The sequence below is a fragment of the Amycolatopsis sp. NPDC051061 genome (assembly GCF_040682935.1).
Classification (GTDB): domain Bacteria; phylum Actinomycetota; class Actinomycetes; order Mycobacteriales; family Pseudonocardiaceae; genus Amycolatopsis.
Map to the genome: position 1 here is coordinate 242,756 of NZ_JBFBBZ010000003.1, position 57,671 is coordinate 300,426.

The 57,671-nt window shown below is 71.7% G+C and carries 46 protein-coding genes and 1 pseudogene (1 of these 47 cut by a window edge); 27 read left to right on the forward strand and 20 right to left on the reverse strand.

The window, feature by feature from the left end; genetic code table 11:
- Positions 1-87 precede the first annotated feature (87 nt).
- Positions 88-873, reverse strand: a complete 786-nt coding sequence (locus tag AB0N03_RS05855) for a TetR/AcrR family transcriptional regulator (protein ID WP_364366016.1) — start codon at positions 871-873, stop codon at positions 88-90.
- A 79-nt stretch (positions 874-952) separates the two neighbouring features.
- Between AB0N03_RS05855 and AB0N03_RS05860 the strand changes: the two genes are divergently transcribed.
- The 5 genes from AB0N03_RS05860 to AB0N03_RS05880 all read left to right on the forward strand — a co-directional run bounded on the left by AB0N03_RS05860 (position 953) and on the right by AB0N03_RS05880 (position 7,105).
- Positions 953-1,882: an ATP-binding cassette domain-containing protein gene (locus AB0N03_RS05860; protein WP_364366019.1), complete on the forward strand. Its 930-nt coding sequence runs from the start codon at positions 953-955 to the stop codon at positions 1,880-1,882.
- Entirely contained in the window at positions 1,879-2,661 is a 783-nt protein-coding gene (locus tag AB0N03_RS05865; RefSeq protein WP_364366021.1) for an ABC transporter permease, read from the forward strand. The genes AB0N03_RS05860 and AB0N03_RS05865 overlap by 4 nt, the downstream gene beginning before the upstream one ends.
- 71 nt (positions 2,662-2,732) lie before the next feature.
- Positions 2,733-5,216, forward strand: a complete 2,484-nt coding sequence (locus AB0N03_RS05870) for a DEAD/DEAH box helicase (RefSeq protein ID WP_364366024.1) — start codon at positions 2,733-2,735, stop codon at positions 5,214-5,216.
- Positions 5,213-6,319, forward strand: coding sequence for an SWF/SNF family helicase (locus tag AB0N03_RS05875; protein WP_364366026.1), 1,107 nt, complete (start codon positions 5,213-5,215; stop codon positions 6,317-6,319). Before AB0N03_RS05870 ends, AB0N03_RS05875 begins: the two co-directional genes overlap by 4 nt.
- A 210-nt stretch (positions 6,320-6,529) precedes the next feature.
- Positions 6,530-7,105 (forward strand): DUF664 domain-containing protein, encoded by a 576-nt coding sequence (locus tag AB0N03_RS05880; protein WP_364366029.1) that lies wholly within the window; start codon positions 6,530-6,532, stop codon positions 7,103-7,105.
- Here AB0N03_RS05880 and AB0N03_RS05885 read toward each other — a convergent pair.
- Positions 7,102-8,112, reverse strand: coding sequence for an aldo/keto reductase (locus AB0N03_RS05885; RefSeq protein WP_364366032.1), 1,011 nt, complete (start codon positions 8,110-8,112; stop codon positions 7,102-7,104). The genes AB0N03_RS05880 and AB0N03_RS05885 overlap by 4 nt on opposite strands.
- Positions 8,113-8,195: 83 nt before the next feature.
- Here AB0N03_RS05885 and AB0N03_RS05890 point away from each other — a divergent pair, with 83 nt between their 5' ends.
- Positions 8,196-8,762 carry a helix-turn-helix domain-containing protein gene (locus tag AB0N03_RS05890; RefSeq protein WP_364366035.1) on the forward strand — a complete coding sequence of 189 codons (567 nt, stop codon included), beginning with the start codon at positions 8,196-8,198 and terminating at the stop codon, positions 8,760-8,762.
- Here AB0N03_RS05890 and AB0N03_RS05895 read toward each other — a convergent pair.
- The gene (locus AB0N03_RS05895; protein ID WP_364366037.1) at positions 8,746-9,960 is read right to left on the reverse strand and encodes an FAD-dependent monooxygenase; all 1,215 of its coding nucleotides are present in this window, start codon (positions 9,958-9,960) and stop codon (positions 8,746-8,748) included. The two genes, AB0N03_RS05890 and AB0N03_RS05895, sit on opposite strands and share 17 nt — an antisense overlap.
- A gap of 77 nt (positions 9,961-10,037) precedes the next feature.
- Here AB0N03_RS05895 and AB0N03_RS05900 point away from each other — a divergent pair, with 77 nt between their 5' ends.
- Positions 10,038-10,571, forward strand: a complete 534-nt coding sequence (locus AB0N03_RS05900) for a TetR/AcrR family transcriptional regulator (RefSeq protein ID WP_364366040.1) — start codon at positions 10,038-10,040, stop codon at positions 10,569-10,571.
- Here the strand turns inward: AB0N03_RS05900 and AB0N03_RS05905 are convergent.
- The 3 genes from AB0N03_RS05905 to AB0N03_RS05915 are packed head-to-tail and all read right to left on the reverse strand — an operon-like array spanning position 10,568 to position 13,268.
- A complete protein-coding gene (locus AB0N03_RS05905) occupies positions 10,568-12,190 on the reverse strand; it encodes an acyl-CoA dehydrogenase family protein (RefSeq protein ID WP_364366043.1) in 1,623 nt (540 codons plus the stop codon). The genes AB0N03_RS05900 and AB0N03_RS05905 overlap by 4 nt on opposite strands.
- A complete protein-coding gene (locus tag AB0N03_RS05910) occupies positions 12,174-12,779 on the reverse strand; it encodes a TetR/AcrR family transcriptional regulator (protein WP_364366046.1) in 606 nt (201 codons plus the stop codon). The genes AB0N03_RS05905 and AB0N03_RS05910 overlap by 17 nt, the downstream gene beginning before the upstream one ends.
- A gap of 33 nt (positions 12,780-12,812) precedes the next feature.
- Entirely contained in the window at positions 12,813-13,268 is a 456-nt protein-coding gene (locus AB0N03_RS05915) for an SRPBCC family protein (RefSeq protein WP_364366049.1), read from the reverse strand.
- 178 nt (positions 13,269-13,446) lie between these two features.
- Between AB0N03_RS05915 and AB0N03_RS05920 the strand changes: the two genes are divergently transcribed.
- Positions 13,447-14,418 (forward strand): SDR family NAD(P)-dependent oxidoreductase, encoded by a 972-nt coding sequence (locus AB0N03_RS05920; RefSeq protein ID WP_364366052.1) that lies wholly within the window; start codon positions 13,447-13,449, stop codon positions 14,416-14,418.
- An 18-nt stretch (positions 14,419-14,436) separates the two neighbouring features.
- On the opposite strand, the gene AB0N03_RS05925 is transcribed toward AB0N03_RS05920, so the two are convergent.
- The gene (locus AB0N03_RS05925; protein ID WP_364366055.1) at positions 14,437-14,994 is read right to left on the reverse strand and encodes a helix-turn-helix domain-containing protein; all 558 of its coding nucleotides are present in this window, start codon (positions 14,992-14,994) and stop codon (positions 14,437-14,439) included.
- Positions 14,995-15,038: 44 nt separating this feature from the next.
- Between AB0N03_RS05925 and AB0N03_RS05930 the strand changes: the two genes are divergently transcribed.
- From AB0N03_RS05930 to AB0N03_RS05950, 5 genes are all read left to right on the forward strand, one after another.
- A complete protein-coding gene (locus tag AB0N03_RS05930) occupies positions 15,039-15,554 on the forward strand; it encodes an N-acetyltransferase family protein (protein WP_364366293.1) in 516 nt (171 codons plus the stop codon).
- Positions 15,555-15,585: 31 nt separating this feature from the next.
- A complete protein-coding gene (locus AB0N03_RS05935; RefSeq protein ID WP_364366058.1) occupies positions 15,586-16,035 on the forward strand; it encodes an SRPBCC domain-containing protein in 450 nt (149 codons plus the stop codon).
- The gene (locus AB0N03_RS05940) at positions 16,032-16,364 is read left to right on the forward strand and encodes a helix-turn-helix domain-containing protein (RefSeq protein ID WP_364366061.1); all 333 of its coding nucleotides are present in this window, start codon (positions 16,032-16,034) and stop codon (positions 16,362-16,364) included. The genes AB0N03_RS05935 and AB0N03_RS05940 overlap by 4 nt, the downstream gene beginning before the upstream one ends.
- Positions 16,365-16,375: 11 nt before the next feature.
- Positions 16,376-16,816 (forward strand): SRPBCC domain-containing protein, encoded by a 441-nt coding sequence (locus AB0N03_RS05945; protein WP_364366064.1) that lies wholly within the window; start codon positions 16,376-16,378, stop codon positions 16,814-16,816.
- A gap of 714 nt (positions 16,817-17,530) precedes the next feature.
- Positions 17,531-18,493 carry a tyrosine-type recombinase/integrase gene (locus tag AB0N03_RS05950; protein WP_364366067.1) on the forward strand — a complete coding sequence of 321 codons (963 nt, stop codon included), beginning with the start codon at positions 17,531-17,533 and terminating at the stop codon, positions 18,491-18,493.
- Between the two features lie 39 nt (positions 18,494-18,532).
- Here AB0N03_RS05950 and AB0N03_RS05955 read toward each other — a convergent pair whose 3' ends face one another.
- Complete coding sequence (locus AB0N03_RS05955; RefSeq protein ID WP_364366070.1) at positions 18,533-18,913, reverse strand: hypothetical protein; 381 nt, start codon at positions 18,911-18,913, stop codon at positions 18,533-18,535.
- Between the two features lie 66 nt (positions 18,914-18,979).
- Between AB0N03_RS05955 and AB0N03_RS05960 the strand changes: the two genes are divergently transcribed.
- The gene (locus AB0N03_RS05960; RefSeq protein WP_364366073.1) at positions 18,980-19,771 is read left to right on the forward strand and encodes a glycerophosphodiester phosphodiesterase; all 792 of its coding nucleotides are present in this window, start codon (positions 18,980-18,982) and stop codon (positions 19,769-19,771) included.
- Positions 19,772-19,774: 3 nt separating this feature from the next.
- Here the strand turns inward: AB0N03_RS05960 and AB0N03_RS05965 are convergent, their stop codons facing one another.
- The gene (locus tag AB0N03_RS05965; RefSeq protein ID WP_364366076.1) at positions 19,775-20,443 is read right to left on the reverse strand and encodes a transglycosylase family protein; all 669 of its coding nucleotides are present in this window, start codon (positions 20,441-20,443) and stop codon (positions 19,775-19,777) included.
- Positions 20,444-20,687: 244 nt separating this feature from the next.
- Here AB0N03_RS05965 and AB0N03_RS05970 point away from each other — a divergent pair, with 244 nt between their 5' ends.
- The 3 genes from AB0N03_RS05970 to AB0N03_RS05980 all read left to right on the forward strand — a co-directional run bounded on the left by AB0N03_RS05970 (position 20,688) and on the right by AB0N03_RS05980 (position 23,527).
- Positions 20,688-22,088: an MFS transporter gene (locus AB0N03_RS05970; RefSeq protein ID WP_364366079.1), complete on the forward strand. Its 1,401-nt coding sequence runs from the start codon at positions 20,688-20,690 to the stop codon at positions 22,086-22,088.
- A 102-nt stretch (positions 22,089-22,190) separates the two neighbouring features.
- Positions 22,191-22,955, forward strand: a complete 765-nt coding sequence (locus AB0N03_RS05975; protein WP_364366082.1) for a thymidine kinase — start codon at positions 22,191-22,193, stop codon at positions 22,953-22,955.
- Between the two features lie 224 nt (positions 22,956-23,179).
- The gene (locus AB0N03_RS05980) at positions 23,180-23,527 is read left to right on the forward strand and encodes an RNA polymerase-binding protein RbpA (RefSeq protein ID WP_003081521.1); all 348 of its coding nucleotides are present in this window, start codon (positions 23,180-23,182) and stop codon (positions 23,525-23,527) included.
- 114 nt (positions 23,528-23,641) lie between these two features.
- On the opposite strand, the gene AB0N03_RS05985 is transcribed toward AB0N03_RS05980, so the two are convergent.
- The 3 genes and pseudogenes from AB0N03_RS05985 to AB0N03_RS05995 form a co-directional block, all read right to left on the reverse strand.
- The gene (locus AB0N03_RS05985) at positions 23,642-23,878 is read right to left on the reverse strand and encodes a hypothetical protein (RefSeq protein ID WP_364366301.1); all 237 of its coding nucleotides are present in this window, start codon (positions 23,876-23,878) and stop codon (positions 23,642-23,644) included.
- Between the two features lie 71 nt (positions 23,879-23,949).
- Positions 23,950-24,051 (reverse strand): annotated as a pseudogene (locus tag AB0N03_RS05990) (GDP-mannose pyrophosphatase); the annotation flags it as partial.
- Positions 24,042-24,254: a hypothetical protein gene (locus tag AB0N03_RS05995; RefSeq protein ID WP_364366304.1), complete on the reverse strand. Its 213-nt coding sequence runs from the start codon at positions 24,252-24,254 to the stop codon at positions 24,042-24,044. The pseudogene AB0N03_RS05990 and the gene AB0N03_RS05995, both read right to left, overlap by 10 nt.
- Before the next feature lie 48 nt (positions 24,255-24,302).
- Here AB0N03_RS05995 and AB0N03_RS06000 point away from each other — a divergent pair, with 48 nt between their 5' ends.
- Positions 24,303-25,058 carry a DeoR/GlpR family DNA-binding transcription regulator gene (locus tag AB0N03_RS06000; RefSeq protein WP_364366085.1) on the forward strand — a complete coding sequence of 252 codons (756 nt, stop codon included), beginning with the start codon at positions 24,303-24,305 and terminating at the stop codon, positions 25,056-25,058.
- Here AB0N03_RS06000 and AB0N03_RS06005 read toward each other — a convergent pair.
- Positions 24,985-25,785: a PIG-L deacetylase family protein gene (locus AB0N03_RS06005; protein ID WP_364366087.1), complete on the reverse strand. Its 801-nt coding sequence runs from the start codon at positions 25,783-25,785 to the stop codon at positions 24,985-24,987. The genes AB0N03_RS06000 and AB0N03_RS06005 overlap by 74 nt on opposite strands.
- A gap of 35 nt (positions 25,786-25,820) precedes the next feature.
- Here AB0N03_RS06005 and AB0N03_RS06010 point away from each other — a divergent pair, with 35 nt between their 5' ends.
- Positions 25,821-26,567: a class I SAM-dependent methyltransferase gene (locus AB0N03_RS06010; RefSeq protein ID WP_364366090.1), complete on the forward strand. Its 747-nt coding sequence runs from the start codon at positions 25,821-25,823 to the stop codon at positions 26,565-26,567.
- Here the strand turns inward: AB0N03_RS06010 and AB0N03_RS06015 are convergent.
- From AB0N03_RS06015 to AB0N03_RS06025, 3 genes are read right to left on the reverse strand one after another with little or no spacing between them, the layout of a single operon-like run.
- Positions 26,554-27,321, reverse strand: coding sequence for a polyprenol monophosphomannose synthase (locus AB0N03_RS06015; RefSeq protein ID WP_364366093.1), 768 nt, complete (start codon positions 27,319-27,321; stop codon positions 26,554-26,556). The two genes, AB0N03_RS06010 and AB0N03_RS06015, sit on opposite strands and share 14 nt — an antisense overlap.
- Positions 27,322-27,347: 26 nt before the next feature.
- Entirely contained in the window at positions 27,348-28,979 is a 1,632-nt protein-coding gene (lnt, locus tag AB0N03_RS06020) for an apolipoprotein N-acyltransferase (protein ID WP_364366096.1), read from the reverse strand.
- An 11-nt stretch (positions 28,980-28,990) separates the two neighbouring features.
- Positions 28,991-30,586 carry an amidohydrolase gene (locus AB0N03_RS06025; protein WP_364366099.1) on the reverse strand — a complete coding sequence of 532 codons (1,596 nt, stop codon included), beginning with the start codon at positions 30,584-30,586 and terminating at the stop codon, positions 28,991-28,993.
- Positions 30,587-30,718: 132 nt separating this feature from the next.
- On the opposite strand from AB0N03_RS06025, the gene AB0N03_RS06030 reads away from it, so the two are divergent.
- Positions 30,719-32,119 (forward strand): lysine 2,3-aminomutase, encoded by a 1,401-nt coding sequence (locus AB0N03_RS06030; RefSeq protein WP_364366102.1) that lies wholly within the window; start codon positions 30,719-30,721, stop codon positions 32,117-32,119.
- A gap of 387 nt (positions 32,120-32,506) precedes the next feature.
- On the opposite strand, the gene AB0N03_RS06035 is transcribed toward AB0N03_RS06030, so the two are convergent.
- From AB0N03_RS06035 to AB0N03_RS06050, 4 genes are all read right to left on the reverse strand, one after another.
- Entirely contained in the window at positions 32,507-35,308 is a 2,802-nt protein-coding gene (locus tag AB0N03_RS06035; RefSeq protein ID WP_364366105.1) for an AAA family ATPase, read from the reverse strand.
- Positions 35,309-35,422: 114 nt separating this feature from the next.
- On the reverse strand, positions 35,423-37,768 hold the full coding sequence (locus AB0N03_RS06040; protein ID WP_364366108.1) for a hypothetical protein: 2,346 nt from the start codon (positions 37,766-37,768) through the stop codon (positions 35,423-35,425).
- A gap of 51 nt (positions 37,769-37,819) precedes the next feature.
- A complete protein-coding gene (locus tag AB0N03_RS06045; protein WP_364366111.1) occupies positions 37,820-41,773 on the reverse strand; it encodes a hypothetical protein in 3,954 nt (1,317 codons plus the stop codon).
- A gap of 296 nt (positions 41,774-42,069) precedes the next feature.
- Positions 42,070-42,528 carry a BTAD domain-containing putative transcriptional regulator gene (locus tag AB0N03_RS06050; RefSeq protein ID WP_364366114.1) on the reverse strand — a complete coding sequence of 153 codons (459 nt, stop codon included), beginning with the start codon at positions 42,526-42,528 and terminating at the stop codon, positions 42,070-42,072.
- Between the two features lie 129 nt (positions 42,529-42,657).
- On the opposite strand from AB0N03_RS06050, the gene AB0N03_RS06055 reads away from it, so the two are divergent.
- The 7 genes in view from AB0N03_RS06055 to AB0N03_RS06085 are tightly spaced (at most 39 nt apart) and all read left to right on the forward strand, a layout consistent with a single transcriptional unit that may run on beyond the window.
- The gene (locus AB0N03_RS06055) at positions 42,658-42,987 is read left to right on the forward strand and encodes a hypothetical protein (RefSeq protein ID WP_364366117.1); all 330 of its coding nucleotides are present in this window, start codon (positions 42,658-42,660) and stop codon (positions 42,985-42,987) included.
- Positions 42,984-44,942, forward strand: a complete 1,959-nt coding sequence (locus tag AB0N03_RS06060; protein ID WP_364366120.1) for a S8 family serine peptidase — start codon at positions 42,984-42,986, stop codon at positions 44,940-44,942. Before AB0N03_RS06055 ends, AB0N03_RS06060 begins: the two co-directional genes overlap by 4 nt.
- Positions 44,939-46,882: a S8 family serine peptidase gene (locus tag AB0N03_RS06065; protein ID WP_364366123.1), complete on the forward strand. Its 1,944-nt coding sequence runs from the start codon at positions 44,939-44,941 to the stop codon at positions 46,880-46,882. The genes AB0N03_RS06060 and AB0N03_RS06065 overlap by 4 nt, the downstream gene beginning before the upstream one ends.
- Before the next feature lie 39 nt (positions 46,883-46,921).
- On the forward strand, positions 46,922-51,463 hold the full coding sequence (locus AB0N03_RS06070; protein WP_364366126.1) for a DUF6603 domain-containing protein: 4,542 nt from the start codon (positions 46,922-46,924) through the stop codon (positions 51,461-51,463).
- A 20-nt stretch (positions 51,464-51,483) separates the two neighbouring features.
- The gene (locus AB0N03_RS06075; protein ID WP_364366129.1) at positions 51,484-52,653 is read left to right on the forward strand and encodes a kelch repeat-containing protein; all 1,170 of its coding nucleotides are present in this window, start codon (positions 51,484-51,486) and stop codon (positions 52,651-52,653) included.
- Positions 52,650-55,862, forward strand: a complete 3,213-nt coding sequence (locus AB0N03_RS06080; RefSeq protein WP_364366132.1) for a hypothetical protein — start codon at positions 52,650-52,652, stop codon at positions 55,860-55,862. The genes AB0N03_RS06075 and AB0N03_RS06080 overlap by 4 nt, the downstream gene beginning before the upstream one ends.
- On the forward strand, positions 55,859-57,671 hold the beginning of the coding sequence (locus AB0N03_RS06085) for a hypothetical protein (protein WP_364366135.1). 3,416 nt of this gene lie beyond the right edge of the window; the window shows 1,813 of its 5,229 coding nt (coding positions 1-1,813); its start codon is at positions 55,859-55,861; the stop codon falls past the right edge of the window. The genes AB0N03_RS06080 and AB0N03_RS06085 overlap by 4 nt, the downstream gene beginning before the upstream one ends.

A 57,671-nucleotide genomic window follows, 5' to 3' on the forward strand; every position in this document is an offset into this window, starting at 1 on the left:
CCCGCGCACGCCCTGACGGGCGGGGCCCCCGCCGCCGCGGCGACCTACGCTAATGACTCCGCCCCGCCTGCCGAGGTCCCGAATGAGTCATCCCCGACGCTCTGACCGGGCGGTGATCAGGGTTTCGATGCCGTCGAGGACGCGGGCGAGGCCGAACCGGAAGATGTAGGCCGGGTCTTCCGCGGCGTTGTGGGCCTCGCCGGCGGCCTGGCCGACCCGTGAGGCCAGGGGGTAGTGCGCCGCGGCGGCGGCCGGGATGCCGGCCAGCACCGGCGCGGCGCGCTCCCACCACTGGGCGTCGGTCAGGCCGCTGGTGCGGACCAGGCGGGCGGCGTCGAGCGAGCTGCGCGCAGTGCCCCGGACCAGGCCGGTGACGAGGGTGACGGCGGCGTCCATCTCGACGTCGTCGAGCCCGATGCCCTCGACCGCGCGCAGCTCGTGCTCGTACTTGGCGAAGCTGTGCGGACCCAGCGCCGAGCGGGTGGTGGTGACCTGCAGCAGCCAGGGGTGGCGGTGGAAGAGCGCCCACAGGTCGTCGGCGATCGCCGTCAGCGCGTCGCGCCAGCCGAGACCGGGGTCGGGGACGGGCAGTTCGCCGTGGGCGTGGTCGATCATCAGGTCCAGCAGTTCGGCCCGGCCCGGCACGTAGGTGTAGAGCGACATGGGGGAGACGCCCAGCTGCTCGGCGACGCGGCGGATGGTGACGGCGTCGATGGTGTCGGCGTCGGCCAGGGTCACCGCGGCCTCGACGACGTCGGCCGTGGTCAGCTTGGGTTTCGGACCGCGTCGCGGGGGCCCCGGGACGCCCCAGAGCAGCTCGATCGCCCGTCGCGGATCGCCGCCGCCGTTCTCCTCCGTGCTCACGCCGCTCATTCTGCCCACCTGATTTTCGTACGCCGTACAGAGTTGTGCTAACCTCTACTTCGTACACAGTACAGAGTTAAGGGGGAGGATGACTCCGCAGATCCACGCCGAGGGACTTCGCAAGCGCTACGGCGCCGCGTACGCCCTCGATGGGTTCGCTCTCTCGGTCCCGGCCGGCTCACTGCACGGCCTGCTCGGACCCAACGGCGCAGGCAAGACCACAGCGGTCCGCGTCCTGTCCACCCTGCTGCGCCACGACGGCGGTACCGCGCGAGTGGCCGGCTTCGACGTCGCCACTGAATCAGCGAAAGTGCGCTCGGCGATCGGGCTGGTCGGCCAGCAGGCCGCGGTCGACGAGCTGTTGTCCGGACGGCAGAACCTGGTGCTGTTCGGCCGGCTGCACCACCTGGGCCGACGCGAGGCCACCCGCCGCGCCGACGACCTGCTGGAGCGCTTCGGGCTCGCGGACACGGGGGCGAAACCGGTCTCGGCGTACTCCGGCGGGATGCGACGGCGCCTGGACCTGGCCGCGTCGCTGCTGGCCGCCCCGCGTGTGCTGTTCCTCGACGAACCGACGACCGGGTTGGACCCGCGCAGCCGCACCGAGGTCTGGCGGGCCGTGCGGTCCCTGGTCGCCGACGGCACCACCGTGCTGCTCACGACCCAGTACCTGGAGGAGGCCGACCGGCTGGCCGACCGCCTTTCGCTGGTGGAGCACGGCCGCGTGATCGCCGAAGGCACGCCGGCCGAGCTGAAGGGGTCGCTCGGCGCGACCCGGATCGAATTGGTGCTGACCGATCCGGACGTCGTCGGCGCGGCGGCGGCGTTGCTGGCCCGGGTCACCGGGGCCGAACCGGTCGCCGAAGAGCTGAAGGTGAGTGCGCCGGCCGAGCCGTCGATGCTGACCGACGTGGTCCGCGAACTGGCGGTGACCGGGCTGGTGGTCGCCGACGTCGCGCTGCGGCATCCGACGCTCGACGAAGTGTTCCTGGAGCTGACGGGGAAGGTGTCGCGATGAGGTGGGCCCTCGAAGACGGCTGGACGCTCACCGGGCGGTACCTCGCGCACCTGGCGAGGCGGCCGGCCCGGCTGGTCACCGTGGTGGCGTTCCCGATCCTGATGGTGCTGATCTTCGCCTACCTGCTCGGTGGCGGGATGACCGTGCCCGGCGGCGGGTCCTACCGCGAGTTCCTCATGCCGGGGATGTTCGCGATGACCATGGCGTTCGGCCTGTCGGGCACGATGATCGCGGTGCTCGACGACGCCACCAAGGGCGTCACCGACCGGTTCCGGTCGCTGCCGATGGCACCCTCGGCGGTGCTCACCGGCCGGGTGGCCGCCGACTTGGTCAACGCCGTCCTCGCGCTGGCCGTCCTGCTCGGGTGCGGGTTCGCCGTCGGCTGGCGCCCGCACGGCAGCCTGGCCGAGACGCTCGCCGCGCTGGGGCTGCTGCTCCTGCTGCGGACGGCGCTGGTGTGGGCCGGGATCTACCTGGGCCTGCTGACCACCGATCCGTCGATGGTGACGCTCGCGCAGACGCTGGAGTTCCCCTTCGGGTTCCTCTCCAGCGCGTTCGTGGCGACCGCGACGATGCCCGCGTGGCTGGGAACCGTGGCGGAGTGGAACCCGTTGTCCTCCACGGTGACGGCGGCGCGGGTGCTGTTCGGCAACCCGGGTGCGACCGGGACGTCCTGGGTGAGTGCGCACTCCGTGCCGATGGCGGTGGTGTGGCCGCTGGTGCTGCTCGCGGTGTTCGTGCCGTTGTCCGTGCGCCGATACGGGAGGCTGGGGAACTGAACGTCCACTTCGAACCGGGCGAACCGCCACGCGCGGGACGCCTCGTCGTCGACGGGCGCCGGCTGTCCCTTGTGGACGGCCTGCCGGAGGTCCTGAACGGCACCGACGTGTTCTGGGCGACCGCGGCCAAAGCCGCGCTGCGGCTGGTCGCGGCCGGACGGCTGCTGCCGGGCGTCACCGAGGCCGGCCACGACGCCTGGCGCGTCGGGCCTCTCGAACCGGCGGAAGCCGCGTGGCTGCGGGATCTCGCGGCCGCGATGCCGGTGGACGTGCAGGCGCCGGGGCCGCTGCTGCGGGCGTTCCTCGACGCCGTCGCCGACACCCTGCCCCGCACGCCCGCCGCGGCGAAGGCGGCCGGCCTGCGGCTGTTCGCCGCGGTCGCGCCGCAGCGGGCGGAATCCGTGCGGGACTGGGCCGGCGAACTGGCCGCGGGCCTCGACTCCGGCATCCGGGTATCGCTGCGGGTGGAAGCCACCGACGGCTTCGACACCGGCCGCTTCCACGCCGTCGTCCAGGTGCACAGCCTCGCCGAACCGGGCCAGGTCGCCGACGCGGCGCAGCTGTGGGAAACCGGGCGGTTCGGGCCGCGGGCGCGCATCGACGTCGTGCTGGCGTTGCGGCGCGGCGCGCAGGTCTGGCCGGCGCTGAGCCCGCTGCTCATCTCGGCGGTGCCGGACGAGCTGGCGTTGGGCGGGGACGACGTGACCGACCTGGTCGCGGCCGCGGCCCCGCGGCTGGCGGCCGTGGGCATCGACGTGCACTGGCCGGCCGAGCTGGTGGGATCGCTGACCGCGCGGGCGGTGGTCGACGCCGGTGACGCGCCGGGTGACCTGCCGTCGTTCTTCGGTGGTGGCCGGGCGCTGGAGTTCGACTGGCAGCTCGCCCTGGGCGGTGAGGTGCTGACCGAGGCGGAGCTGGACGCGCTGGCCGAGGCCCGCCGTCCGGTGGTGCGGCTGCGCGACCGCTGGGTGCTGGTCGATCCGGCACTGGCGGCGAAGGCGCGCGAGCGGACGTTGAAGCCGCTCACGCCGGTCGACACGCTGGGTGCGGTGCTGACCGGGACCATCGAGGTCGACGGCGAGCCGGTCGAAGTTGTCACCGAGGGCTGGCTCGCGCGGTTGCGGGAACGGCTGACCGCGGCACCGGAACCCCAGGCACCGCCGGCCGGGCTGGCCGCGACGCTGCGGGACTACCAGCTGCGCGGGCTGCAGTGGCTGGCCACGGTGACCGGCCTGGGTCTGGGCGGCTGTCTCGCCGACGACATGGGCCTGGGCAAGACGGTCACGTTGATCGCGCTGCACCTGCACCGCGCCTCCGGGCCGACGCTGGTGGTCTGCCCGGCGTCGCTGCTGGGCAACTGGGAACGGGAGATCCGCCGGTTCGCCCCGGGCGTGCCGGTGCGGCGCTTCCACGGGGGCGCCCGTTCGCTCGAGGACGTAGACGACACTGCGGGGTTCGTGCTCACCACCTATGGCACGCTGCGCACCGATCCCGCGCCGCTGGCCGCGATCCGGTGGGGGTTGCTGGTGGCCGACGAGGCCCAGCACGTGAAGAACCACCGGTCGGGCACGGCGAAGGCGCTGCGGCTGGTGCCCGCGGCGGCGCGGGTGGCGCTGACCGGCACGCCGGTGGAGAACACGCTCTCGGAGCTGTGGGCGATCCTCGACTGGTCGGCGCCGGGCCTGCTGGGTTCGCTCGGCGAGTTCCGCACGCGGTGGGCGAAACCGATCGAGGCCGGGGATCCCGCGGCGGCCGAGCGGCTGTCGCGGTTGCTGCGGCCGTTCCTGTTGCGGCGCCGCAAGTCCGACCCGGGGATCGCGCCGGAGCTGCCGGCGAAGACCGAGACCGACCGGCCGGTGGCGCTGAGCCCGGAGCAGGCGGCGCTCTACGAAGCGGTCGTGCGGGAGATGATGGCCGACATCGCCGCGAGCGACGGGATCGCCCGGCGCGGCCGGATCGTCAAGCTGCTGACCGCGCTCAAGCAGATCTGCAACCACCCCGCGCAGTACCTCAAAGAACCCGGCGGCCGCTCCGGGAAGCTCGAGCTGCTCGACGAGCTGCTGGACACGATCCTCGCCGAGGGTGGCGCGGTGCTGGTGTTCACCCAGTACGTCGCCATGGCCCGGCTGCTGGAGCAGCACCTGGCCGCGCGGGGGATCGGCACGTTGCTGCTGCACGGCGGCACCCCGGTCAAGCGGCGCGAAGAGCTCGTCGAGCGGTTCCAGACCGGCGAGGTGCCGGTGTTCCTGTTGTCGCTCAAGGCGGCCGGCACCGGGCTGAACCTCACGCGCGCCGACCACGTCGTGCACTTCGACCGCTGGTGGAACCCGGCGGTGGAGGACCAGGCGACCGACCGGGCGTACCGGATCGGGCAGACCCGGCCGGTGCAGGTGCACCGGCTCGTCGCCGAGGGCACGGTCGAGGACCGGATCGCGGCGATGCTGCGGGAGAAACGGGCGCTGGCCGACGCGGTGCTGGCCGGGGGCGAGGCGGCGTTGACGGAACTGACCGACACCGAGCTCGCGGAGCTCGTCGAGCTGAGGAGCCGCGGATGAGCGACGAGGCGGTGCGCGGGTTCCCCGCGTTCGGAGCGGCCGCGCATTCGGCCCGCTCGTGGTGGGGGCGGGCCTGGGTGAGCGCGATGGAGGACACCGCGCTGGACCTGCGGCAGCTGAAGAAGGGCCGCAAGTACGCCGCGGCGGGGCTGGTCGGGCCGATCACGGTGAGCCCGGGCCGGATCGCGGCGACGGTCGACGACGGCGGTGGCGTCGATGGCGGCCCGTACCGGACCAAGCTGCGGCTGGCGGAACTGTCCGAAGTGGACTGGACGCGGTTCCTCGACCGGGTCGCCTCGCGGGCCGGGCACCTGGCGGCGCTGCTGGACCGGGACATGCCGCACGACCTGGTGGCGGCGGCCGACGACGCCGGCGTCCACCTGCTGCCGGGGATCGGCGATCTGGACCCGGAGTGCGACTGCGCGGGCTGGGAGCTGCCGTGCCGGCACGCGGCGGCGTTGTCGTTCCAGGCGTCGTGGCTGCTGGACGCGGACCCGTTCGTGCTGTTGCTGATGCGCGGCAAGGGTGAGCGCGAGATCCGGGAAGAGCTGGAGAGCCGCACGGCGCCACGCGTGGACCTGATCGTCGAGGACCGGACGCCCGGAGAGCTGCCGGACCTGGCGGAGTTCCGGCCGTCGGGGGCGCCGTCGATCCCGGCCGCGCCCGGCGTGCCCGCGGAGGCCTTCGCCCTGCTGGCCGCGAACGCGTCGGCTCAGGCCCGGGCGATGCTGGCGGACGAGCCGTGGCCGGGACGGCGTCACGACACCGTCCGGCTGGCCGCGGAGTTCCCCGCGGTGGCTTCGCGGCTGGGCGAGGGCGCGGAGTTCGAGCGGGCGGTCGCGGCGTGGACGCACGGCGGGCGCGCGGGCCTCGAGGTGCTGGATGCGCCGTGGACACCGCCGAAGGCGGCGCTGGCGGCCGCGCGGGCCGCGCTCGCCGACGTCACCGACGAGGAGCCGGTGTTCGACCGCAACCGGTGCACGGCCGGGGAGGTGCAGGTGCGGCTGGACCGCCGGGGCCGGTGGCACCCGTACCGGCGCGAGGGCGGCGAGTGGTGGCCCGTGGGCCCGCCGGAGCCCGATCCGGGACTGCTGCTGGGCTGACCCTCTTCTCGGAGGGGCTTCTTCACGGGAACGGCCCGCGTCCGGCCAGTGATTTTCGTGGCATTTCCCGGTATCCAGCCTGATCCTCGTTGTCTCCTCTCCTCAACGGCGGGTTTTCCGCCGGGCCCACTGGGGGTGCGGGCGCGCGAGTGCTGCCTTCCTCGCGCGCCCGCCCTGTTTCTGTCGGTGCCCGCCGCTAGCGTGCGGGCCATGGACGCCATTGCCGCCGATCTGCACCGGTACCTCCAGGAGAAGCGCGAGAGCGTGCTCGCGTCGTTGTCCGGGTTGAGCGAGTACGACATCCGCCGCCCGATGACTCCCACGGCCACGAACCTGCTCGGTTTGGTCAAGCACCTGGCCGGCGGGGAGCTCGGCTATCTCGGCGACTGCGTCGGCCGGCCGGCCCCGGTCCGGCTGCCGTGGGTCGAGGACGGGTCGATCTGGGACAGCGCCGACATGTGGGCCACCGCGCAGGAGTCCCGCGAAGACCTGGTCGAGCTGTACCGGACGGCGTGGCGGCACACGGACGAGTCGATCGAGCGGCTGCCGCTCGACGCGCCGGCGTCGGTGCCGTGGTGGCCGGAGGAACGCCGGAAGACGACGTTCGGCTCGCTGCTGGTGCGGGTGACCGCCGAGGCCGCGCACCACGCGGGCCACGCGGACATCGTCCGTGAGCTGATCGACGGCCGCGGCGGCGCCGACCGCGAGGACATCGGCGACACCGCCTGGTGGGACCGGTACCGCGAGCGGGTCCAAGACGCGGCCGAGCGGCACCGGGCGTCTTAGGCGGCGGCGCGTTCGGCGAGCGGACGGCGCCGCAGTCCCGGCTGCTCCAGCGCCGGCGGCCGGTAGGCCTGGTCGAGCGTGCCGACGTCGGTGCCCGGCGGGACGATCTCGTCGATGCGGTCGAGGAGGTCGTCGGAGAGGGTGACGTCGAGGCCGGCCAGCAGGTCGTCGAGGTGGGCCATCGTGCGGGCGCCCAGCAGCGCGCTCGTCACGTCGGGGTGGGCGATCGTGAACGCCATCGCGAGGTGGGTCATGGGCAGGCCGGCTTCCGCGGCGAGGGCGGTGAACTTCGCGACGACGCCGAGCCGGGTTTCGTCGTTGAGGTGGCGGACCAGGGCGGCGCGGCGCAGTTCGTCGTGCGGGCGGCCGGTGAGCAGTCCTTGGCCGAGCGGACCCCAGACCAGGGTGCCCATGCCGAAGCGCCGGCTGACGGGCAGGATCTCGCGTTCGATGCCGCGGTTGAGCAGGGAGTAGACCGGCTGCTCGGTGTGGAAGCCGGTGAGGCCGTGGCGTTCGGCGACCCAGTGGGCTTCGACGATGTCGGACGCCGGGGTGCCGGACGCGCCGATCGCGCGGACCTTGCCGCTGCGCAGGAGGTCGGTGAGCGCGGCGAGGGTTTCTTCGATGTCGGTTTCGGGGTCGGGGCGGTGCAGCTGGTAGAGGTCGATGTGGTCGGTCCGCAGGCGCCGCAGCGAGTTCTCCACGGCGGTGACGATCCAGCGCCGCGACGCGCCCTGGTGGTTGGGGTCCTGGCCGGTCGGGCGGCCGAACTTGGTGGCGAGCACGACGTCGTCGCGGCGGCCCTGCAGCGCCTTGCCGACGATCTCCTCGGAGTCGCCGTAGGCGTCGGCGGTGTCGAGGAAGTTGATGCCGGCGTCGAGGGCCTTGTGGAGGACGCGGGCCGAGTCTTCGGGGTCGGCGTTGCCGATCGACGTCGCGAACATCAGCGTGCCCAGGGCGTAGGGGCTGACCTTGATGCCGGTCCGGCCCAGGGTGCGGTATTGCATGGGGACTCCTCGGGTAGCCTTAACCGGAAAGCTTTTCCACAACTATACGGAAAGGCTTTCCGCTTAGCTACCCGAGGAGGACCGTGACCGAGGAGCCGCGCCGTCGGCGCGCCGACGCGCAGCGCAACATCGACGCTCTGCTGGAGGCGGCGAAGAGCGTCTTCGCGACCTCGGGGGTGGACGCGCCCGCGAAGGAGATCACCGACCTGGCCGGTGTCGGCGTCGGCACGCTCTACCGGCACTTCCCGCAGCGCGCGGACCTCGTCGCGGCCGTGCTGCAGCGCGAGATCGACGTCGTGGCGCAGGCCGGACCGGCGCTGAGTGCCGGGCACCCGCCCGGGGCGGCGCTGCGGCGATGGCTGCGCCGCTACACGGGGTTCGTCGGCACGAAACGGGGGTTCGCCGCGGCCCTGCACTCCGGCGACCCGGCGTTCGACGCCCTGCCCGGCTACTTCATGCAGCGGATGGAACCGGTCCTGGGCGCGTTGCTGGAGGCGGCGGCCGCGGCGGGGGAGGTCCGCGCCGACGTCAGCGCGAAAGACCTCCTGCACGCCGTGGCCCTGCTCTGCCAGCCCGTGCGCGGCGAGGACCTGGAGTACAACCGGCGGATGGTCGAGCTCCTCGCCGACGGGCTCAGCCCACGGGCGTGACCTCGTAGTCCTTGACCCGCATCGAGTCGTGCATCCGGGCGCCGCCGGAGTTGAGCTTGGCGAGCGCCCGGCTCACCCCGGCCGGCAGGGCCGAGATCAGCTGCCCGCCGCGAGCCAACGCCCACACGCCGGTGCGCGTGGCCGGGATCAAGGTTCGCGCGGCGCCTCCGGCGAACGCGCGGCTCTGGCGCACCAGCTCGCCCATCTCCCGTTCGTAGGCGGCGAAGGCGCGCTCGTGGTCGCCGCCCGCCACGGCCAGTTCGCCGGCCAGGACGTACGCGCCGAGCACCGCGAGGCTGGTGCTGCCGCCGACGGCCGGGCCGGGGCAGTAGCCCGCGTCGCCGACGAGGGTGACGCGCCCGCGTGACCAGGAGTCCAGGCGCAGCTGGGTGATCGAGTCGAAGTAGAACGGGCCCGGGCCGGCCAGCTCGGCCAGCCAGGCGTCGACGTGCGGGTGCATCCCGGCGTAGGCGTGGCGCAGCAGCTCCTTCTGCCGCGGGACGTCCCGGTGGTCGTAGTCGAGCTGCTCGTCGCGGCGGAACAGGAACACCGCGCGGGCGTCGGCGATGTGCCGGGCGCCGTAGAACCCCGCGGTGCGGCCGGCGCCGAGGTGCATGACGGTTTCCCCGTCCTCGAGGCCGAGGGTGTCGGGCAGGGACAGCACGGCCAGGTAGGCGCCGATGAACTTCGTGAGCCCGGCCTCCTCGCCGAACACCAGCCGCCGCACGTTCGAGTGCAGGCCGTCGGCGCCGACGACGACGTCGAACCGGCGCGGTGCGGCGTGCTCGAAGGTGACGTCGCCCTCGGGGGAGATGGCGGTGATCGAGTCGCCGAAGAGGTACTCGACGTCGGCGCGCCCGGCGTCGTAGTAGATCTCGCTGAGGTCATCGCGCATGATCTCGACGTGCCGGTCGGAGGCGGCCTGGAAGATCTTCCCCAGGTCGATCCGCGTCGGCCTGCGTACGCCTTCCCGGTGCACCGTCAGCCTGGTCGAGCCGGTGGCCACCGCCTCGACGTCCGGCAGCACGCCCATCCGTTCAGTGATGTCCATGGCGGGCCGGAACAGGTCGACGGCGTGGCCGCCGGTCTTGCGCAGCTCGGGGGCGCGTTCGACCACGGTGACGTCGAAGCCGTGCCTGCTGAGCCAGTACGCCAGTACCGGACCCGCGATGCTGGCGCCCTGGACGAGAATCCGCATGAGTACCTCCCTGACTTAACGGTAGGTAAGTTGTACCACGAGTCCTTACCTATCGTTAAGTCAGTTACACTGCGGCGGTGCCGAAACCTTCAGACACGAAGCAGCGCATCCAGGCCGCCGCGCGCGAGCTCTTCGCGAGCCAGGGGGTGCAGCGCACGAGCCTGCAGGACATCGCCGACCGGCTGGGCATCACCAAACCGGCGCTCTACTACCACTTCCCGTCACGCGACGACCTGGTCCGCAGCATCGTCGAGCCGCTGCTCGACGACGGCGAGGCGTTCCTCCTCGCCCAGGAGGCGCGCGGGGACACACCGGTGCGGGAGCTGATCGAGGGCTTCTTCGACTTCAACTACCGGCACCGCGCAGCCGTCATCATGCTGCTCAGCGAGACGCCGACGCTGGCCGACCTCGGGCTCATCGACAAGGTGCTGGGCTGGCGCCGGCGGCTCACGCTGCTGATCTGCGGCCCCGAGCCGACCCTCGAGCAGTCCGCCCGCGCGGTGCTCGCACTGGGCGGCCTGCAGGACGTCTGCATGCAGTTCCCCGACGCACCGGCCGAGGAGCTCAAGGCCGCGGCGGTCGCCGGGGCGCTGGACGCACTCGGCCGCTAGCGCACGGCGGCGCGGTCGATGATCGCGCCGGTGTCCACCCCGGCCGGCAGCGTGCCGAACGCGATGCCCCAGTCGCCGCCGAAGCGGGACGCGCAGAACGCGTCCGCGACCGCCGGGTCGCCGTGGCGCACCAGCAGGGATCCCTGCAGCACCAAGGCCATCGCCTCGACGACCCGCCGCGCCCGGTACTCGATCGCGTCGAGGTCGGTCAGCTCCTTGCGGACGCGGTCCACGGCGTCGTCGAGCCGCGCGTCACCGCCGGCGGCCCGCTCGACCTCGGCGAAGAAGGCCGCGACCGACTCCGGCTGCTTGCCCATGGCGCGCAACGCGTCCAGCGCGGCGACGTTGCCGGAGCCCTCCCAGATCGAGGACAGCGGCGCCTCGCGGTAGAGCCGCGGCATGCCCGACTCCTCGACGTACCCGTTGCCCCCGAAGCATTCGAGCGCCTCGGCCGCGTGCATCGGCGCCCGCTTGCACACCCAGTACTTCGACACCGCCAGCCCGAGCCGCCGGAACGCCTGCTCGTGGTCGTCGTCGCGCCGGTCGCCGGCCGCGGCCAGCCGCATCGCCACCGTCGTGGCCGCTTCGGACTCGATCACGAGATCCGCGAGCACGTTCGCCATCAGTGGCTGGTCGACGAGTGCCTTGCCGAACGCGTGCCGATGGGTCGCGTGGTGGATGGCGCGGACCGCGCCCAGGCGCATGCCGGACGCGCTGCCGAGCGTGCAGTCGAGGCGGGTGTTGTTGACCATCTCGATGATGGTCCGGACTCCGCGGCCCTCCTCGCCGACGAGCCAGCCGACGGCGTGGTCGTACTCGATCTCCGACGACGCGTTGGACCGGTTGCCCAGCTTGTCCTTCAGCCGCTGCAACCGGATGGGGTTGCGCGAGCCGTCGGGCAGGACTCGGGGGAGCAGGAAGCAGGAGAGCCCGCCGGGGGCCTGGGCCAGCGTCAGGAACATGTCCGACATCGGTGCGGAGGTGAACCACTTGTGCCCGACGAGGGTGTAGCTGCCGTCGGCGCTCGGGGTGGCCGTCGTGGTGTTGGCGCGGACGTCGGACCCGCCCTGCTTCTCGGTCATCGACATGCCCGCGATCAGGCCGCGCTTGGTGCTCGGCTCCCGCAGGCCGAAGTCGTACTCGGTCGCGGCCAGCAGCGGCTCGTACCGCGCGGCCAGCTCCGGGTTGGCCCGCAGCGCCGGGATCGCCGCGTAGGTCATCGAAATCGGGCAGCTGTGCCCGGCCTCGACCTGGCCCCAGACGTAGAACTTCGCCGCCCGGGCCGCGTGCGCGCCCTCGCGCGGGTCCTGCCACGGCGTGCCGTGCAGGCCGTGCGAGACCGCGACGGTCATCAGGTCGTGCCAGTACGGGTGGAACTCGACCTCGTCGATCCGGTTCCCGTACCGGTCGTGCGTGCGCAGCACCGGCTCGTTCTCGTTGACGACCCGGCCCCACTCCTGGGCCTGCTCGCTGCCGGCCAGCCGGCCCAGTTCGTGCAGCTCGTCCGACACCCACTCCGCGCCGGCCCGCTCGAGCCCGGCCAGCAGCGCGGGGTCGTCGGCGACGTCGTGGCCCTGCAGCGGCGGGACCTGGTTGGTGACCTCATGCGTGGCGGGCATCGGAACCTCCTAGAGCGCGGACGACGAACGTGCGGAGCTCGGCGACGTCACCGGCATTTCCACTGGTCAACGGGCCGATCAGGACTTCGGCGGCGGCGCCCACGAGTGCGGCGGCGGTGAGCCGGCCGTCTTGGGGCGGCAGCGCGCCCGTCTTGACGCCGGCCGCGACGTGCTCGGCGACGACGTCGGTGAACGCGCGCCGGAACTCGAGCCGTTCGGCGTCGATCCGCGCGTCGACCGGCTCGGCGAGCAGGGCGTACGCCTGCCGCGGCGACTTGAGGGCGCGCTGGGCGAAGGTCTCGAACACGGCCACGACCCGCTCGGCGGGCTCGCCGGGCTGGGCGGACGCGGCCCGGACCGCTTCGACCTCCCGCGTGACGACCTGCCGGAACACGTGCACAACGAGGTCCGCCTTGGTGGGGAAGTGCTGGTAGACGCTCCCGACGGCGACGCCGGCCCGCTCGGCGACGGCGGCGACGGAGCAGCCGCCGTAGCCGAACGCGGCGAGCTGTTCGGTCGCCGCGGCGACGATCGTCTCGCGCTGGGCGTCGAGGCGTTCCTGCACTTTCGGGGTGCGGCGGTAGGGCACGTCAAGAAGTGAAGCACTGATTCATTGCTTCAGTCAACGCTCCAGGAGCCGCTTCGCGCCCCGGATTTCGGCCTCGACGTCGGCTCGCAGCTTTCGCCGCAGCAGGGGCTCGAGGAGCGGACGCAGCGGAGCGGCGAACCCGAACGCGATCCGCCGTGTCACCCGGATCCCGCCGGCGGCCGGCACGCACGCGAACGAGGCTTCGAACGTCGAGAGCCGCCGGGCCAGCCGGTTCTCCGGCCGGTCGGGGAGGTGGACGTCCACGCGCTCACCGGGCGTCAAGGTCATCCGGGACACGATCTTCGGGCCTGGCCCCAGCCCGGGCAGCGCCGAGCGGAACCGGAACTCGGTGACGTCCCCGTCGCGGCGCACCCACTCGATCCGGCCCAGCTTGCGGTCGACCTCCGCGTACCGCCGCGGGTCCATGACCAGCGCGAGAAAGGCGTCCGGAGTGCACGACACGGTCTCTTCCACGGTCACTTCCACCATGGAAAGAGAGTAGTCGCGCGTGCGGCCTCAACCCCGGCTCCGGCGCGCTCTCGCTTGGCTCCCGGGCGATCCGCGCGACGCGGTGCGCCTGCTTGCCGAATCGGACTCCGCCAGCGCCCGCCGCACCCTCGGCAGCGCGCTTGCGCTGGAGCGCACTCCAGCTCTTAACGTCGAAGGCATGACCACTCCGCAGCACAAGATCGGCTCCGGATTCGGCGCCACCAGCACCACGGCCGAGGTCCTCGCCGGCATCGACCTGACCGGCAAGCTCGCCCTCGTCACCGGTGGCTACTCCGGCATCGGCCTGGAAACCACCCGCGCCCTGGTGGGCGCCGGCGCCCACGTCGTCGTCCCCGCCCGCCGGCGCGCCGCGGCCGAGGACGCCCTCGCCGGGATCGCGCACACCGAGGTCGGCGAACTCGACCTCGGTGACCTCGACAGCGTGCGCGCCTTCGCCGGCCGTTTCCTCGCCACCGACCGGCGCCTCGACCTCGTCGTCGGCAGCGCCGGTGTCATGGCCTGCCCCGAAACGCGCGTCGGCCCCGGCTGGGAAGCCCAGTTCGCCACCAACCACCTCGGCCACTTCGCCCTGGTCAACCACCTGTGGCCGGCCATCGCCGACGGCGCCCGCGTCGCCTCGGTCTCCTCGCGTGGCCACCACTTCTCGCCGATCCGCTGGGACGACGTCCACTTCGGACACGGCTACGACCGGTGGCTCGCCTACGGGCAAGCCAAGACGGCCAACGTCCTGTTCGCCGTCCACCTCGACCGGCTCGGCCGTGACCGCGGCGTCCGCGCGTTCGCCCTGCACCCCGGCTCGATCATGACCAACCTCCTGCGCCACATCCCGCGGGAGGAGTGGCGCGCGCACGGGTGGCTCGACGAGCAGGGCAACCCCACCGGCTACTTCAAGACGCCCGAAGCCGGGGCCGCCACCCAGGTCTGGGCGGCCACCTCACCGCAGCTCGACGGTATGGGCGGCGTCTACCTCGAAGACTGTGACATCGCCGAGCCCGCGCCCGACGAAGACGGCGTCACCGAGGTCCGCCACCGCGTCGGCGTCCGCGGCTACGCCATCGACCCCGAGCAGGCGGCGCGGCTCTGGGCGCTGTCGGCCGAACTCACCGGCGTCGACGCTATTTCCCGGTGATCACGCCGGATCACCTGGTCAGGTGGCCCGCGGCACCAGCGCGACCAGGTACCGGCACGGCAGCGACCCCGGGTTCGCGAACACCCGTTCCGCCGCGGTCCCCAGCTGCAGGCAGTCCCCGGCGTCCAGCTCGTGCACCTCGGCGCCCTCTCGCATGCTCAGGTGCCCGTCCAGCACCCAGATCTGCTGGTGCAGGAACGCGCTCGCGAGCAACGGCACCTCGGCGCCCGCCGGCAGCTCGATCTCGACCAGTTCCAGCGGACGGCCGGCGGCGGGGGAGACCGCCCGGCGCCGGTACCCGGTGTCCGGATCCACCCACACCGGCTGCTCCGCCGCGCGCACCAGCCGCCGTTCGTCGCCCTCGGCCCGGGCGATCAGCTCCGACAGCGTCATCCCGAGCGCGGCCGACAGCTTCGCCAGCAACGCCGCGGTCGGCTGCACGTCACCCCGCTCGATCTTGCCGATCATCGCCCGCGACACCCCGGACGTCTCGGCCAGGGCGGCCGCCGAGAGACCGTGGGACGTGCGTGCGGCGTGCACGGTGGCGGCCAGGCGAGCGGTGAGGGGGTCGGCCATGGGTTGATACTATAGGACCACTTCTGGCTACCATATGAGCCATGCTGATCCGAGACGCCACCTCCGGCGACGCGGCCGCCTGCGCCGCCCTCTACGCGCCCTACGTCACCGACACCGTCATCACCTTCGAGGACGAACCACCCGACACCGCCGAAATGGCGCGCCGCATCGCCGGCGCGCACGCCTGGTTCGTTCTCGAAGAAAACGGCCGCATCGCCGGTTACGCCTACGCCCACCGCTTCGCCGAGCGCGCCGCCTACCAGTGGTCGTGCGAGACGAGCATCTACCTCGAACGCGGCCGTCGCCGCACCGGCGCGGGCCGCGCGCTGTACGAGACGCTGTTCGATCGCCTGCGGGAGAACGGCTTCTGCCGCGCCTTGGCGGGAATGACCCTCCCGAACGACGCGAGCGCCGGGCTGCACCGCGCGCTCGGGTTCGAGCCGGCGGGCGTCTACCGCCGGGTCGGCTGGAAACACGGCGCGTGGCGTGACGTCGCGTGGGTCCAGAAAGACCTTCACGCAACTGATGGTTGCGCATCGCCGCCGACGCCGCTAACGTGACATGCAACCAAACGTTGCACAAGGAGCCGGCATGGAACACGGAACCCTCGAGCGCGAGATCCACATCGACGCCACCCCCGAAGTCGTCTTCGACGTTGTCAGCAGTCCCGAACACCTTCGCGAATGGTGGCCCGACGAAGCCGACTACCCCGTCGAACCCGGGGGAGAGGGCCGCATCGGCTTCGGTGGCAGCTGGGTGCGGTTCACCGTCGTCGACGCCGTTCCCCCGAAACTCTTCTCCTTCCACTGGACGCACGCCGAGGGCGAGAGCGCCGCACCCGGCAACTCGTTCCTCGTCGTCTTCGAACTCGAGCCCGCCGCCGGCGGCACCCGCCTCCGGATGACCGAAACCGGCTTCCGCGAACGCGGCTGGGACGAAGCGAAGATCGCCGCCGAGTACGCCGACCACGTCAGCGGCTGGGACCACTTCCTCCCGCGCCTGCCCGGGTACGCCGTCCAGGTCGGCGCCGCGACCCCGTGAGCGCCGCCGTGGACGACGACCTCTGGTCGGCCATCGGCGACCCCACCCGCCGCCGCCTGCTCGACCTGCTCCTCAGCGAGGGCAACGCGACCGCGACCAGCCTGAGCGAGCACCTCCCGGTGACCCGCCAGGCCGTCGCGAAACACCTCACGGTCCTCGACCGCGTCGGCCTCGTGCACGCGACGGCCGCCGGACGCGAAAAGCAGTACCGCGTCGACGAGGCCCAGCTCGCCCGCGCCGTCGCCCAGCTCGCCGACGTCGGCGCCGCCTGGGACGCCCGGCTGCGCCGCATCAAGCGCATCGCCGAAACCATCCGGAAGAACCTCTGAAGGGAACGACCATGGACATCCTGCACCGCATCGGCATCGAGAAGTCCACGCCGGACAAGGTCTACGAAGCACTCACCACCCTCGACGGGCTGTCGGACTGGTGGACCGAGAAGACCGTGGGCGACACCGAGCTCGGCGGCGTGATCGCGTTCCGGTTCATCCCGGGCGGGTTCGACATGAAGGTCATCGAGCTCGACCCGGGCCGGCTGGTCCGCTGGGAGGTCGTGGACGGTCCGCCGGAGTGGGTCGGCACGACGATCCGGTGGGACCTGGAGCAACGCGGCGACTACACGATCGTTCTGTTCAAGCATGAAGGCTGGCGCGAACCGATCGAGTTCATGCACCACTGCAGCACGAAGTGGGCCGTCTACCTGTTGAGCCTCAAGCAGCTCGTCGAGACCGGGGACGGTGCCCCGAGCCCGCGGGACGTGATGATCAGCGACTGGCACTGACGCCGGGTCACAGCCCACGGTCAGCACGTGGATGAGCGCGTCGCGGACGCGCTCATCCAGGGGGTGGCGGTCTCGGACGTGGAGAGCACGATCGAGTACTCGCACACGCTCACGACGTTGCGTCAGCAGATGGGTCTGAGGGGAGACCGTCCAGCCGACTACTTGACATAATGTACATTATCGGCACTTAGGACATGCTGCGGCAAAGAGCCGGGAGGGGCGTTAAGCCAGGCGCCCAGGAGGTGCGTGCGGTTCGCCAGGACGGCTTCTCCTGAGGTTTCTGCCCGGGCTTTCCCCCCGGATCGAGCTTCCGGCAGCCCTGAGGACGCCTTCAGAGGGCGCAGGAGCACCCCCTGAAGGCCAGGATCCGATGCGCTGCCACCCAACCTAAAAACGTCACGGTGACGAAATAGGAGTGTGCGATCGGGCGTCGGCGGTCGATGAAGTCGACGTCTTGAAGGCTTCCCGCAGCCGATCCGGCTCGCCTGAGGCGCCAGGCTCTGGCCTAGCGGTAGTCGAACATATGTGCGCATCCCCGCCATACCTGCCGAAGGGGCGGGTTTCGAACCTTCGAATCGTCTCCGAGAGAGTCCGGGATCCCCCAAGAGGATCATTCCGGACTAAACCGACATTTCATGCATAATGGCGATTATGCATGAAAGAGCAGGCGACCCGGCGGCCGGAATTGTCGGTGCCGTGCTGTAGAAGATCCACATGAAGGTTTCCGAGGCCCAGCAAGCCTTCTTCGCGGCCCGCCGGCCCCGCAAGGACTCGCCGCACACCACCGACGCCTACCGCCGTGACCTCGCCGGGATCACCACTCTCCTGGTTTCGGAGCTCGGCCGCCCGGCCGAGGACCTGGACGTCACCGACCTGACCGGGCCGGCGCTGCGGTCGGTGTTCGGCGTGTTCGCCGACGGGCACGCGAAGAGCTCCGTGCTGCGCGCCTGGTCGACGTGGAACCAGTTTCTGACGTTCTGCGTGGCGGACGGGCTGCTGGAGGGCAATCCGATGGGTGCGGTGGCACGGCCGCGGACGCCGGCGTTGACGCCGAAACCGTTGCGTGGTGAGGAAACTCCGGAGCAGCTGCTGTCGGCGGCGGCCGCGGGTTCGCGGCGCGCGCGGGATCCGTGGCCGGAGCGGGACGTGCTGGTGATCGCGCTGGGGCTGGTGGCGGGGTTGCGGGCGGCGGAGATGCGGGCGCTGACGGCGCGGTCGCTGGTGGGGCGTGCGGGTGAGCCGCGGTTGCACGTGAAGGGGAAGGGCAGCCGGGATCGGTCGATTCCGGTGCAGCCGGTGCTGGCGGAGCTGATCGAGCGGTACCGGCAGTCGTGCCGGGTGCGGTTCCCGAGTGTGCGGTTCTCCCCTGGTTCGCCGTTGTTGCTGGATCGGGCGGGTGAGCCGATCGGGCGGGGTGCGCTGGAGTACTTGGTGAAGTCGTGTTATCGCGGGGCGGGGTTGCACGACCGGGTGCCGGTGGGGGCGAACTTGCACGCGTTGCGGCACACGTTCGCGACGCGGTTGGCGGAGGACGGTGCGACGGCGTCGGAGATCATGGCGTTGCTGGGGCACGCGAGCTTGGCGACGAGCCAGAACTACATCGAGGCGACGGGCCGGGAGCAGCGTGCGGCGGCGGCGAGCAACCGGACGTACCGGGCGTTGGACGGGTTGGGCTGAGGGGGTCGACCCGACGTTCGGCTGCGATTTCCGTCACCGTCAGCGGAGTTGTTCGAGGTCTTTCGCGGCACGGGCGACTTCGGCGGCGAGCCCGCGCAGTTCGCGGAGGTCGGCGCCGTCGTCGGCGGCTGTGACGATGTCTTCGGCGGCGCAGCGGAGCTGGAAGAGCCGGTCCTGGAGGGCGGCGACTTCGGTGTCCGACAGGACGACGGCGTCTTCTGGCAGTCCGCTGCGCTGCAGCGCGGTCCGTCGTTCGTAGGCGCGCTGGCGGCAGGATTGCCCGCAGTACCGGCGGCGGCGGCCGACGTTGCCGCCTTCGGGGAGGCGTCGTCCGCACCAGCCGCAGTGCCGGGGCGCGCCGCGGCGGGCGGGCACGACTTCGACGGGGACGGGCTGGGCTAGTTCGGCGGCTTCCCTCACTCGGGAGACCCTAGCTGGCCACCGGTTGCTCATGCCGGGGTCATGGCGGAAGGGCACACTTGGGGGATGCAGGCGTCGTTCCCGTACCTGGCCGATCCGCTCCCCCGTGCCTTCGCTCACCGGGGGTGGCACCTCGATGAGCTCGACGGGCTCGAGAATTCGCTGCCGGCGTTCCGGCGGGCGTGTGCCGAGGGGTACCGGTACCTCGAGACGGACGTGCACGCGACGGCGGACGGTGTGGTGGTGGTGCACCACGACGCGATCCTGGATCGGACGACGGACGGGTCGGGGGCGATCGCGGCCCAGACGTGGGAGCAGCTGAAGAACGTGAAGGTCGGGGGGAAGGCTCCGTTGTCGCGGCTGGAGGACGTGCTGGAGGAGCTGCCGGACGCGCGGTTCAACATCGATGTGAAGGCCGATCGGGCGGTGGGGCCGTTCGTCGAAGTGCTGGAGCGGACCCAGGCGCACGACCGGGTGGCGGCGGCGGCGTTTTCGGACGCGCGGCTGGTGCGGTTGCGGAAGCTGGCGGGGCCGAAGCTGGTGACGGCGATGGGGCCGCGGTCGGCGTTCGCGTTGTGGGCGCGGGGGAAGCTGCCGCTGCTGCCCCTCGGGCGGCTGGTGCTGGGGGCGATGGCGCAGGTGCCGGTGCGGCAGGGTGCGTTGCGGGTGGTGGACAAGGCGTTCCTGTCGATCGCGGGGCGGTCCGGGATCGAGGTGCACACGTGGACGATCGACGATCCGGCGGAGATGCGGATGCTGCTGGACCTGGGGGTGCACGGGATCGTGACGGATCGGCCGGACTTGCTGCGCGAGGTGCTGATCGAGCGTGGCACCTGGCAGCGGTCGCAGGAGCCGTGAGGGTCAGCGGGGTGCTTTGCCGTTCCAGGCGGCGTCCCAGGTCTTGGGGCCGAGCAGTCCGCTGTCCTTGATGCCGTTGGCGCGTTGGAGGTCGAGGACGGCGGTCTTGGTCTTGGCGTAGTAGCAGCCGGTGCCGGTGAAGCCGTAGCCGAAGGCGTTCATGCGGAGCTGGAAGGCTTTGAGCGGGGCGGCGCAGTCGCCGTAGGAGTAGACGACGCCGGGCCAGGCCGGTTTGGGGCCGCCCGGTCCGGGGACCGGGGCGGGCAGGCCTCCCCCGCCGATGTAGGCGGCTTCGGCGTAGGTGGGGACGCGTTTGCTGCGGGCGTCGGCGTCGCCGGGGAGCTTGAGCATGCCGGCGCACTGCCAGGGTTGCCAGCCGCGCATGCGGTAGAGGTAGAGGGCTCGGTAGTCCTGTTCGGTGGGGGCGGCCTGGTCGGGGCGGCCGTTGCCGCCGACGCTGCGCCAGGTGGGCAGGTCGAACTGGTAGGCGCCGTAGTAGCCGTTGCCGGTGTTGGTGGCGTAGCGGCCGCTCGACTCGCACATGCGGAGTTTGGCCCAGGCTGTCGGCGCGGGGTCGGCGGCGGCGACGGCGGGGACGGTGAGCTGCAGACCCAAGGCGGCGATGGCGAGGAGCAGGATCCTCGCGGTGGTGCGTCTCCGGTTCTGGATCATGCGAGCACAGTAGGAGTGTGCCTCTTTGACCACAAGAGACACATTGTGCACTTCAGTCTCACACGAACCACCATTCACTCCGGTCAGCGACACGCCGTGAAGCGCGGACCGTGATTCGCCGGAAGTGGCGGATGAGCACGAAGCGACGAACCGGACACGGTTTCGGCGGTCCGTTCATCGGCGGCCGCTACGGCCCAGTAGTCTCCGCGCTGACCTGGACGTTCTTGAGCATGAGGAGCCGTGGATGACGCTGGCCGGGACGCGCTCGACCAAGCGCGAGCGCTGGGGCTGGTATTTCTACGACTGGGCGAATTCGCCGTTCTATTCGTCGACGACGACGGTGTTCGGCGCCCTTTCGATGAGCTCGATCGCGGCCGCGGACGCGAAGACGAACATCACCCTTAACGGGGACCACGCGTGCGTGAACGCGTCCGGCGCGGCGGACACGCTCCACAACTGCGACGTGACGTTGTTCGGGCTGCAGTTCCCGGCCGGTTCGGTGTGGGGCTACCTGTTGTCGGTGGCGACGGTGGTGCAGGTGCTGGTGCTGCCGATCGCCGGTGCGGTGGCCGACCGGAGCCACAACAAGCGCCGGATCCTGGCCGGGTTCGCGTTCCTGGGCGCGGCGGCCGCGGCGGCGATGTTCTTCTTCGCCGGTTCGGACTGGCAGCTGGGCGTGGTGCTGTTCATCGTCGCGAACATCGGCTACGGCGGTTCGCTGGTCGTCTACTACTCGTTCCTGGTCGACATCGGCGGGCCGGACGAGCGGGACGACATCTCGGCGAAGGGCTGGGCGTTCGGGTACCTGGGCGGCGGGCTCGCGCTGGTGTTGCAGCTGGGGCTCTACCTCGGCCACGACACCTTCGGCGTGAGCAAGGACACGGCGGTGCAGATCTGCTTTCTGACTTCGGGGCTGTGGTGGGCGTTGTTCACCATCCCCGCGGTGCGGGCGCTCCCCCGCCGGCACACGCCGGTCGACGTCGTCCCGGGGACGTCGGTGCTTCGCGCGGGCTTCGCGGAGCTGCGGCAGACGATCGTGGCGGCGAAGGCGTTCCCGTTGACGCTGGCCTTCCTGGGCAGCTACCTGGTCTTCACCGACGGGATCAACACCGTGGTGACGGTGTCGGCGCAGTACGGCAAGGACGAGCTGGGGTTCGGCAACGAGGTCTTGATCGTGACGATCCTGGTGATCCAGTTCGTCGCCTACCTGGGTGGCACGCTGCACGGGCTGGTGGCGCGGCGGGTCGGGGCGAAGCGGACGATCCTGGGCAGCTTGGTGCTGTGGGTCGTGGTGGTGGCCGGGGCGTACTTCGTGCAGCCGAAGCAGCTGGTGCAGTTCCTCGCGGTGGCCGTGGGGATCGGGCTGGTGCTGGGCGGAACGAACGCGTTGTCGCGGTCGTTGTTCAGCCAGATGATCCCGGTGGGCAAGGACGCCCAGTACTACTCGCTCTACGTGGTGGGCGAGCGCGGGACGTCGTGGCTGGGACCGCTGGTGTTCGCCGGGGTCGGGCAGGCGACGGGGTCGTTCCGGCTGGCCATCATCGCGCTGGTGATCTTCTTCGCGGCGGGGCTGGTGCTGGTGTGGCTGGTGCCGGTGCGGCGGGCGATCGTGGCGGCGGGCAACACCCCGCCGGAGGTCCTGTGACGAGGTTCTTCCGGCTGTCACGCGGCGTGCTGTGACAGTCTCGCGGTGTGTTGTACCGGGCTGTCCTGGACGAGTGTCCAGGCACCGATAGGGTCGGGTGTCGTGACCTTGTTGAACGACCGGGCCGCCGGCCCCGATCCGACCGACGCCCTCTCGTCGGTTCCCGCGGCCGGTTCGCGCCGCGGGACGCCGCCGGTGGGCAGAGTGAAGTTCTGCTACGGGCCGATGGACTGCGGGAAGTCGACCCTGGCGCTGCAGATCGACCACAACCACGCGCGGCAGGGCCGGCGCGGCCTGGTGCTGGTGCGCCACGACCGCTCGGGCGCGCCGCGGATCTCGAGCCGGATCGGGTTGAGCCGGCAGGCGGTGGAGGTCGGTGAGGACACCGATGTGCGGGACCTGGTGCGGCAGGAGTGGGCGCGCGGGCAGCACGTGGACTACGTGGTGGTGGACGAGGCGCAGTTCCTCTCCCCCGGGCAGGTCGACCAGCTGGCGGAGCTGGCCGACGAGGTCGAGATCGACGTGTACTGCTTCGGCATCGCGACGGACTTCCGGAGCCGGTTGTTCCCGGGGGCCGCTCGTCTGTTCGAACTGGCGGACGAACTGCAGCCGGTTCAGGTGGAGGTGTTGTGCTGGTGCGGGCTGCCGGGACGGTTCAACGCGCGGGTGCTCGACGGCGAGGTCGTGCGCGAGGGTGACACCGTCGTGGTGGCAGATACCGAACAATCCGTAGTTGAATCTTCAGCTTTGGCCGGTTTTGAGGCCGAAAACGCTACTGTGCGTTATCAGGTATTGTGTCGCCGCCACTTCCGATCGGGTGACTTGGGGCCCGTTACTGGTCGTCACGGTCAGTTACGGTTGACCTGACGTGGGCGCCAGTAGCCCATCCGGGGGATCTCAGCACTAAGAAGGCCGTATTGACGTCACGCCGAAGCGCGAAACGCCTCCTACTAGAGGAAGCTGATGCCGTTGGGTGACGCAGCTCATCGTGAGCAACGACATGGCATCCCGGGAATCCTCGGGGGCCCCAAGTCGTTGCATAGGGTGAGCATCACCCAGGCTCCACCCGGAGCTGACTGAAAGGACCCATCATGGCCGACCGTGTTCTTCGTGGAAGCCGGCTGGGAGCGGTCAGCTACGAGACCGACCGCAACCACGACCTCGCCCCGCGCCGCACCGTGCGTTACGCCTGCCCGAAGAACCACGAGTTCGAGGTGCCGTTCTCCGACGACGCCGAGATCCCGACGGTCTGGGAATGCCGCCTGCACGGCAGCGAGTCGGAGATCGTGGACGGCGGGCAGCCCGAGCAGAAGAAGGTCAAGCCGCCGCGCACCCACTGGGACATGCTGCTCGAGCGGCGTACGATCCCCGAGCTCGAGGACCTGTTGAACGAACGTCTCGCCGAGCTGAAGGGCCGGCGGACCTCCCGGTCCGCGTAAGCCCTCCGAGCGTCGGCCCGTAGCCACCGCTCTCACCACAAGCGAAAGGCCCCGCGACCTCCCCCCGCGGGGCCTTTCGCACACCCGGACGCGCGTGCCCGTGTCCGTGGCGGGTCAGCGGCGTAGGCGGAAGGGGCCTCGCAGGGCTGCCCACTGGAGCAGCATGATCGTCTTCGCGTCCGCGATCTCCCCCGTCTCGATCATCTTCAAGGCGTCGGCGAACCGCAGCTCCACCGCCTCGATGTCCTCCCCCTCGTCGGCGATGCCGCCGCCCTCGCCGCGGTCGGCCGGGTCGTAGGGCGCCGCGTAGCAGTGGAGGCGTTCCGTGACCGAGCCCGGGCTCGTGTACACGTCGAATCGTGCTCCAGCTCGCCGATGCGCACCCCCGTCTCCTCCTGCGCCTCGCGGCGGATCGCCGTCTCCGCGTCGTCGGCGTCCAGCAGGCCCGCCGCCGCCTCGAGGAACATGCCGTCCGGGTGGTCGTTCACGTAGACCGGGTAGCGGAACTGGCGCGTCAGCAGCACCGTCTCCCCCGCCGGGTCGTAGAGCAGGACCGTGGCGCCGTTGCCGCGGTCGTACGTCTCTCTCTCTGCTCGGTGGTCCAGCGGCCGTCGCGGTGCTGGTAGTCGAACGTCGTACGGCGCAGCACGTACCAGGCCGACGACAGCACTTCCACGTCGGTGACCCGGACGCGCGGGTTGCGGGTCAGGCTTGGCAAGGAACTCATGCCGTGACCATAATGTGCATGACTCGGCAGAAACAAGGAGGACCGTGCATGCTCGTCGGTGAACGCCGCGACCTGCTGCTCGCCCGGCTCGCGGCCGACGGCAAGGTGCTGGCGAAAGACGTGGCCGCCGAACTCGGCGTCTCGGAGGACAGCATCCGCCGCGACCTGCGCGACCTGGCCGCCGCCGGGCTCTGCCAGCGCGTCTACGGCGGAGCGCTGCCCGTCTCCCCCGCCGTCGCCGACTACGCGAGCCGGACGGCCATCGCCGTCGACGGCAAGGACCGGGTAGCGCAGATCGCCGCCGACCTCGTCCGGCCCGGCTCGACCGTCATCCTCGACGGCGGCACCACCACGCTCGCCGTCGCCAAAGCCCTGCCGAAAGACCTCGAAGCCACCGTCGTCACCCACAGCCCGACCATCGCCGTCGCCCTGCTCGACCACGTCGACGTCGAGGTCTTCCTGCTCGGCGGGCGCCTGTTCCGGCACTCGGCGGTCACCTGCGGGGCCGCCGCGGCCGAGGCCGCCCAGGCGATCAGCGCCGACGTCTTCCTGCTCGGGGTCACCGGCGTCCACCCCGATGCGGGCCTCACCACCGGCGACGCCGAGGAGGCCGCGATGAAACGCACCCTGGCCCGGCGCGCGGCCGACACCTACGTGCTGGCCAGCGCCGAGAAGCTCGGCGCTGCGTCGCGGTTCACCGTGCTGCCGTTCGCCGACATCGCCGGGGTCATCACCGACGCCGACGACTCCGACCAGAACGTGCAGAAACTTGCAGCGATGGGCGTGGAGATCCGGCGGAGCTGACCTCGACGTACCACTCGCGGCCCGCCACGAGCCCGAACACCGGCGCCGGCAGCCACACGAGCACCCGCAGCACCGCCGCCAGCCGCCCGCCGCCGCGCACGTCCGACACGTGCGCGGCGAGTGCCGCCTGCTTGCGCCCGGCGAACCGCCGCACGTCGAACCGGTGGGTGATGGCCGAGGCCGGGCTATAGAGCCGGCCGAGGGCGGCGCCGTCGTACAGGAACGGAATCCGCAGCGCCCGGATGATCCGGACGAGCCGGACGACGGTGTCGCGCGGCATCGTGGCCTCCAGCAGCCGCGTCCCGGTCAGGCGGGCCGCCCGCCGGGCGACCTCGTGCACCTTGACGTGGTCGCGGTGGCCGTAGCCGCCGCCTGCGTCGTAGCCGAGCAACAGGTCGGCCCGCTCTTCGTGCAGCACCGCGGCGAGCCGGTGCGCGGCCTCCTCGGTGTCGGCGCGGGCGAAGCGCTGCCGGCCGGGCGGATCCGGGTACAGCTCGGGCCCGTGCCCGCTGTCGGCGTACCCGAGGTGCACGACGCGCCGGACGCCGAGGATGGCCGCGCTCGCCTCCAGCTCCCGCCACCGCGGGGTCGGGACCGAAGCGTCCATGCCGTCGGTGGCCACGACGACCACCACCCGGTGCCCGTCGGCCGCCGCGCGGGCGAGGGTGCCGCCGCTGAGCACCACGGGGTCGTCGGCGTGGGCGTGGAAGGCCACGATGGTCGTCATCGGTCCCATGATGGCCGATGACGGGAGAAGACGGCATGAGTGAGCACCGGGTCCGGTTCGCGGCGCTGTTCGACGCCGAGGTCCGGCCGCACAACGAGCGATTCCGCGCCGCGGCCGCCGTCGGGCCGGGCGAGGACGTCCTCGACGTCGGCTGCGGCACCGGCGAGTCCACCCGCGAAGCCGCGCGGGCGGGCGCGACCGCGCTGGGCGTCGACGTCTCGGAACAGGCGATCGCCAAAGCCCGCGAACTCGGCGGAGCGAGCTTCCAGGTGGCCGACGTGCAGACGCACCCGTTCCCGGCCGCGGCGTTCGACGTCGTGCTCAGCCGGTTCGGGGCGATGTTCTTCGCCGACCCGCCCGCGGCCTTCGCCAACCTCGCCCGCGCGCTGCGCCCCGGCGGACGCCTGGTGCTGCTGGTGTGGCAGGAGCGGGCCCGCAACGAGTGGTACTCGGTGCTGCACGACGCCGTGGCGCCCGGCACCACCCCGCCACCCGCCGGGCCGCACTTCTCCCTCGGCAACGAAGACCACACACGGACGCTGCTCGAAGAGGCAGGCTTTGCCGACGTCGAGTTCACCGAGCTGCGCGAACCGGTCTGCTACGGGCCCGACGCCGCGACGGCGTGTGAGTTCGCTCTCGGGCTCAAGGACGTCCAGGAGCTGCACCCCACCGAGGACGCCGCGACCCGCCTGCGGGCCGCGTTCGCCGCGCACGAAACCCCGGACGGCGTGCTGCTGGGCGCCCGGACGTGGATCGTGACCGCGCGGGTCAGCCGCGCTTGATCAGGCGGCGCAGCTGCTGCCAGCGCCGCTCCACGCCCCACGTGGCCACCCGCAGGAAGGCCTCGCGGATGATCGAGCCGTCCATCTTCGACTCGCCGATCTCGCGCTCGGTGAAGGTGATCGGCACCTCGACGATCTCGAACCCGGCGTCGGCGGTGCGCAGCGTCAGGTCGATCTGGAAGCAGTAGCCGTGCGAGTTGACCTCGTCCAGCGCCAGCTTCTCCAGCACCGGACGGCGGTAGGCGCGGAACCCGGCGGTGATGTCGCGGGTGCGCATGCCCAGCGCGACCTGTGAGTAGATGTTGGCGCCGCGCGAGAGGACCTGGCGCTTGAGCGGCCAGTTCACCACCGCGCCGCCCGGCACGTACCGCGAGCCGATGGCCAGGTCGGCGTCGCCGACCGCGTCCAGCAGCCGCGGCAGGTCCTCCGGCGCGTGCGAGCCGTCGGCGTCCATCTCGACGATCGTGTTGTACTCCCGCGCGAGCCCCCACCGGAACCCGGCGATGTAGGCCGCGCCCAGGCCGGCCTTCTCGGTGCGGTGCATGACGTGCACGTGGTCGTTCGCGGCCGCGCGTTCGTCGGCGAGCTCACCGGTGCCGTCCGGGCTGCCGTCGTCCACCACGAGCACGTGCACGTCCGGGAGTACCTTCTGCAGGCGATCCAGGATCGGGCCGAGGTTCTCCCGCTCGTTGTACGTCGGGATCACCACCAGCACCGGCTCGATTTCCCGGGCCCCCCGCGGCGCCTGCGACATCCGTGCTCCTCCGATATCCGCGGCGGTCAGTCCGCCGCTTCCCCTGCCGTGCCGGCGCTGCCGCGCCGGGTGCGAAAACGGAGCACGAGCCCGCCGGCCACCCCGGCGATCGCCAGTGCCAGCAGCCCGTACTCCGTCCACGCACCGAGTCGATCCGACAGCGTAGTCTGCGTCCGCAGCGGGACGCGCCCGACCAGGGAATCCGCGGTGAAAAGGCCCGTTGAGCTGGTAACCGTCCCGTCGGGGGCGACGATCGCGCTCACTCCTGAGACGGCGGACACCACGACGGCGCGGCCGTGTTCGACCGCCCGTAGCCGCGACATGGCCAGCTGTTGCACGCTCATCTCGCTCTCGCCGTACCAGGCGTTGTTGGTCGGCACGACGAGCAGTTCGGCGCCGTCGCGCACGGCGTCGCGGCCGGGGAAGTCGAACGCCGCCTCGTAGCAGACGAACATGCCGACCTTCGTGCCCGCGACCGCCATGGCCTGGTTGGTGCCGTCGCCGGGGACCATGTCGACGGTCTCGGTGTCGAGGAACGGCGTGACGAGCTCGGCGAGCTTGCGGGCGGGGACGTACTCGCCGAAGGGCACCAGCTGCTGCTTCGCGTAGCGCTGCCCGGGGCCGGTGTGCGGGTCCCAGGCGATGACGGAGTTCTGCAGGTGCCGGTCGGGCAGTTCGTAGATCGCGCCGATCAGCGCGGGCACGCCGAAGTTCGCGACGAGCTGGTCGACCTGCGGGTCGGGCCCGGTGACGGTGGTGGCGCTCTCCGGCCACAGCAGCAGGTCCGGTTTCGGGACCTGGCCGGCGTGGATGGCGTCGAGCAGCCGTTCGCTCTCGGCGATGGTGTTGCGGCGCAGGACTTCGCGCTCGCCCTGCAGTGCGAGCCCGATGTCGGGGGCGTTGCCCTGCACGGTCGCGACGGTCCGCTCGCCGTCCTGCGCGTCGGTGCCGATCGTCGGCCACAGCGCGAGGCCGGCCACCACCGGCAGCAGCGTCCCGGCCGCGGCGAAGACGGCCGGGCGGGTGCGCAGCGCGGCCGTGAGCGCCGCACGGCCGTCCCAGAGCCGGCCGAGGAGGGCGGCGAGGCAGAAGCCGGTGAGGACGACGGCGAGGCCGACCAGGGGCGCGCCGCCGATCGAGGCGAGCGGTAGGAACGCGCCTTCGGGCTGGCTGAACGCGACCCGGCCCCACGGGAAGCCGCCGAAGGGGAACCACGCGCGGGGCGTCTCCAGCGCGATGAACACGAGCGCGGCCCACAGCGGCCCGGCCGGGAGGCGGGACACCCAGGTCATGAGGCCGCCGGCGAGGCCGTAGTAGAGCGCCAGGGCGAACGACAGGCCCAGCCACGGCCACGGTCCGAAGTCGGGGCCGAGGAAGTCCAGCAGCCAGGTCAGCAGCGGCAGGAAGAACACGAATCCGAACGCGAAGCCGTAGCCGAACGCGCCGCGGAAGCTCCGGCGGCCGCGCAGCACGAGCGCGAATCCGGCGAACGCCAGCGGCGCGAGCCACCACAGCGGGCGCGGCGCGAAGCTCAGGTAGTAGGCGAACCCGGAGACCAGCGCGCCGGCCAGGCGCAGCAGCCAGGCACGGGGGAACCGCCGGGTGCGGGCGGGTTGGTGCGGGGCGCCCGGTTCGGGGTCCGCCACGGTGACTGCCACGGCTGAGAACTCTAGGTGATGGTGTCGTGGAGGACTTCACCCGCGCGGACCGTGCGCAGGCAGTGCGGCAGGGCGGCGTCCGGTTCGAGGCGCGGCAGGGGTGGCACGCCGGCGCGCGGGTCGGTGGACCAGCGCTGCACGCGGCTGTCCGGGGTCGCGACGACGAGGTCGGTCGCGTCCCAGATCGCGTAGTGCGCCGGCGCGCCCGGCACGAGGCTTCCGGTGATGCCGTCGTTGACGCCCGCGGCGCGGTGGCCGGCGCGGGTGTGGGCGGTGAACGCCGCCCGCGGTGAGAGGCCGGCGCCCGGGGTGCGGTGGTAGGCGGCGGCGCGGACGCCGGCCCACGGGTCGAGCGGGGTCACCGGCGCGTCGGAGCCGAAGGCCAGCAGGACACCTTCGGCGGCCAGCGTCGAGAAGGGGTTGAGCCCGGCCGCGCGATCGGCGCCGAGGCGTTCGGCGTACATGCCTTTCTCGCCGCCCCAGAGCGCGTCGAACATCGGTTGCACCGACGCGACGACGCCCCAGCCGGCCAGCAGCTTCGCCTGCTCGGCGGTGACCATCTCCAGGTGCTCGAGCCGGTGGTGGCGGGCAGCCAGGGCGCGCTGCCCGACTTCCTTCTCGGCGAGGCGGAAGCCTTCGACGACTTCGGCGACGGCGGCGTCGCCGATGACGTGGAACCCGGCCTGCAGCCCGGCTTCGGTGCAGGCGGCGAGGTGCTCGCCGACGCGGTGGGCGTCGAGGTAGAGCGTGCCGGAGCCGGCGTGGTCGGCGTAGGGGGCGCTCAGCGCGGCGGTGTGGGAGCCGAGGGCGCCGTCGGCGAACAGGTCGCCGGCCAGGCCGCGGGCGCCGAGCTCGCGGGCGGTGCCCACGGCGCCGAGCTCGCCCCAGTAGCCGACGACTTCGGGGGTGTCCGGGCCGGCGAGGGCGAGCAGGTCGGTGAGGTCGGCACGGCCGGAGATGTCGGGGCCGGCGCATTCGTGGACGCTGACGATGCCGTGGGCGGCGGCCTCGGCGAGGAACGCGCGCTGGGCGCGTTCGCGCTGGTCCGGGGTGATCGCGGCACGCACGGCCGCGCGGACGGCGTGGTGGGCGGCGCGGGTCAGCGGGCCCTCGGGCGACCAGCCGCCGGCGTCGCGGGCGGCCGGGGCCAGCTCGACCAGGGCGGTGGAGACCAGCGCGGAGTGGACGTCGACGCGGCTGAGGTAGACGGGCGTGCCCCCGGCGGCGTCGTCGAGCTCGGCGCGGCTGGGCAGCCGGGAGTCGGTCCACGTGCTCTCGTCCCAGCCGTGGGCGAGCAGGACCCGGCCGGGGGCGACGGCGTCGCGCACGCGGGCCAGCAGGTCGGCGCCGCCGCGGACGCCGGTGAGGTCGAGACCGGTCAGGTGCAGGCCGGTGGCGGTGGCGTGGACGTGGGCGTCGACGAAGGCGGGCGCGACGAACGCGCCGTCGAGGTCGACGACCTCGGCGCCGGGGTGCAGCGTGCGGGCCGGGGCGTCCTGGCCGACCCAGACCACGGTGCCGCCGGTGATCGCCATCGCCGTGGCGTCCGGGCCGGCGGGGGTGTAGACGCGCCCGCCGAGCAGGAGCGTCGTGTGTTCGTCCGTCACGCCCTTGAGTCTGCCCCTCGGTCCGGCGGCTTCCGCCACCTGGGCGAAGGGGAGCCAGCAGGCAGGAAGATTTACTCCGTGAGAACGTTATGACAGGATAATTTAACGTGTTTCCGACGACTAGGAGTCAAAGTGACTGCGACCCAGGAACCTGTGACGCCGGCCGCCGCGTTTGACCAGCCCTACGAGTACGCCCGCGCCGAGCTGGTGGAACCCGACTGGCGCCGCTTCCCGGGCTGGCACGGCGTGACCGACGCCGAATGGCGCGACGCCCAGTGGCAGCGGGTGCATTGCGTCCGCAACGTCAAGCAGCTGCGCGCCCTGATGGGCGACCTGCTGGAGGACCGCTTCTACGAGGACCTGCTCGCCGACCAGCGCGAGCTGGCGACGATGTCGATGCTGCTGCCGCCGCAGATGCTCAACACGATGGCGCCCACGGCGGGCACCGACCCGGCGAAGGTCACCGAGGCGTTCTACGCCGACCCGATCCGCCGCTACATGCTCCCGGTCAAGAGCGACCGCGACGTCACGTGGCCGAGTCACCCCCACTCGGAGCGCGACTCGCTGCACGAGGCCGAGATGTGGGTCGTGGAGGGCCTGACCCACCGCTACCCGACCAAGGTGCTCGCCGAGATGATCTCGACCTGCCCCCAGTACTGCGGCCACTGCACCCGCATGGACCTGGTCGGCAACTCCACCGAGCAGGTCGAGAAGCACAAGCTGACGCTCAAGCCGGTCGACCGCCAGGACGCGATGATCGCGTACCTGAAGAAGACCCCGGGCGTGCGCGACGTGGTCGTCTCCGGCGGCGACGTGGCCAACGTGCCGTGGCCGCAGTTGGAGTCGTTCCTCATGCGCCTGATGGACATCGACACCGTCCGCGACATCCGCCTGGCGACGAAGGCCCTGGCGGCGCTGCCGCAGCACTGGCTCCAGCCGAAGGTGGTCGAAGGCCTGGAGCGCGTGGCGGTGACCGCCCAGCGCCGCGGCGTCAACCTGGCGATCCACACGCACGTGAACCACGCCCAGTCGGTGACCCCACTGGTGGCGGAGGCGGCCCAGACCGCGCTGAACGTCGGCGTCCGCGACGTCCGCAACCAGGGCGTGCTGATGCGCGGGGTCAACGCGACGCCCGCGCAGCTGCTGGACCTGTGCTTCGCGCTGCAGGGCGAGGCGAACATCCTGCCGTACTACTTCTACATGTGCGACATGATCCCCAACGCGGAGCACTGGCGGGTTTCCGTGCACGAGGCCCAGGAGCTGCAGCACTCGATCATGGGCTACCTGCCGGGGTACGCCACCCCGCGCATCGTGTGCGACGTGCCCTACGTCGGGAAGCGGTGGGTGCACCAGCTGGCCGACTACGACCGCGAGCTGGGGATCTCCTACTGGACCAAGAACTACCTGACCAGCGTCGATAAGGCCGACGCCGAGGACCGCGGCGAGGCACTGCAGCGCCGCTACCCCTACTACGACCCGATCACCACCCTGCCCGAAGCCGGCCAGACCTGGTGGGCGAACCGTTCCCGCTGACGTCGGCGTGTCAGCCTTCAGGAGTAGGCCGAGGGGGTGCCGCGGAGCCCGATCGGAGCCGCGCGCACCCCTTCGGCCATCTCGGACGTTTGGGCTGGTCAAGGCCGGTGAGTGCCGGTTGCGACCGATCACGAAACGGCCCGGGGATTCCACAGTGGACAGACATGCGCGCCCGGCGTCCGGTACGGCTCGGTCGGGGTGCTCAAAGGCCGGGGGCTCCTTTTCTCATGGCTGATTCATCGACCTGCGCGCCGGAAACTCCGGCGGTATTTCACAATTCAGCCGGCGGTTTGTCACGCCGGACGAGCCAGTCGAAGATAGCCAGCACTTCGCACCCGGAGTAGCCGCGGCCGGCGGCGAGCGGCATTTATGAGCGGTGCAGCCAGGTCAGGACCGGGGTCCCGAGCCAAGCAGGCTGACGAGCTGTGTCCGGGATCGGACGCCGAGTTTTCGGAATGCGCGGCTCAGGTGTGCCTCGATCGTCTTCTCGGTGACGTACAACCGCTCGGCTATCTGCCGGTTGGTCAACGCGTCGGCCGCCAGCCGGGCGACCCGCCGCTCGGACGGGGTCAACGCGGGCACGCCCGTGACCCGCAACCGAGGCGGGCGACCGCCTTTCGTTGTGAGACCGGCGGTCAACCGGTCGGCCAGTGCCTGCGCGCGGCATTCCAGGGCCAGCTCGGCGGCTCGCCGGATCGTCGCGCGCGCCGTGCTCCGATCGCCGCTGCGCATGTGCAACTCGCCGAGGTCGGCCAGTGCGTGGGTGAGCTCCAGCCGGGCCGGCCCGTCGCGCAGTAGGTCGACAGCCTCTTCCAGGTACTGCCGCGCGTCCGCGGGCTCGGCGAGCCGGGCGGCGGCGCGCAGCGCGACCGCGATGTGCCGGGGCACGGAGAAATCACGGGCTCGCCGCACTTGCTCGCCGATCAGCGTTGACGCTTCGACCGGTTGGGCAGCGAGCAGGTGGGCCTGTGCCGCCAGCAGCCGCCACGGCACGTCCCACAGGTCACTGGTACCCCATTGCTCGTACGACTGCTGGCACAGCACAGCGTCAGCCAGCGCGCGGACGTGATCTCCCTGCGCCAGACGGAGCCGTATCCGCGAACCCAGCAGCCACATATGCGCCGACGAGTGCGGCCGCCGGTCGTCGCCGAGCACTCCGGTGCCGAGTGCGGCCGCCGCTTCCGGCAGCCGTCCGTGCTCGAGGTGCAAGTCGACCCCGGTCGAATGCAGCAGCGGCAATCCGACGTTCGGCCGGGGGGCGGCCGCCGTACCGAGCTCGAGGTGTTCCGCGGCCTGCTCCAGGTCGCCGCGCAGGAACGCGATCCGGGCCAGGTAACCGCGGACGATGCCCATCGGCAGAAGCAGGCCACGGTCCACCGCGGTGTCCAGCGCCCGCTGCATCCGCCGGTCGGCCTCGTCGAGCTGATCGGTCACCAGCAGGGTGTGCACCGCCGCCCACAGCCCGCACCGTTCCGGGGTGAGCGCGTCACCGGCAAGTGCGGCACGGGCCGCCGAAATCGCCTCGCCGACCGGACGCCCGGCCAACACGGCCTCCAGCGCGTACTGGGAATCCAGGACCGCCTGCGAACGGTTGTGCCTGCGGCCGAACGAGTCCATCCGGCGCAGCAGTTCGGCCCGCCCGGCCAGGTCGGCGCGGGCCATTCCGATCAGCTCCGCCTCGACCTCCAGCACCAGTTCGGGGTCTCCGACGTCGGCCAGGTCGTCCAACGCCTGCACGAGCAGCGCAACCGCCTCACGTGGTTCACCGCAGGCGTTGCGGAACCGCGCGAGGCTGTACGCGCACAACGCCCGCTGTTTGCCGGCGTCCGCCAGTGACAGGGCTTCCCGCAGGTGGTGGTCGGCGTCGGCGATGGCCAGGTGGTGTGCTCGGCAGTTGCCCAATAGCCGGCTGATCTCGGCGCGCTGCACCGGCGGCGGTGGTTCGGCCCGTGCTCGGTCGAGGAACACCGCCGCGTTCTCGGGTGACCCGTGCCGGAACGCCTCTTCGGCCGCCGTGATCAGCAGTCCGACCCGGTCGGGCACGCCCGCCGGGGTGGTCCGCAGCAGGTGGGCAGCAACCCGGGTGACCGGTTTGCCCGCCTGTCGCAACACCTGCGCCGCCCGCTCGTGCTCCTGGGCGAGATCCTGCACCGGAATCAAGGTGAGCGCGACATCGCGCACGACCGCGTGGATGAAGGCAGGCGGGTCGGCTCGGTCGAAGATTCCTTCGTGAAGCAGTCGTTGCGCGGCAGCAGCCGCCTCCGGTACCGGCACGCGCGCCTGCTCGGCCACCTCCGCCAGCGCCACGTCGTTGCCCAGCACCGCGACGGCTCGTGCCACCGCCCGCACCGGCGGTGGCTGACGGCGCAACCGTGCCGTCACGTACCACCGGATCGCGTCCGGACCGGCCGCCGCGACGGAAGCGGCCCCCTCGGCGGTCGGCCGCACACCGTCGGTCACCAGTACGCGCAGCAACTCCCGGACGAAAAGCGGATTCCCGCCGGTGACCGCGTGGCAGGCGGCACAGAACTCCTCGTGCGCGTCCGTTCCCAGCTCCCGCCGGACCAGCTCCGCCACCGCGATCCTGCTCAGGTTCTTCGGGCGCAACAGCGTGAGCTCGTCCACGGTCAGGATGTCGTCGACCAACCCGTCTTCGCCGTGGTCGGCGGATCTCGTCGTGATCACGACCAGAGTGCCGAAGGAGTCGAGCCGTCGCGCCAGGAAGCCCAGGAACCGCAGCGAAGGGATGTCGGCCCACTGCACGTCGTCCACCAGCAGGACCGGCGCGGCCTGTTCGGCCAGGTTCACCAGCAGCCAGTACAAACCGTTCAGCACCGCGTACAACGACCCCGGCGCGACAGCCCGGTCCGCGGCGCCGAACAGCCCTTCGGTGATCCCGGCCGCGCCGCTGAACAGCCGGGCGCGGCCGGCGGCCGCCGGAGGGAGCACAGGTTCGAAAAGCTGGCGAACCACGCCGAAAGCGAACTCTCGCTCGATCTGCGCGGCACGCGCCGACAACACCGTGCAACCCCGGCCCACCGCCAGCCCGCGAACGTGCCTCAGCAGCGCCGTCTTCCCCGCGCCCGCGGCACCCTCCAGGACGACCACGCCGCCCTGACCGGCGTCTAGGCGAACCAGCGACCTCTTCAGGGCGCGCACCTCGGCGTCCCGTTCCACGAGTTCCGTCACCGGACGCAAACTCCGATCTGCGGCCACCTGACATCGCGCACATCGCGTTCAGGTAGGGAATTCACCCTAGCAGTTCGGAATTCGCTCGGACGTTGTTTGACCGACCCTTCGAATTCACCGACGCGTCCGCACCTGCTCCGCCAGCATCTCGCCGACGTACCGCCCCGCGGCCACCGCCATGGCCCGCGCCGTGGACTTGCCTCCGCCGTCCGGGACGTCGTCCGCCACCCCAGCCGAGTGCTGCGCGACCGCGACCCGGCCGATCGCGTTCCCGCCGTCGTCGAACACGAAGTGCTCGACGACGCCCAGCTCGGACGCTTCGGCCAGCGACGCCCGGAAGCGGCCGAGGAGTTTTTCGTCGGCGTACAGGGAACCCACCAGGGTCGCCGGCCGAGAATCCGGCCCCCTTTGCCCGAAGTCGACATCGGCGTCCGGGGTGAGGTGCCAGCCTGGCCCCTTTCCCGCTGGCCGCGCCTTCAGCCGCTGGACGACGTCCTCGGAGCCGGTGCACCCGCGGATGCACAGCTCGACGTCCAGCACCTCGACGGCAGGGAGGTCACCCAGCAGCTCGATGTCGTGCAGGCACACGGTGAAGGGAGCGTCCGACGTCGGATCCGTGCCCGTACGCCAGCCTGTCGCGCAGTGGCGCCGGAACATCCGGCCGCACTGGCGGATCAGGTCCGTTTCGAGCGCGGACGCGTGTGGATCCCACTCCCCGTCGTGGAGGTAGTACTCGGGACCCGGGATCTGCGAGCGCCCGGGGTTGTCGGTCGCCGCCGCCCTGGCCGCCGCGCCGATCCCGGACAGGTCGAGGTTGCCCATGAGGTCGAGCAGTTCCGCGTGAGGGTCGGGGACCTGCCGGCGGACGCTGTCCAGCGCGGCATCCATCGCGGCGACCACGGCGAGGGTGGAAGCGGTGTCGTGGAAGGGATCGGCCGACTCCGCGTCGACGGCGACGAAGGTGCCGGGACCGCCGACGTAGTAGCAGGCGTGGCCGCGGTCACCGGTGGCGACCACGAGGTCGTACACCACCTCACCGTCCACGGCCGGGTCCGGCTCGTGCGCGGTCACCTCTCGCACGCTCACCGGTCCTGGCCCGTCCGGGCCGATGGCAGCGAGCCGGGCCTCGGCGACGAGCGAGCCGACGCCGTCGTCGATCATCGTCGGCACGGCGTCCGCGAGGTTCCACGGGTCGACCGCGCGACGCCGTGGCCCCGGCCCGACCGCCGAGCGGAACGGGTGCCCGGCGGTGGCGAACACATTGAGGCCGTTGACCGAGTACAACGGGCGGCCGAGCCGGCCGGGTCGCTCGGCCAGCACGACCGTTCCGGACCCGCCGTCGGACCTCACCTCGTCACCGATCCGGACGTCTTCGACGGGCTTCACCGAACCGTCGGCCATCAGCACGCCGGTGCCCGCGCCGAGACAGCTGCTCGGCTGCGGCTGGTACCTGCTGAGCGGGCCCCACAGGCAGAGGCTGCGGGCGTAGCCGTTTGTCACTCCCACGTGCGCGCGCACCGGCGGCATCGGCGGCTTGGACGCGTACGAGGTCAGCACCAGTTCGGGCAGGCCGGCGTTGAGGGCGCCCGCCGTCGACGCCACGATGTCCGTTCCGGAAAGTGGGGCGTACCACGTGGTGTACCCGCCGTTCCACCAGCGTTGCTCGCCCACCTGGCCGGGCACGAGCAGACCCTCGGCACGCAGCGCCCGGATCTCGGCGTCGACGTCGGGACACCCCAGGGCCTTGAGGATGACCCACAGGTTGTACAGGAACCACACAGCCGCGCTCGTGCTGTCACCGCCCATTCCGATGGCGCCGTTGAGGTTCGCGACGATCGCCCCCGCGGCCAGCTCGTCACTGAGCTGCGAGCAGGCCTCGGGAAGCTGCCCAGCCGCCGCCAGGGCCCGCAGCGCGGACGCGGTCGGCTCGTACGCGTTCCGCAAGGTCGCCAGGTAGCTTGCCGTGAGAGCGGGGAGGAACTGGGTGTTCATCGTCGCCATGTCCGCGGACAGCTTGCCGGTGTCCAGTGGCACCGCCGCGGCCTGCCGTGCCGCATCGGTGAGCACGGCCAGCGCGTAGTCCTGCCACCACCGCAGACCGAGCCCGGGTTCCTGCTGCCGGACCGCGGCGGTGACCGCCGCCGACGCGCCGGTCACCGCCCTCTTCGGGAAGAACGCGTCCGCGTACCCGGCGAACGGGCCCTCGTAGGAGCAGGTGATGTAGTAGCCCATGCCGCCGTCCGGCGGCTGCGACGCGATCGGTTCGTTGGCCGTGGCGACCTGCAGCACCGTGCCGAGGGCGCCGCGGTGGGCCGACTCGACCTCGGGATCGCCGAAGTAGGGCATCGAGTCCAGCAACAGCCGGAGGTTCGGCAACAGGCTGGGGGCCGGCCCGGATCGCGGTGCGGAACCGGTGAGGAATCCGGCGAACTGCGTCTGGTAATGCTGGTAGGAAGTCATGATTCCCCTCCGCGCCGAGTGGGTGGTCGGTCGATCGCCAGGTCAGCCGGGTCAGCCGGCCGGGAGCAGCGGGGTGGCCGGCACCGCGACGGTGACGTCGAAGGACGCTGCCGCGGTACCGCAGACGTTCGTCGCCGTGATGCTGACGCGGGTCCGGGACTCCTTGCCCGCCTGCTGGCCGTTGGGGGTGATCGCCCCGGTCTGCTCGTCGAAGCGGAGGAAGGCCGGCAAAGCGTCACCGTCGTGGCGGAAGGTCATCGGCGTGCTCGGCAGCACCGCGAATCCGGGGCCGAAGGTCTGCTGCGGCGACGGCGTGCTGCCCAGGGGGAAGAGCAGGTCGGTCATGGTCATGAAGTTCGGCGACATCCCGGACATGGTGAGGGTGAAGACGGACCCCGGCTCGGGGACGATGATGACCGGCGGGGTGGGCAGGTCGGTCGCCACGAGCCCGGTCTTCCCGCGCGCCAGCCACAAGGACACCTTCTCGATCGCGGGGTTGTAGTGCCCATTTTCGTCGGGCAGCACCGCGCCGAGCTTCAGGGCGAGCGAGATCAGGAACTTCTCGTCGCCGGTCAGCTCGGCCTTGCCCCGGGGCACGCCGAGCCAGGCCTGGGTCAGCACGTACGGCGGCAGGTCACGGGGCTCCCGCGGACTCGGCATCTTCGGCTGGAACGAGACCGTCCGGTCGTCCATCAGGCTCAGGTAGCGCACGACCGGCGGTTTCGCCGGGTCGGGTTGCAGCACGGTGAAGACGGTGCTCATCCCGAACGCATCGGTGGTCACCTGCCACACGCACTCCGGCAACGTCGTGCCGGCACCGAACCGGATCGAGCCGTCCCGCTCTGCTCGCAGTGTATCGCCGTTCACCGACAGCGTGCTCCCGATCATCACCAGCGATCCCCGATCCGGGTTCCGGTACGGGACGGCGTAGTCCAGGCTCCGGTTCCTGCCCCCGACCCGGAAACCCGCCGGCTCCGCGTAGTCGTTGACGAAGTCCTCGATCATGTCGGGCACCTTCTTGAACAGCTGGTAGAGCAGCACGCCGATGCCCGCGAGCGCCACGAGGATCGCCAGGGGGCCGGCGAAGGCGAAGATCGTCGCCAGCGCGCCGTCCGCCACGATCGCACCCCCAGCGACCAGCCACTCGCCGGAGAGCGCGAAGAGCATCAGCGATCCGCTGACGACGTTCAGGGCGTCCGAGACGACAGCGAGGCCCGACTCCCCCTCGGCCAGGTGCGCGATGCTCAGGCAGATCCCGGCCAGGATGAAGACCGGCCCGATGCGGGTCGCGACGAATTCGTCGAGGTTCGAGCCGAACACCTTCGCGACGAGCGAGGCCTCCTCGGCCTCGGCGGTGGCCTCGGTGACGAGGACCGCGGTCAGGTTGCCCCCGTCGGCGGTGGCCAGCTTGCCGACGGTGCCCTCCACGTCCCCGAGCCAGCGCGCCGTCGAGTTCCCGATCTTGAGCAGCCCCTGGTCCAGCTGTCCGGTCTCGCCCTTCATGACGATGTCCCGCACGGCCGCGGCCCGCTGGAGCTTCGTCATCCCGTTCACGTTGAAGATCGCGTAGATGCGGACGCCCCGCTTGACCACCGCCGACACGATCTGCAGGCCCAGCTGGACCGTGTTGATGACGAGGGTGGCCCGCTGGAGCTTGCTCAGCTGGTCCCAGCTCTTGAACGCGCCGAGCAGGTTGAACACGGCCAGCCCCGTGATCCCGCCGATCAGGGCCGAACCGAACACCTGGCCCACCGACACCAGCTTCGGGAACTTGCCCGAGAACCAGGTGAACCACTCGTTGGCGATGTAGGGCAGCGCCAGGGCGTCCTGCACCGTGACGGCGATCGCCAACAGCGCGTCGATCGAGTCGTGCAGCAGCCGGTCGGCGTTCTCCTGCTGCAGGATGGCGCCGATGGACTTGGCGGCCTCGGCGATCTGCTCGTCCTCGTTGCGCAGGTTGTTGTCGACGAAGGCCTGCAGGTACTCCTTGACGAGGTCGAAGCTCGTGGCCTCACCGAGGAAGCCGAACATGCTCGGCAGGATGTTCGTGGCCAGGAAGGCGTTGAGCGTGCCCACATAGCGCTGCGCGAAGAACCCCGAGGGGTCCAGGGCAGTCAGCACAGCCACGTTCTGCTGGAACAGCCGGGTCAGACCGGTTCCGTCACCCGACCCGGTGTTGACCGACATCTGCAGCGAGATGTTGGCGAGGATGCCGGGCGCCACGTTGTAGGTGTAGAAGGCGAACGCCCAGTACAGGTTCTTGGTACTCGCGTACTGCCCAGCGCTCCGGACGTCGGCGATGAGCTCGGCCTTGACATCACCGGTGGCGCCGGCATCGGCCACGACGTTCGCCTTGATGTCGGCGATGTCGGCCGCCACCGCCGCGTCGATCGTGGCCTGGTAGGTCTTGGCGTTCGTGGTCTGGTCGGACAGGTAGTCGGCGGTCATCGAGCACCGCTTCTGCCATTCGATGCCGAACAGCCGCTGCCCGTGCGCGTGGTAGACCGGCGATCTGGCCACCTCGGTCTTCAGCCAGGTCATCGCCCTCGGACCGTTCAGGTAGCGGCAGTGGTCTTCCGACCCTTCCGACAGCCCGAAGGACAGCACAGCGGTCGCGAGCGACTCATACCACTTGGCCGGTTCAGGCACTCCGGTGACCGCGCTCCCGGCCACCTCCGCGAGCTGCCCGGTGAGCTTCGGCTGGGGGGTCCCGGGGAACAGCCGGTCCCACAGGTCGCTCGGGATGAAGCTGTTCATCATGGTGCCGAGGTCGCCGGTCACCGCGGCCTGGACGACGTCGCCCCAAGCGCCGTCGGCGTTCTTCCCGTACGGCGTCATCGCGAGCAGACCGTAGATGTCGACGGTCTGGCTGGCGAGTGCTTCGGCCAGCTCGACGGACTTGCGGTGCAGCTCGAGGTGCACGTCCCGGTGCAGGGAAATCGCCGCCAGGGCATCCCTGGTGCTGAGCCGGGCCGCGCGGACCACCTCCCCCGCGAGCCAGTCGCCGTCGACCTGCAGGCTTCCGTTCGCCGGCAGGCCAGTGCGCCGCTGGTGCGCCGGGTCGAGGTCGGTCCACTCCAGCCGGTCCCCGATCACAGCGGCGCCCGGGACCGGCTCGCCGCCGATGGTCAGCCGGCCGTCGAAGACGCCGAACGGTGTGGCGTCCGCGGTCGCCCGGTAGTACCCGGTGAGCGCCGGGCCGGCGTGCACGCCGCGGAAGCCCACGAGCGTGCCTTTGGGTGCGACGCTGTCGATCTCGAGGACGCCGGTGATGCCGAGAGCCGCCGAGTCCTCCACCGCTTCCAGCCACCAGGGGTACACGGTGTCCGGTCCGGTGGGGGGCCGCGGTCCCTTGTCCCGGTTCGGGGGGATCGTCGACTTGAAGCTCAGCAGCCACACGAGTTTGCCGTCACGCTGCCCGAGCTGGAGCCCCGCCGCAAACGAGTCCGGGTCCCACGGGAGAGCGCCGGTCTCGTTGTCCTGGAATTCGAAGGTGAACGTGGGCGGCTGGAGGGGACCGCCCGGCGTGACGGTGTAGGTCAGCAGCAGCCGGTTGGCGACCCAGCGGGCGGCCTCCCAGGCCGGCGACTTCGGGTCCCAGAGCAGGCCGACGACCGCGCCACCCGACGTTTCGTAGGTGGCGCCGCAGTCGAGCGCGACGTCGCAGGCGAACCGTGCCCGGGCGCCGGCGGTCACCGAGCAGAGATCGTGTTCGGGACCGACGGTGCCATGCGCGCCGGACCCATCGTGGCTCAGCCGCAGGTGACCGCCGCCGAAGGCGCCGTGCCAGGTCAGCACCCGGTCGTGCGCGTCGTAGGCCCACGAGTCACACGGAATCGGCAGCTGGTCCAGGAAGAGCTGATCCTCACCGGCGGTCAGGACCATCGTGACGCGGGTGGGGATCGGGCGCTGCGAGTTGGCGAAGGTGTCCATGCGCTCCACCACGAAATCTTGGTGGAGCCGGCTTGCGCTCTTCTGCTGTCCCCGGACCGTGCTCGACGTCATATCCGACTCCCCTTTTTTTTGATTGCTTGGACGCGGGTCACCGCTCGCGGCGAAGCGATTGCTGACAACCGGCGGTATCCCCCTCACCGGCGTCGACGGCCTGACCGACGTTATAGCCGCGCCCGCATCTGCGCGTCAGGGAAATCCCTACAGGAAACCCGCGTCTCCGTCACTCGGACAGCTTCGGGCCGGCCCCGGCGATCTCGGGCGCGACCGGCCGACACACGTGCAGGTTCTCGGTCGCCCGGACCCGGCCGCTGCGGCTTCACCGGCGAGCCGGTCGCCGACCGCGGTGATCACCGGCTCGAAGTCGCGGACATGCGTGATCGCCGGCTGAATGAGACCGACGTCCACCTCGCCCCGGATCTTGGACAGCCCGGTACAGGGCGCCCGGTGAGCTCCTCCACCGGCCCCGCGCCGGTGGTGAGCTCGGCGTCGACGCGGTCCTCGATCGCGCCGAGGCGCAGCCCGTGCAGCCGCGTCGCCTCGGCACGCAGCTGGGGGAACTCGGCGTAGGCGTCCCCGCGCCACACCGCTAGCGCGGCGGTCAGGTGCTCGGCCGCGGCCGACGGCTCGGTCGCCAGTGCGCGCCTGCGGCCGGCGTTCGCCGTGAGCAGCGCGAGGAGCGTGCGGATGCGGAACCCGCCGAGTTCCAGGGCCCGGTCGCGCACTCGAAGTTCGAAGGGGCCCAGCACCTGGAACCACGGCCCGTCCGCGTAGCCGGCGTCCGGTTCGCGCGCAGAGTCCGGCCTCACGCCCTTCAGGTGAACTGGCCGCCCCACCAGATACGCCGGAGCGGCTTCGTCAAGCTGTCGACGGGTTGTCGACGAGTTGTCGACCGTCGCGGCAACAGTGGGCCCGGCAACCGAAAACCCGGGGGAACCATGACCATCGTCCGGCTGAAGTGGGCGGACACCGCCGCCACCGACCTCCACCTGACACCCGGTCTCTCGTCGCCGGAGCTCGTCCGGCTCCTGCGCGTCGACGACCTCACCGGCGAGACGCTCACGCAGGACCAGCCCTTGCCGCCGGACACCAAGGTGACGGCCACGGCCGCCGGGCAGCACGCCGACGGCACCGCCGTCTGCGCCCCGTCCTGGTCCACGCACGTGCGGCTCGCGCACCTCGGCGGTCCCGGCGTGAAGCAGGTCGACACCGTGCCGAGCCCCGACGCCGTCACCCCGGTCCGACGCAGTGAGGTGCTCATACCGTGACCCAGCAGCAGGATTTCCGCCTTCTGATCGGCCCGGAACCGTTCGATCCCGTCGACGTGGCACCCGGCGCGCTCGCGGCGGGCAAGAAGGCGACGGTCGTCCAGTTCACCGCCGCGTTGACCGGCCCCGACGTCGTCCGCTTGAAGCGCGCGTACGGCCTGGTCCTCGACCGGTTCATCCCGAACCTGGCCTACCTCGAACGGCTCGACGACGAGACCGTCGCACGGGTGCGGGCCGACTTCCTCGTCCGGTCGTGCGTCGCGCTGGATCCGGCGCTGAAGCTCGCTCCGTGGATCCCCGCCACCGGCTCGCCGCTCGCTTTGATCGTGACCCTGTTCGACGACGTGGACGCCGGCGCCGTGCGGACGGTGTTGACCACGGCCGGCGCCCAGGATGTCCAGGTCCTCGACAACCGGGAGATCGGCAGCCATCCCATCGCGCGGTGCACGCTCGACGACCGGTCGGTGCTGCCCCTGGTCGCTGCCGTCGACGATGTCGTCTGGGTGGAACCGGAGCAGCCCGCTGTGGACTTCAACGTGGAAGCGGCGCAGACGATCCAGTCCGGCACGGTCGGCGAGCACGGCGGCCCGATCTGGGACCAGGGCCTGCACGGTGAGGGCCAGGTGATCGACATCATCGAGCAGGACGGCACGATCGACCTGAGCCACTGCTTCTTCGCCGACAACCCGGTGAACATCCCCGGCCCGCTCCACCGCAAGGTTCTCAAGCTCACCTCGAAGGCCGGCACCAAGGTGAGCGAGCACAGCATGTTCGTCGCGGGGATCGCGGCGGGCGACCAACTCACCAACCAGGGAGCGCACCCGCACCGGGGCGGGGCGTGGGCGGCCAAGATCGTCTTCCGCACCCGGGACACCGACCTCGTGACCATGCTCGTCGACGGGATGAACGCGGGAGCCACGATCCACAACACCAGCTGGGGAGTCGAAAAACCGTTCTACGACAAGCTCGCGCGGGACGCGGACGAATTCAGCTTCCGCCACGAGGACCACGTGGTCGTCGGCGCCGCCGCGCCTTTCCACGGACCGGACGACAACAGACCGCCCGGGATCGCCAAGAACGTCCTCTGCGTCGGGGCGGCCGAAGCGTTCCCCTTCGAGATGAACTTCGGTGACGGGCAGCCCGGCCCGACCACCCCCGACGGGCGTCGCAAGCCCGATCTCATGGCCGTGGGCTGTGGCATCAGCTCGGCGCTGCCGAACCCCGCGCCGACGCCGGGTCCCTACTGCCTGACCGGTCCGCCGCAGGTGTTCGCCGCGTGCGGCACGAGCTGGGCGGCGCCGAACGCCGCGGCCGCGGCCGCGCTCGCGCGCCAGTACTTCACCGAGGGGTTCTACCCCAGCGGGAAGAAGCAGACGGACCAGATCATGTTCCCGACCGGCGCGCTGATCCGGGCCGTGCTGCTCAACTCGACCGTCGACATGACCGGTACCGGCACCGCCTTTGCCAGCCTCAAGGGCTACCCGACAGCCCTCGAGGGCTGGGGACGCATCCGGCTCGATCGCACCCTCTCCTTTCCCGGCAGTGCTCGTCGCCTGTTCGTCAACGACGTGCGGCACATCGCCGGCCTGACACTCCTGCAGAAGACGACCCGGCAGGTGTCCGTCGCCAACGACACCGAAGCGCTCAAGATCACGCTGGTGTGGACGGACGTCCCACCGGCCGAGTCCCTGCACACCCTGCCCTCGCGCAACGCCATCCGGCTGGACGTGGAGGACCCCACGGGAATCCGGTACCTCGGCAACGACATCGACCGGACCACCGGGTTTTCCCGGCCGTTCGCACCAGCTACGTCCAGTGGGGCAGACCTCCGCAACAACGTCCAGATGGTCATCGTCGAGCATCCGCCGGCCGGCAAGTGGGCCATCTCGCTCCACGGGGACCTGATCTTCGGGCAGCAAGGCTACGCACTCGTAGTGTCAGGAGCGTTGAAATGACCGACTTCCGCGTATGGATCGGCCCGGAGCCGTTCGACCCCGCCGACGTGCTGGTGCCGGAGGCCCTCGTGTCGGCCAAGAGGGCGACGCTGGTGCAGTTCCGGGCGTCCCCGAACGAGCCCGACGTCGTCCGGCTGAAGACGGCGTACGGCGTGCGCCTCGACCGGTTCATCCCGAACTTCTCGTTCCTCGAACGGCTCGACGACGAGACCGCCGCGAGGGTGCGTGCCGACTTCCTGGTGCGCACGTGCGTCCCGCTCGACCCGGCGTTGAAGCTCGCCTCCTGGATCCCCACGAGCGGCACACCGCTGACCCTGATCGCGACCCTGTTCGACGACGCGGACGCCGCCGCCGTCTCGGCCGCGCTGACCGCACTCGGCGCGCGCGACGTCGTGCTCACCGACAACCGGTCCTTCGGCGGCAGCCAGTACGCCGACTTCACCCTCGACGACCGGGCCAAGCTGCCACAGGTCGCGGCCATCGGCGACGTCGTCCTGGTCGAGCCGGTCCCGGAGCGCGAGGTCACCGACCTCCCCTCGGCCCAGGTCTTCCAGTCGGGCGTCGCCGGCTTGAACGCCACCCCCATCTGGGACCACGAACTGCACGGAGAGGGGCAGGTCCTCGGACTCATCGACGAGGGGTTCCTCGACCTGAACCACTGCTTCTTCAACGATCCCGACCACGCCAAGGCCGACGAAGACCACCGCAAGGTCCTCGCCAAGTTCGACCAGAACGACATCGGGCCTTCGCCGCACTTCATGTTCGTCGCCGGTATCGCCGCGGGCGACTCCCTCGACAAGAACGGCAAGGGCGGCGTCCACGAGCACCGCGGTGGCGCATGGGCGGCCAAGATCGCCTGCTACAGCTTGAACGACATGGCCGGTGCGGTTTCGGTCAAGTTCCAGCTGATCCTCGACCGGCTCAAGAATGCGGGAGCGTTCGTCCACACCAACAGCTGGGCCGGCGGTATCCCGGCGTACAACGTCGACGCCGTCGACGCCGACACGTTCAGCTTCGGCAACGAGGAGCACGTGGTGATCGCCGCCGCGGCGAACACCAACGACCACGCCGCCGGCAACGGCGCACCCGGGATCGCCAAGAACGTGCTGTGTGTGGCCGCGTCCCAAGGTCCGCCCGACCAGATGACCTTCGGCAGCGGGAAACCCGGGCCGACCACCGACGGGCGGCGCAAACCCGACCTCATGGCGGTGGGCAACGGCATCCAGTCGGCGTCCCTGAAGAAGAACTCGACCGCCCTCTACTGCGACGCCGGTCCCTACTTCAAGAACCCAGACCTGGCGGCCACGAGCTGGGCGACGCCCAACGCGGCCGCGGCCGCCAGCCTCGTACGCCAGTACTTCACCGAGGGGTGGTACCCCGGCGGCGAGAAACGGGGTGACCACCACATGATCCCGACCGGCGCCCTGATCAGGGCCGTGTTGCTCAACTCGACCACCAACATGACCGGCATCCCGGGCTACCCGTCCGACGTCGAAGGCTGGGGGCAGATCCAGCTCGACCGCACCCTCTTCTTCAAGGACGGCCGCAATCGCCGGCTGCTGGTGAACGACGTGCGGCACAGCGCCGGGCTGTCGCTGGGGACGAAGGCCACGCAACGCTTCTTCGTCGGCAATGACCACGAACGGCTCAAGATCACGCTCGTGTGGACGGATCCACCCGCTGCCGCGCTGGCCGCCCAGCCCTCACGCAACGTCCTCAAGCTGACCGCCCAGGACGCGCTCGGGCTCCAGTACCTGGGCAACGACTTCGACACCGTGGCCGGGGTGTCCCGTGAAGGCGGGACCGGCACCCAGGACCGGCTCAACAACGTCCAGATGATTGTCGTCGACAAGCCGTTCACCGGTCCGTGGACCATCACCGTCAGCGGCACCGTCGTCTTCGGCAAGCAGGGTTACGCCCTCGTCGTCACGGGCGCATGACATGAACGACTCCCGCACCGAGTCAGTCGGAGGCACCGGATGGCACTGACCGTCGAAACCCTGTTGCTCGAAATCGGGCGGGCGTTCGCCCCGCTCGAACAACGCTTGCGTGGGGCCGAAATCCCGCTCCTGTTCGCCGAGATCGGGCTGCCCGCGCCGGACGTCGTGCTCGGCGCGCAGGCCGTGCAGAACGCCGTCGGCGGCGCCGCGACCGCGCTGAGCACCCTGCCGCGGGTGGTGACGGACCTGGCCGCGGCGATCGACGCCCGTGACACCGCCCGGATCACCGCGGCGGTGGCCGCCGTGGTGCCGATCGTCAGGTCGGTCGCCACGGCCGTCGACGTGGTGTCGACCGCGATCACGGCGGCAGCGCGGACGGCGGGACCGGGCCGGGCCGAGGTCGAGGCGTTCGCCGCCGAGCTGGCGCAGCGGCTGTTCGGCTTCGCGCTGATCACCTACCTCGAGGACCGCAAGCCCGTCGCCGGGTACCTGCTGGGCCTGCTCGGGATCCTCGAGTCGACGCCGCTGGCCGCGACTCCCGCGGCACCCGCGCACGTCCGCCGCGTGCTGCGCGTGGACCGGGTGACCGCGCTGCTGCGCGACCCGGTCGGCGTGCTCGCCGACGTCTACGCCTGGGGCAGCCCGGAGTTCGACTGGGACCTGCTGCTGCGGCGGCTCTCGATCTTCCTCGTCGCGGTCACGGACTTCGCCTTCGTGCAGACCGGCCCGCCGCCGTTCCTGCGCATCGCCGCGGTCGACGTCGGCGTCACCGACGATCCCGTCCCCGGCGTCGACGCGCAGCTGCGCCTCGCCACCGACGAGAGCCTGGACCTGACCATCCCGATCGGGGACACGGTCGCGTTCGTCGTGACGTCCGACGCGGCGCTGGAGGAGAAGGCCGCCGTCGAACTGCTGCCACCGGCACAGCTCCGGGTCGTCCCGCCGACGGCCGAGGTGCGCGGCGGGATCCGGCTGGGCCTGCAGGCGCCCTACGCCGACGGGGCGCCGCCGATCGTCGTCCTGGGCACGGCGGGTGGTTCACGGATCGAAGCGCGGCGCCTGCGTGCGACGGTCGGCGCGGATCTCGTGTGGAACCCCACCGAGCGGCGGGCCGACGGCGCGCTCGTGTTCGAAGCCGCCGTCGAGGGCGGCAAGGTCGTGCTGGACCTGTCGGACGCGGACGGCTTCATCAGCACGCTCCTGCCCGCCGGCAAGCTCGAGTTCGACGTCGACTTCGTGCTGACCTGGTCGTCCGCGACCGGGTTGCGCTTCAAGGGATCCGGCGGCGCCGAAGTGGACGTGCCGGTCGACCTCAGCGCCGGGCCGGTGACCCTCACCGGCCTGCACCTGGCGCTGCTGCTGGCGGCCGGCGGTGTCACGTTCGAGGCGTCGGGCTCGATCACCGCCCAGCTCGGCCCGGTCTTCGCGGCGGTCGCGCGAACCGGTGCCGTGCTGCGCCTGAAGCAGGCCCCGAGCGGCGGCAGCCTGGGCCTCGCCGACTTCTCCGTCGGGTTCAAGCCGCCCACCGGAGTAGGTCTGTCGGTCGACGCGGGCGGGATCTCCGGTGGCGGCACCCTCTCGTTCGATCCGGAACGCGGGGAGTACTCCGGCTCGCTGGAGCTCGAGTTCGCGGACTTCCTCGCGCTGAAGGCGATCGGGCTGATCACGACGCGCCAGCCGGACGGCTCGCCGGGCTTCTCCCTGCTGATGGTCCTCACCGCCGAGTTCGGCAGCGGCATCCAGCTGGGCTACGGCTTCCGGCTCCTATCCGTCGGCGGCCTCATCGGGCTCAACCGCGGGATGAACCTGGCAGCCCTGGTCGAAGGCGTCCGCACCGGCTCGATCGAGTCGGTCGCCTTCCCGAAGGACGTAGTCGCCAACGCGCCGCGGATCCTGTCCGACCTGGCACGGTTCTTCCCGCCCGAACCGGGCACGTTCCTGATCGGGCCGATGGCCAAGATCGGCTGGGGCACGCCGACGCTCGTGAGCATCTCGCTCGGGGTGATCATCGAGATCCCGGGCAACATCGCGGTGCTCGGCGTCCTGAAGGCCGCGTTGCCCACCGAGGACGATCCGCTGCTGGTGGTGCAGGCCCAGTTCGTCGGCGCCCTCGAGCTGGACAAGTCCCGGCTGTGGTTCTTCGCGAAGCTCTTCGACTCGCGCATCCTGACCATGACCATCGACGGTGGCATGGGGGTGCTGGTCGCCTGGGGTGACAACCCCGACTTGGTGCTGACGGTCGGCGGTTTCCACCCCGCCTACCGGCCACCGCCGTTGCCGTTCCCGATCCCCGACCGGCTGTCGGTCGACATCCTGAACCGCAACAACCAGCTGATCCGCGTCTCGGGCTACTTCGCCGTCACGAGCAACACCGTCCAATTCGGCGCCAAAGCCGAACTGCGGCTGGGGTTCAGCGCGTTCCGCGTCGAGGGGCACCTCGGGTTCGACGCCCTGTTCCAGCTGTCCCCGTTCCGGTTCGCGATCCACATCGGCGCCCACGTGACGCTGAAGGCGTTCGGGGTCGGCGCGTTCGGCATCGACCTCGACTTCCAGCTCGAAGGTCCGGCGCCGTGGCGGGCGCACGGCCGGGGGTCGATCGGCTTCCTGTTCTTCTCCGTCTCCGCCAACTTCGACATCACCTGGGGTGAGGACCGCGACACCACCCTGCCCCCGGTGGCCGTGCTTCCGTTGCTGACCAACGAAATCGGCAAGCTCGAAGGCTGGGACACCCGGCTGCCTTCCGGGGACAACCGCACGCTGGTCAACCTCCGGCAGCTGCCCGAGACCGCCGAGATCGTGCTGCATCCGCTCGGGACGCTGTTCGTCCGGCAGCGCGCCCTGCCCTTGGGCGTCCGGCTGGACCGCGTCGGCGGGCAGAAGGCCGGTGACGGCAAGCGGTTCACCGTCAACCCGGTGGACGACAGCGGGCTGAAGCGCGCATCGTTCACCGGCGACCGGTTCGCGATGGGGCAGTTCCAGACCCTGTCCGACGCCGCCGCGCTCTCGCGCCCCTCCTACGAAACCCAGGACGCCGGCCTGGAGCTGACCGCCGACACCGCCCTCGCGACCGCCCGGGTCGTCCGCCGCAGCGCCCGTTACGAACTGCACCTGATCGACAGTGCCGCCACTCCGCGGGCGACCAGGCTGGCCGTGCCGCAGAAGCGGTTCCACAGCGTCAGCGGACCGGTGTTCGACGAACTCACCCGCGGCAGCAGCACCAGCCGAGCCGCGCTGTCGGCCCGGCAGGCCGCGCAGAAACAGCCGTTCGCCGCGCAGGACACGGTCCGCGTCACCGAGCAGCGGTTCGTGGTCGCCTACCTCAAGAGCAACCGGCAGGCGTTCCCGCCCGGCTCGATCGCGCGGCCGGGCCGGGCCACCGTGACGACGTTCCGCAGCCGGGCGACCGCCGAAGACGCGCTCGCCGACTTCGTCGCCGCAGATCGGGGGTTGGCCGGCCTGCTGCACGTGATCCCCGCGGCCGAAGCGGTGGGCACTCCCGGCGTCCCGGGCACCTGGTCCCCCGCGGGCGTCCTGCCGGCTCCGATGTCCACTGTGGACGCGGTGCCGCTGGCCACCGGTCGCGTGCTGCTCGCCGGCGGGACCGGCCAGGACGGCGGCGCCGTCGCCGCGACCACCTTGTTCGACCCGACCGCCGACTCGTGGGCCACCGGCCCGGCACTGGGCACCGCCCGCCGCCGGCACACCACCACCCGGCTCGACGACGGGCGGGTGCTCACGGCCGGCGGCCGCGGCACGGACGCCGTGCTCGCGACGGCCGAGGTGACCGATCCGGCCGCGAGCGCGTGGACGCCGGTGGCGGACCTGGGCGTCGCCCGGCACGGGCATTCGGCGACCAAGCTGCGCGGCGGCCGGGTGCTGGTCGCGGGCGGCAGCGGCGTGCGGACCGGCCAGGACGACGGCGCCCTCACCGCCTGCGAAGCGTTCGACCCCGGCACCGGTACCTGGGCGCCGCTGCCGCCGATGACCGACGCGCGCACCGACCACCAGGCCGTTCTGCTGCAGGACGGCAACGTCCTGGTCGTCGGGGGCGCCCTCCCGCGCGGGAACGGCCGGAGCGGGCAACTCGCCTACTGCGAGGTGTTCGACCGGACGCAGGAGGACTGGGGCGTCACCGGCAGCCTCGCCCAGGCCCGCACGGGCCACCAGGCGACGCTGCTGCCGGACGGCACGGTCCTGGTCACCGGCGGCGACGCGGTCGTCGCGCCCGACGGCACGCTCGACCCCCACAGCCTCGCCACGGCCGAGCGGTACGACCCGAAGGGCGGCACGTGGCGCGCGGCGGCGCCGATGCCGGGTGGCGGGCGCACCGGGCACCGGGCACTGCTGCTGAGCTCCGGGTTCGTCCTGGTGACCGGCGGTACGGGCACCCCGGAACGGACTGCGGGCTACCGCTCCGCCCTTCTCTACACCCCGGACCACGACACCTGGACGACGGTTTCGGGCCTGCTCCGAGGCCGTTCCGCCCACACCGTCGTCGAACTGCCCGACGACCGGGTGCTCGTCGCCGCCGGTGTCGCCGGCCCCGACCCCGCCGACACCGGCGAGGTGCTCATCCCATGACGTCCACGAAGGAAACCACGATGACCACTCTCACCGCGCCCCTCGGCACCTGGACCGACGCCCACGACCTGCCCACCCCCGCCGCCTGGTACGGCCAGCACGACGGCGCGGTCCCGCTCCACGACGGCATCGTCCTGGTGGCGGGCGGAGCGGACGCCGCCGGCGCCGCGCTCGGCACCGCCGCGACCCTCGACGCGGCGGGCGCGTGGACCCCGACCGGCATCATGCGCTCGCCCCGGCAACTGCACACCCTCACCCGCCTGCAGGACGGGACGGTCCTCGCCGCCGGCGGTCTCGGCGGCTCGTCCCCCACCGGGCCCGGACTCGGCACCGCCGAGATCTACCACCCGGACGGCCCGGACGGCAACCAGTGGACCTTCACCACCGGCCCGATGATCACCCCCCGCTGGGGCCACAGCGCCGTGCTGCTGGACGACGGCTCGGTGCTCGTCGCCGGCGGTAGTGCGGCTCGCCCCGGCGGGAGTGTCACCGCCCTGCGTTCGGCGGAGCGCTACACGCCGAGCGACGGGAAGTGGCACGAGGCGCCGGCGATGACCGACGGCCGCACCGGGCACACGGCCGTCGCGCTCGACAACGGGATGGTTCTGGTCGTCGGCGGCGTCGTGCCGGTGGGCGTCCCCGACGACCCCGCGCTCGCCTTCTGCGAGCTGTACGACTCGAACAGGAAGCTGTGGGCCCCGACCGGTGCCCTGCTGCGCGCCCGACGGCACCACCAGGCGACCCGGCTGTCCGGCACCACCGTGCTCGTCACCGGCGGAACCGCACCGGGCTCGCCGGGCACCGCGCCGTACGACCCGTTCAGCCAGCGCGCCGCCGAGGTGTTCGAGCTGAGCAGCGGGAAGTGGACGGACAAGGCACCGATGCCGGCCGGGCGGGCGTTCCACCGCGCCGTCCCGGTCGGCCCGGGCCGGGTGCTGGTCGTCGGCGGGGCCTCGAGCGACCGCGACGAGGCCGGCTACCGCAGCGCGTTCGTCTATGACGCCGGCCACGACGACTGGACGCAGGCCGCCGGGCTCGAGACCGGGCGGTGGTCGTTCGCCGCCGCACCACTCGACGACGGCGGGGCGGCGATCGCCGGCGGCGTGGTCCGGTCCGGGCTGGCCGCCGCGGACCCGGCCGTCACGGAGCTGACCCCGGCCGCGGAGCTGTTCGCCGGCGGTGCCGCGTGAGCACGAACGCCTACACCTTCCTGCCCTGGCTGCGGTCCGGGATCAGCACCCAGGTGACGACCCCGCCGCAGGCCGGCGTACGGGCCACCGTCAAGGTCCAGCTCATGGTCTCCGGCGACCCGATCACCGGGCACGAAACCCTGGCCCAGCCGGTGAACCGCGACGTCCAGCTGTACGGGCCCGGCGACGTCGTCGGCGTCGACCCGCGGGCGATCTCCCGCACCGAACCGCGGCCCGGCGTGCCCAACGTCGAGCCGAACTACCTGGCGCACATCGAGTTCTCCGAGGAGGACTTCCTCTGGCGCTACAGCCCGGCGGCCGCGGACGGGCACACCACCCGCCTCACGCCGTGGCTGGCGCTCATCGTGCTCGCCACCGGCGACGAGTTCACCGAGGTCCCGGCGACCGGTGGCCCGCTGCCCGCGATCACCGTCGTGGACCCGGCCGGGTCGCTGCCGCCGGCGGACCAGCTCGGCGCCTGGGCCCACGTGCACGTCAACGGCTCGCTGGCCGATCCGGTCGCCACCGACGGCACGACCGCCGCGCTGGCCGCGCTCGCCGAAGTGGTGCGCACCAACGCCGACAACGCCTGCTCGCGGCTGATCTGCCCGCGCCACCTGCAGCCGGGCACCGCGTACGAGGCGTTCCTCGTGCCGACGTTCGAGTCCGGCCGGCTCGCGGGGCTCGGGCTGGACCCGGCGGTGGCGCCGAACGCGCTGTATTCGAGCTGGGGCCCGCACTACGCGAACCGCCCAGCCGAGGGTGTCCTGCCGTACTACCACCGCTGGGCCTTCGCCACGGGCACGGCGGGCGACTTCGAGTTCCTGGTGCGGCTGCTCCGCCCGCAGGCCCCGGATCCGCGGATCGGCAAGCGGGACCTCGACGTCCACGGGGATCCCGGCCTGGACCTGCCGCCCATCACCGACCAGGGCGGGGTGCTGCCGCTGCGGGGTGCGCTGAAGGTGCCGGTACGCACCGGCGACCCGATCGACCCGGCGGACAACTGGGACCACTTCATCGACACCGGAGAAGCCCCGCCCTATCCGCACCCGTTCGAGGAGGCCATGGCCGGCCTGCTCAACCTGGCCGATGACTACCAGCGCCACGAGCCCGCGGCGGCCCACGCCGCGAGCCTGTCGGCCACCGCCGGACCGGACCCGGTGATCACGCCACCGCTGTACGGGCGCTGGCACGCGCTGACCACCCGGCTGCTGGACGACGAGAACGGCACCCCGGTGTCCCCGGAAGTCCTGCGCGGCTGGCTGCACCGGCTCAACCTCGACCCGCGCTTCCGGATCGCGGCGAACCTCGGCACCCAGGTCGTCCGCGCCCGCGACGAGGAGCTGATGGCCGCGGCCTGGGCCCAGGTCGGCGACGTCCTGGTCGCGAACGGCCGGATCCGGGCCGCCCAGCTCGCCCGCGAGGTCGGGAACGTGTTGCAGGCCAAGCACATCGACCCGCCGACGGGTAGCGGGCCGGCCGCGCTCGCCGCTGCTCCGGCCTCGGCGCCGGGCCGGTCGCTGACGCTCACCGCACCGGCGCATTCGCGGGTCACGACCGCTGCGAGCAGCAGCGCCTTCGCCGCCGCGGATGGCGGGACCGGCACCCGCGCCGTGGCGAGGGGCGGCACCGCCGGCCTCGTCGCCGATCCGGCGAGCCAGGTCGCCGTCGGGTTCCGGGTGGCGAGCAGCCGGGTCGCGACCGCGCCCGTCTCGTCCGCGATGCGCCGCATCACCCGCCCCGGCTCGCGGCTGATGCGAACCCTGCCCTTCGCCGGCCAAGCCGCCGCACTTCTGTCCAGAATGGACGCTCCCGTCGATCCGGTCGTCGCGGCGCCGGTCAAGGTCACCCCCGGCGCGCTGGTCACCCCCCGGGATCTGACGGCCACCCTGCATCCGACCCGGCCACCCGGCGCGGATCCCGTCGACTCCCTTGCGCACAGCCCGGACTTCGTGCTGCGCGGCATCGGCGAGCCGCCCACGCCGCACCCCGGTACCTCCGACAGCGACGAGGCGAAGCGGTTCAAGGCCGCGCTGCGCGAGCTGCACCAGGGCTTCGACGCGGGGGTAGCCGTGAGCCACGTCAAACCCGCACCACCGCTGGACCTCGTCGAAACCACCACCTCGGTGCTCACCGGGCTGAACGCCGACGAGACCGTGCCCCGCGCACTGCTCGAAGGGTCGGTCAGCCTGCCCGAGCGGCTGCGGCCGTTCGCCGCCGCGTTCATCGAAGCCATGGCCTACCCCGTGTTCGACGTGCCGACCTACCGGACGCTGCTGGACGTCTCGGTCGACAGCCTCGTCCCGAACCTGCGCCTGCTGCCGCCGAACTCGATCACGCTGCTGGCGAACAACCGCGAGTTCATCGAGTCCTTCCTCGTCGGCCTCAACCACGAGATGGCCCGCGAACTGCTGTGGCGGGAGTACCCCACCGACCAGCGCGGGACGCCGTTCCGGCAGTTCTGGGACCCGGTCGCGACACTGCCCGTGCCGAACGAGACCGCCGGGCAGCGGCGGGAGCGGGGCTACGACATCCCGCCGATCACCGAGTGGCCGCCCGCGACCCGGCTGGGGGACAACGAAAACCGGCAGCCGGACGACCCGCGCCCCGGTGGCCCGCAACGCGACGACCTCGTCCTCGTCGTCCGCGGCGAGCTGCTCAAGAAGTACCCGACGGCCGCGATCTACGCGCAGCGCGCGCAGTTCCCCGGGAACGACCCGAGCCGGCCGCGTGAGCTGATGGACCTGCCGGCCGATGGCCTGCCGTCGCCGGCGCAGGTCCGGCTGCCGCGGTACGAGGCGAAGGTCGAGCCGGACATCTACCTGCTCGGCTTCGACCTCGACGCCGACGAAGCACTGGGCACACCGGGCGTCGACCCCGGCTGGTTCTTCGTGCTGAAGGAACGTCCCGGCGACCCGCGCTTCGGCGTCGACGACGGACCGCCCACCCACGTCGAGGTGTGGAACGACCTCACCTGGGACGACGTCGACCCCGGCCGGAGCGGGTTCCTCGAGCTGGATCCGGCCGTCCAGGTCGCCCTCGGCGACTTCGACCGGTCGGACGACGACCGCGAGAAGAAGGACCAGCGCGCCGAAGACGAGAACCTGCCGCTCTGGTTCTCGGGCCTCGGCTCGGCCGACCTCGCCTACATCCTTTTCCAGGTCCCCGTCATGGTGGCCGTGCACGCACAGGAGATGTTGCCGCGATGACCGCCTTGAGTGACGACTTCCCGGTGCTGCTCGGCCCGGTCCGGCTCGAAACCCGGTTCACACCGACCGAGCTGCTGGTCCGGGTGTTCCCGGACGAGTGGTCGGTGGACAAGTTCGAAACGAAACCGACGGTGGCCGAGATCGGCGCGGTCGACGCCTACTGGACCGCCCGGTGGGCCGCCGCGCATCGCCCGGTCCCGCTGGCGGCCGCATGGCAGGAGCTGACCGGGCGGGTGGCCGCGGGGCGCGCCGCCTGGCTGCTGACCACCCGGGTCGCCGTGAACCCCGCCGACGAGCCGGCCGGACTTCCCGACACCACCGTCGTGCTCGTCGTCCGGAGCACGGCCGCGGTGGCGACGAACGACAAGGCGCCGACCGTCGCGTACTGGACCGCGGTGTGGCGCGCCCACGGCGACCGGCTGAAGCTGCGGCAGGCCGACGCCGCCCTGCGTTCCGCCGTGAGCAACAACGACACGCGGGCGAACGCGATCCGCGCCCGCCGTCCGTCCGGAGTGGACGGTGCACCGGTGAACCCGGGCAACGACGTCTCGGTCGCGTTCCTCGTGCTCGCCGCGCCGGCGGCGAACAGCACGGCGCCGGATTCGTGGACGCAATCGGCGCTGGCCCAGCTGCTGCCGGACCGGTTCCAGGTGCGCGGCTACCTCGGGAGCCGCCAGGTCGTGTCGGTCACCGGGGCGGCGGTGCCGGCGACACTGCCGGTCAGCCCGAACCCGAACGCCGTCGACCAGATCAGCGTGAACGAACAGACCGGGGTCCTGCACGTCCCGGACGAACTGCGCTGGCTGACCGACTTCGACCGCGCGGTCGCGGTCGGGATGGGCGTGCGGATCCCGCTCACCGACGAGATCCGCGGCGGGCTCGACCGGCTCGTCGCGTTCGGGCTGCGCGAGCAGTCCACGCCGGCCAAGACCGCGACCGACCTCGGCGCCCTCATCACCCGGCAGCTGCGCAGCCCGGACGGTTTCAGCCTGCTGCCGCAGGGCACGCCGACGAACAACACCGACGTGCTGGCCGCCGGGCAGGACGCCGAAGACGAGGCCGCCGCGGCCCTGCGCAGCAGCACAGTCCAGTCCGCCGCGGCCGCCGCGGCGGACTGGACGAGCCGGACCGACGGCCGGGTGTTCGCCGACCTGCTCGGCCTCGACCCCTCCGTGCTCACCGGGATGCCGAACGCCGACGGCACCGACCAGCGTGACGCGCGCGCCGCCAACACCGCGCTGTGGCCCGCGACCTGGGGCTACTTCCTGCAGACCGCGCTGAACCCGCTGCTCGGCCCGGCCGCGGTCGCCGCCACCCGCGACTTCTTCCTGAAGTACGTGTCCGGCCGCGGCCCGCTGCCGGCCGTCAAGATCGGACGGCAGCCCTACGGCATCGTGGCGACGACGGTGTTCTCCAAGCTCGCCTACCCCGACACCGCCACCCACCGCCGCGCGCTCAACAAGGTGCTGACCGCGGCCGGCGTGGACTGGACGGCGGCCGTCGACCGGGTGCCGCGCCTGGACCCCGACGCGCCCGACCCACACCAGCGGCTGCTGGACCTCCTGGCCCTGCACCCGACCTCGGCCGAATACCACCAGCGGTACGCGCAGAGCGTCGAGGACCTCTTCAACCGGGAGAACCTCGGCGGGCTGGGCTCGACCGTGCTGCCGGCGCTCGACGGGCTGGGCCTGCCGGGACCGGTGCGGGCGCTGCTCGCGCGGTTCGGCGCGGCCACCGGCCCCGGCCAGGACCCCGACTTGCTGCGCCGGTTGTTCACCGACTTCCAGCAGCCGATCCTGGCCCCGCTCG

Excerpts from the sequence above, each read along its gene's own strand:
- AB0N03_RS05855 (WP_364366016.1), bottom strand. The coding sequence starts at position 873 with ATGAGCGGCGTGAGCACGGAGGAGAACGGCGGCGGCGATCCGCGACGG.
- AB0N03_RS05860 (WP_364366019.1), top strand. The coding sequence starts at position 953 with ATGACTCCGCAGATCCACGCCGAGGGACTTCGCAAGCGCTACGGCGCC.
- AB0N03_RS05865 (WP_364366021.1), top strand. The coding sequence starts at position 1,879 with ATGAGGTGGGCCCTCGAAGACGGCTGGACGCTCACCGGGCGGTACCTC.
- AB0N03_RS05875 (WP_364366026.1), top strand. The coding sequence starts at position 5,213 with ATGAGCGACGAGGCGGTGCGCGGGTTCCCCGCGTTCGGAGCGGCCGCG.
- AB0N03_RS05880 (WP_364366029.1), top strand. The coding sequence starts at position 6,530 with ATGGACGCCATTGCCGCCGATCTGCACCGGTACCTCCAGGAGAAGCGC.
- AB0N03_RS05885 (WP_364366032.1), bottom strand. The coding sequence starts at position 8,112 with ATGCAATACCGCACCCTGGGCCGGACCGGCATCAAGGTCAGCCCCTAC.
- AB0N03_RS05895 (WP_364366037.1), bottom strand. The coding sequence starts at position 9,960 with ATGCGGATTCTCGTCCAGGGCGCCAGCATCGCGGGTCCGGTACTGGCG.
- AB0N03_RS05905 (WP_364366043.1), bottom strand. The coding sequence starts at position 12,190 with ATGCCCGCCACGCATGAGGTCACCAACCAGGTCCCGCCGCTGCAGGGC.
- AB0N03_RS05915 (WP_364366049.1), bottom strand. The coding sequence starts at position 13,268 with ATGGTGGAAGTGACCGTGGAAGAGACCGTGTCGTGCACTCCGGACGCC.
- AB0N03_RS05920 (WP_364366052.1), top strand. The coding sequence starts at position 13,447 with ATGACCACTCCGCAGCACAAGATCGGCTCCGGATTCGGCGCCACCAGC.
- AB0N03_RS05925 (WP_364366055.1), bottom strand. The coding sequence starts at position 14,994 with ATGGCCGACCCCCTCACCGCTCGCCTGGCCGCCACCGTGCACGCCGCA.
- AB0N03_RS05935 (WP_364366058.1), top strand. The coding sequence starts at position 15,586 with ATGGAACACGGAACCCTCGAGCGCGAGATCCACATCGACGCCACCCCC.
- AB0N03_RS05945 (WP_364366064.1), top strand. The coding sequence starts at position 16,376 with ATGGACATCCTGCACCGCATCGGCATCGAGAAGTCCACGCCGGACAAG.
- AB0N03_RS05950 (WP_364366067.1), top strand. The coding sequence starts at position 17,531 with ATGAAGGTTTCCGAGGCCCAGCAAGCCTTCTTCGCGGCCCGCCGGCCC.
- AB0N03_RS05960 (WP_364366073.1), top strand. The coding sequence starts at position 18,980 with ATGCAGGCGTCGTTCCCGTACCTGGCCGATCCGCTCCCCCGTGCCTTC.
- AB0N03_RS05965 (WP_364366076.1), bottom strand. The coding sequence starts at position 20,443 with ATGATCCAGAACCGGAGACGCACCACCGCGAGGATCCTGCTCCTCGCC.
- AB0N03_RS05970 (WP_364366079.1), top strand. The coding sequence starts at position 20,688 with ATGACGCTGGCCGGGACGCGCTCGACCAAGCGCGAGCGCTGGGGCTGG.
- AB0N03_RS05980 (WP_003081521.1), top strand. The coding sequence starts at position 23,180 with ATGGCCGACCGTGTTCTTCGTGGAAGCCGGCTGGGAGCGGTCAGCTAC.
- AB0N03_RS05995 (WP_364366304.1), bottom strand. The coding sequence starts at position 24,254 with ATGAGTTCCTTGCCAAGCCTGACCCGCAACCCGCGCGTCCGGGTCACC.
- AB0N03_RS06000 (WP_364366085.1), top strand. The coding sequence starts at position 24,303 with ATGCTCGTCGGTGAACGCCGCGACCTGCTGCTCGCCCGGCTCGCGGCC.
- AB0N03_RS06005 (WP_364366087.1), bottom strand. The coding sequence starts at position 25,785 with ATGACGACCATCGTGGCCTTCCACGCCCACGCCGACGACCCCGTGGTG.
- AB0N03_RS06010 (WP_364366090.1), top strand. The coding sequence starts at position 25,821 with ATGAGTGAGCACCGGGTCCGGTTCGCGGCGCTGTTCGACGCCGAGGTC.
- AB0N03_RS06015 (WP_364366093.1), bottom strand. The coding sequence starts at position 27,321 with ATGTCGCAGGCGCCGCGGGGGGCCCGGGAAATCGAGCCGGTGCTGGTG.
- AB0N03_RS06040 (WP_364366108.1), bottom strand. The coding sequence starts at position 37,768 with ATGACTTCCTACCAGCATTACCAGACGCAGTTCGCCGGATTCCTCACC.
- AB0N03_RS06045 (WP_364366111.1), bottom strand. The coding sequence starts at position 41,773 with ATGACGTCGAGCACGGTCCGGGGACAGCAGAAGAGCGCAAGCCGGCTC.
- AB0N03_RS06055 (WP_364366117.1), top strand. The coding sequence starts at position 42,658 with ATGACCATCGTCCGGCTGAAGTGGGCGGACACCGCCGCCACCGACCTC.
- AB0N03_RS06065 (WP_364366123.1), top strand. The coding sequence starts at position 44,939 with ATGACCGACTTCCGCGTATGGATCGGCCCGGAGCCGTTCGACCCCGCC.
- AB0N03_RS06070 (WP_364366126.1), top strand. The coding sequence starts at position 46,922 with ATGGCACTGACCGTCGAAACCCTGTTGCTCGAAATCGGGCGGGCGTTC.
- AB0N03_RS06075 (WP_364366129.1), top strand. The coding sequence starts at position 51,484 with ATGACCACTCTCACCGCGCCCCTCGGCACCTGGACCGACGCCCACGAC.